The organism is Enterococcus sp. AZ109, from assembly GCF_051714625.1.
Taxonomy (GTDB): domain Bacteria; phylum Bacillota; class Bacilli; order Lactobacillales; family Enterococcaceae; genus Enterococcus_A.
This window is the reverse complement of record NZ_JBIOSF010000001.1, coordinates 2,387,672-2,445,342: the sequence shown is the minus strand read 5'-3', so window position 1 is coordinate 2,445,342 and position 57,671 is coordinate 2,387,672. Positions and strand designations below refer to the sequence as shown.

General features: G+C 40.5%; 59 protein-coding genes and 1 other RNA gene (2 of these 60 running past the window's edge). 16 read left to right on the top strand and 44 right to left on the bottom strand.

Going from position 1 to position 57,671, the window contains the following annotated elements:
• The 11 genes from IGI42_RS11815 to IGI42_RS11765 all read right to left on the bottom strand — a co-directional run.
• On the bottom strand, window positions 1-873 hold the 5' portion of the coding sequence (locus IGI42_RS11815; protein WP_438716047.1) for a beta-glucoside-specific PTS transporter subunit IIABC. It extends 1,029 nt beyond the left edge of the window; only the first 873 of its 1,902 coding nucleotides appear in the window; the start codon lies at window positions 871-873; the stop codon falls past the left edge of the window.
• Window positions 874-898: 25 nt separating this feature from the next.
• Complete coding sequence (licT, locus tag IGI42_RS11810; RefSeq protein WP_438716046.1) at window positions 899-1,741, bottom strand: BglG family transcription antiterminator LicT; 843 nt, start codon at window positions 1,739-1,741, stop codon at window positions 899-901.
• Window positions 1,742-2,099: 358 nt separating this feature from the next.
• The gene (metG, locus tag IGI42_RS11805) at window positions 2,100-4,109 is read right to left on the bottom strand and encodes a methionine--tRNA ligase (RefSeq protein ID WP_438716045.1); all 2,010 of its coding nucleotides are present in this window, start codon (window positions 4,107-4,109) and stop codon (window positions 2,100-2,102) included.
• 254 nt (window positions 4,110-4,363) lie between these two features.
• A complete protein-coding gene (fumC, locus tag IGI42_RS11800) occupies window positions 4,364-5,734 on the bottom strand; it encodes a class II fumarate hydratase (protein ID WP_438716044.1) in 1,371 nt (456 codons plus the stop codon).
• Window positions 5,735-5,932: 198 nt separating this feature from the next.
• The gene (locus tag IGI42_RS11795; protein ID WP_438716043.1) at window positions 5,933-9,763 is read right to left on the bottom strand and encodes a 5'-nucleotidase C-terminal domain-containing protein; all 3,831 of its coding nucleotides are present in this window, start codon (window positions 9,761-9,763) and stop codon (window positions 5,933-5,935) included.
• Between the two features lie 179 nt (window positions 9,764-9,942).
• On the bottom strand, window positions 9,943-10,389 hold the full coding sequence (gene dtd / locus IGI42_RS11790) for a D-aminoacyl-tRNA deacylase (protein WP_438716042.1): 447 nt from the start codon (window positions 10,387-10,389) through the stop codon (window positions 9,943-9,945).
• Window positions 10,390-10,399: 10 nt separating this feature from the next.
• A complete protein-coding gene (locus IGI42_RS11785; protein ID WP_438716041.1) occupies window positions 10,400-12,613 on the bottom strand; it encodes a RelA/SpoT family protein in 2,214 nt (737 codons plus the stop codon).
• A gap of 102 nt (window positions 12,614-12,715) precedes the next feature.
• A complete protein-coding gene (locus tag IGI42_RS11780) occupies window positions 12,716-13,465 on the bottom strand; it encodes a 16S rRNA (uracil(1498)-N(3))-methyltransferase (RefSeq protein ID WP_438716040.1) in 750 nt (249 codons plus the stop codon).
• A gap of 1 nt (window position 13,466) precedes the next feature.
• On the bottom strand, window positions 13,467-14,414 hold the full coding sequence (gene prmA, locus IGI42_RS11775) for a 50S ribosomal protein L11 methyltransferase (RefSeq protein WP_438716039.1): 948 nt from the start codon (window positions 14,412-14,414) through the stop codon (window positions 13,467-13,469).
• Between the two features lie 24 nt (window positions 14,415-14,438).
• Entirely contained in the window at window positions 14,439-14,915 is a 477-nt protein-coding gene (locus IGI42_RS11770; RefSeq protein WP_438716038.1) for a DUF3013 family protein, read from the bottom strand.
• A gap of 19 nt (window positions 14,916-14,934) precedes the next feature.
• The gene (locus IGI42_RS11765; protein ID WP_438716037.1) at window positions 14,935-15,561 is read right to left on the bottom strand and encodes a DNA-3-methyladenine glycosylase; all 627 of its coding nucleotides are present in this window, start codon (window positions 15,559-15,561) and stop codon (window positions 14,935-14,937) included.
• A 168-nt stretch (window positions 15,562-15,729) separates the two neighbouring features.
• Between IGI42_RS11765 and IGI42_RS11760 the strand changes: the two genes are divergently transcribed.
• The 4 genes from IGI42_RS11760 (at window position 15,730) to IGI42_RS11745 (ending at window position 18,216) form a co-directional block, all read left to right on the top strand.
• Complete coding sequence (locus IGI42_RS11760; RefSeq protein ID WP_438716036.1) at window positions 15,730-17,007, top strand: replication-associated recombination protein A; 1,278 nt, start codon at window positions 15,730-15,732, stop codon at window positions 17,005-17,007.
• A 138-nt stretch (window positions 17,008-17,145) separates the two neighbouring features.
• Window positions 17,146-17,339, top strand: a non-coding RNA gene (gene ssrS, locus IGI42_RS11755) — 6S RNA.
• A gap of 67 nt (window positions 17,340-17,406) precedes the next feature.
• Window positions 17,407-17,685, top strand: a complete 279-nt coding sequence (locus IGI42_RS11750; RefSeq protein WP_438716035.1) for a hypothetical protein — start codon at window positions 17,407-17,409, stop codon at window positions 17,683-17,685.
• Window positions 17,686-17,742: 57 nt separating this feature from the next.
• A complete protein-coding gene (locus tag IGI42_RS11745; protein ID WP_438716034.1) occupies window positions 17,743-18,216 on the top strand; it encodes a universal stress protein in 474 nt (157 codons plus the stop codon).
• A gap of 62 nt (window positions 18,217-18,278) precedes the next feature.
• On the opposite strand, the gene IGI42_RS11740 is transcribed toward IGI42_RS11745, so the two are convergent.
• Window positions 18,279-18,638: a fluoride efflux transporter FluC gene (locus tag IGI42_RS11740; protein ID WP_438716033.1), complete on the bottom strand. Its 360-nt coding sequence runs from the start codon at window positions 18,636-18,638 to the stop codon at window positions 18,279-18,281.
• Window positions 18,635-19,018, bottom strand: a complete 384-nt coding sequence (crcB, locus tag IGI42_RS11735; RefSeq protein WP_438716031.1) for a fluoride efflux transporter CrcB — start codon at window positions 19,016-19,018, stop codon at window positions 18,635-18,637. Before crcB ends, IGI42_RS11740 begins: the two co-directional genes overlap by 4 nt.
• Before the next feature lie 379 nt (window positions 19,019-19,397).
• Here crcB and IGI42_RS11730 point away from each other — a divergent pair, with 379 nt between their 5' ends.
• Together IGI42_RS11730 and IGI42_RS11725 are read left to right on the top strand one after the other, a co-directional pair.
• The gene (locus tag IGI42_RS11730; protein WP_438716030.1) at window positions 19,398-19,781 is read left to right on the top strand and encodes a hypothetical protein; all 384 of its coding nucleotides are present in this window, start codon (window positions 19,398-19,400) and stop codon (window positions 19,779-19,781) included.
• A 49-nt stretch (window positions 19,782-19,830) separates the two neighbouring features.
• Window positions 19,831-20,364, top strand: coding sequence for a DUF2922 family protein (locus IGI42_RS11725; protein WP_438716029.1), 534 nt, complete (start codon window positions 19,831-19,833; stop codon window positions 20,362-20,364).
• Between the two features lie 170 nt (window positions 20,365-20,534).
• On the opposite strand, the gene IGI42_RS11720 is transcribed toward IGI42_RS11725, so the two are convergent.
• From IGI42_RS11720 to IGI42_RS11705, 4 genes are all read right to left on the bottom strand, one after another.
• A complete protein-coding gene (locus IGI42_RS11720; RefSeq protein WP_438716027.1) occupies window positions 20,535-21,080 on the bottom strand; it encodes a cysteine hydrolase family protein in 546 nt (181 codons plus the stop codon).
• A gap of 12 nt (window positions 21,081-21,092) precedes the next feature.
• Window positions 21,093-21,788: a 5'-methylthioadenosine/adenosylhomocysteine nucleosidase gene (locus IGI42_RS11715; RefSeq protein ID WP_438716026.1), complete on the bottom strand. Its 696-nt coding sequence runs from the start codon at window positions 21,786-21,788 to the stop codon at window positions 21,093-21,095.
• 188 nt (window positions 21,789-21,976) lie between these two features.
• Window positions 21,977-22,258, bottom strand: coding sequence for a cell wall synthase accessory phosphoprotein MacP (macP, locus tag IGI42_RS11710; RefSeq protein ID WP_438716025.1), 282 nt, complete (start codon window positions 22,256-22,258; stop codon window positions 21,977-21,979).
• A gap of 1 nt (window position 22,259) precedes the next feature.
• Window positions 22,260-22,832 carry an NUDIX hydrolase gene (locus IGI42_RS11705; protein WP_438716023.1) on the bottom strand — a complete coding sequence of 191 codons (573 nt, stop codon included), beginning with the start codon at window positions 22,830-22,832 and terminating at the stop codon, window positions 22,260-22,262.
• Between the two features lie 226 nt (window positions 22,833-23,058).
• Here IGI42_RS11705 and IGI42_RS11700 point away from each other — a divergent pair, with 226 nt between their 5' ends.
• From IGI42_RS11700 to IGI42_RS11690, 3 genes are all read left to right on the top strand, one after another.
• Complete coding sequence (locus IGI42_RS11700) at window positions 23,059-23,718, top strand: 5-bromo-4-chloroindolyl phosphate hydrolysis family protein (protein ID WP_438716022.1); 660 nt, start codon at window positions 23,059-23,061, stop codon at window positions 23,716-23,718.
• A 41-nt stretch (window positions 23,719-23,759) separates the two neighbouring features.
• A complete protein-coding gene (locus IGI42_RS11695; RefSeq protein WP_438716020.1) occupies window positions 23,760-24,950 on the top strand; it encodes a toxic anion resistance protein in 1,191 nt (396 codons plus the stop codon).
• A gap of 220 nt (window positions 24,951-25,170) precedes the next feature.
• Window positions 25,171-26,007: a MerR family transcriptional regulator gene (locus tag IGI42_RS11690; protein WP_438716019.1), complete on the top strand. Its 837-nt coding sequence runs from the start codon at window positions 25,171-25,173 to the stop codon at window positions 26,005-26,007.
• A 16-nt stretch (window positions 26,008-26,023) separates the two neighbouring features.
• Here IGI42_RS11690 and IGI42_RS11685 read toward each other — a convergent pair whose 3' ends face one another.
• The 3 genes from IGI42_RS11685 to IGI42_RS11675 are packed head-to-tail and all read right to left on the bottom strand — an operon-like array spanning window position 26,024 to window position 28,274.
• Window positions 26,024-26,758 carry an amino acid ABC transporter ATP-binding protein gene (locus IGI42_RS11685; RefSeq protein WP_438716018.1) on the bottom strand — a complete coding sequence of 245 codons (735 nt, stop codon included), beginning with the start codon at window positions 26,756-26,758 and terminating at the stop codon, window positions 26,024-26,026.
• Complete coding sequence (locus IGI42_RS11680; protein ID WP_438716017.1) at window positions 26,697-27,428, bottom strand: amino acid ABC transporter permease; 732 nt, start codon at window positions 27,426-27,428, stop codon at window positions 26,697-26,699. Before IGI42_RS11680 ends, IGI42_RS11685 begins: the two co-directional genes overlap by 62 nt.
• 12 nt (window positions 27,429-27,440) lie before the next feature.
• Complete coding sequence (locus tag IGI42_RS11675) at window positions 27,441-28,274, bottom strand: transporter substrate-binding domain-containing protein (RefSeq protein WP_438716016.1); 834 nt, start codon at window positions 28,272-28,274, stop codon at window positions 27,441-27,443.
• 279 nt (window positions 28,275-28,553) lie between these two features.
• On the opposite strand from IGI42_RS11675, the gene IGI42_RS11670 reads away from it, so the two are divergent.
• Window positions 28,554-29,795, top strand: a complete 1,242-nt coding sequence (locus tag IGI42_RS11670; RefSeq protein ID WP_438716015.1) for an aspartate aminotransferase family protein — start codon at window positions 28,554-28,556, stop codon at window positions 29,793-29,795.
• A gap of 43 nt (window positions 29,796-29,838) precedes the next feature.
• Here the strand turns inward: IGI42_RS11670 and IGI42_RS11665 are convergent, their stop codons facing one another.
• Window positions 29,839-30,285, bottom strand: coding sequence for an Lrp/AsnC family transcriptional regulator (locus tag IGI42_RS11665; RefSeq protein WP_438716014.1), 447 nt, complete (start codon window positions 30,283-30,285; stop codon window positions 29,839-29,841).
• 153 nt (window positions 30,286-30,438) lie between these two features.
• Between IGI42_RS11665 and IGI42_RS11660 the strand changes: the two genes are divergently transcribed.
• Complete coding sequence (locus IGI42_RS11660) at window positions 30,439-31,677, top strand: lyase family protein (protein WP_438716013.1); 1,239 nt, start codon at window positions 30,439-30,441, stop codon at window positions 31,675-31,677.
• Between the two features lie 236 nt (window positions 31,678-31,913).
• On the opposite strand, the gene IGI42_RS11655 is transcribed toward IGI42_RS11660, so the two are convergent.
• From IGI42_RS11655 to IGI42_RS11630, 6 genes are read right to left on the bottom strand one after another with little or no spacing between them, the layout of a single operon-like run.
• Entirely contained in the window at window positions 31,914-32,609 is a 696-nt protein-coding gene (locus tag IGI42_RS11655; protein ID WP_438716012.1) for an RraA family protein, read from the bottom strand.
• 41 nt (window positions 32,610-32,650) lie between these two features.
• Window positions 32,651-33,634: a hydroxyacid dehydrogenase gene (locus IGI42_RS11650; RefSeq protein WP_438716011.1), complete on the bottom strand. Its 984-nt coding sequence runs from the start codon at window positions 33,632-33,634 to the stop codon at window positions 32,651-32,653.
• 59 nt (window positions 33,635-33,693) lie between these two features.
• Entirely contained in the window at window positions 33,694-33,912 is a 219-nt protein-coding gene (locus IGI42_RS11645; RefSeq protein ID WP_438716010.1) for a hypothetical protein, read from the bottom strand.
• A 28-nt stretch (window positions 33,913-33,940) separates the two neighbouring features.
• The gene (locus tag IGI42_RS11640) at window positions 33,941-35,287 is read right to left on the bottom strand and encodes a TRAP transporter large permease subunit (protein WP_438716009.1); all 1,347 of its coding nucleotides are present in this window, start codon (window positions 35,285-35,287) and stop codon (window positions 33,941-33,943) included.
• 14 nt (window positions 35,288-35,301) lie between these two features.
• Window positions 35,302-35,526 (bottom strand): hypothetical protein, encoded by a 225-nt coding sequence (locus IGI42_RS11635; RefSeq protein ID WP_438716008.1) that lies wholly within the window; start codon window positions 35,524-35,526, stop codon window positions 35,302-35,304.
• 15 nt (window positions 35,527-35,541) lie between these two features.
• The gene (locus tag IGI42_RS11630; protein ID WP_438716007.1) at window positions 35,542-36,891 is read right to left on the bottom strand and encodes a TRAP transporter large permease subunit; all 1,350 of its coding nucleotides are present in this window, start codon (window positions 36,889-36,891) and stop codon (window positions 35,542-35,544) included.
• Window positions 36,892-37,067: 176 nt separating this feature from the next.
• On the opposite strand from IGI42_RS11630, the gene IGI42_RS11625 reads away from it, so the two are divergent.
• Window positions 37,068-38,936 carry a sigma 54-interacting transcriptional regulator gene (locus IGI42_RS11625; protein ID WP_438716006.1) on the top strand — a complete coding sequence of 623 codons (1,869 nt, stop codon included), beginning with the start codon at window positions 37,068-37,070 and terminating at the stop codon, window positions 38,934-38,936.
• 163 nt (window positions 38,937-39,099) lie between these two features.
• Here the strand turns inward: IGI42_RS11625 and IGI42_RS11620 are convergent, their stop codons facing one another.
• From IGI42_RS11620 to IGI42_RS11590, 7 genes are all read right to left on the bottom strand, one after another.
• Window positions 39,100-39,963, bottom strand: coding sequence for a GRP family sugar transporter (locus IGI42_RS11620; protein WP_438716005.1), 864 nt, complete (start codon window positions 39,961-39,963; stop codon window positions 39,100-39,102).
• 61 nt (window positions 39,964-40,024) lie between these two features.
• Window positions 40,025-41,044, bottom strand: coding sequence for a two-component system sensor histidine kinase SapS (gene sapS / locus IGI42_RS11615; protein ID WP_438716004.1), 1,020 nt, complete (start codon window positions 41,042-41,044; stop codon window positions 40,025-40,027).
• A gap of 11 nt (window positions 41,045-41,055) precedes the next feature.
• Window positions 41,056-41,727 carry a two-component system response regulator SapR gene (gene sapR / locus IGI42_RS11610; protein ID WP_438716003.1) on the bottom strand — a complete coding sequence of 224 codons (672 nt, stop codon included), beginning with the start codon at window positions 41,725-41,727 and terminating at the stop codon, window positions 41,056-41,058.
• A gap of 66 nt (window positions 41,728-41,793) precedes the next feature.
• Window positions 41,794-42,153 (bottom strand): iron-sulfur cluster biosynthesis family protein, encoded by a 360-nt coding sequence (locus IGI42_RS11605; protein ID WP_438716002.1) that lies wholly within the window; start codon window positions 42,151-42,153, stop codon window positions 41,794-41,796.
• A gap of 62 nt (window positions 42,154-42,215) precedes the next feature.
• The gene (locus IGI42_RS11600) at window positions 42,216-43,712 is read right to left on the bottom strand and encodes a phosphomannomutase/phosphoglucomutase (RefSeq protein ID WP_438716001.1); all 1,497 of its coding nucleotides are present in this window, start codon (window positions 43,710-43,712) and stop codon (window positions 42,216-42,218) included.
• Window positions 43,713-43,810: 98 nt separating this feature from the next.
• Complete coding sequence (locus IGI42_RS11595; RefSeq protein WP_438716000.1) at window positions 43,811-46,231, bottom strand: HAD-IC family P-type ATPase; 2,421 nt, start codon at window positions 46,229-46,231, stop codon at window positions 43,811-43,813.
• 831 nt (window positions 46,232-47,062) lie between these two features.
• A complete protein-coding gene (locus IGI42_RS11590; protein ID WP_438715999.1) occupies window positions 47,063-47,302 on the bottom strand; it encodes a hypothetical protein in 240 nt (79 codons plus the stop codon).
• A 135-nt stretch (window positions 47,303-47,437) separates the two neighbouring features.
• Here IGI42_RS11590 and IGI42_RS11585 point away from each other — a divergent pair, with 135 nt between their 5' ends.
• The 4 genes from IGI42_RS11585 to IGI42_RS11570 all read left to right on the top strand — a co-directional run bounded on the left by IGI42_RS11585 (window position 47,438) and on the right by IGI42_RS11570 (window position 51,808).
• Entirely contained in the window at window positions 47,438-48,700 is a 1,263-nt protein-coding gene (locus IGI42_RS11585; RefSeq protein ID WP_438715998.1) for a sensor histidine kinase, read from the top strand.
• Window positions 48,701-48,713: 13 nt separating this feature from the next.
• Window positions 48,714-49,451 carry a LytR/AlgR family response regulator transcription factor gene (locus tag IGI42_RS11580; protein ID WP_438715997.1) on the top strand — a complete coding sequence of 246 codons (738 nt, stop codon included), beginning with the start codon at window positions 48,714-48,716 and terminating at the stop codon, window positions 49,449-49,451.
• A gap of 235 nt (window positions 49,452-49,686) precedes the next feature.
• Window positions 49,687-50,454 (top strand): DeoR/GlpR family DNA-binding transcription regulator, encoded by a 768-nt coding sequence (locus IGI42_RS11575; protein WP_438715996.1) that lies wholly within the window; start codon window positions 49,687-49,689, stop codon window positions 50,452-50,454.
• Between the two features lie 37 nt (window positions 50,455-50,491).
• Window positions 50,492-51,808, top strand: a complete 1,317-nt coding sequence (locus IGI42_RS11570) for a DUF1576 domain-containing protein (RefSeq protein ID WP_438715995.1) — start codon at window positions 50,492-50,494, stop codon at window positions 51,806-51,808.
• Between the two features lie 73 nt (window positions 51,809-51,881).
• Here IGI42_RS11570 and IGI42_RS11565 read toward each other — a convergent pair whose 3' ends face one another.
• The 10 genes from IGI42_RS11565 to IGI42_RS11520 all read right to left on the bottom strand — a co-directional run.
• A complete protein-coding gene (locus IGI42_RS11565) occupies window positions 51,882-52,481 on the bottom strand; it encodes a response regulator (RefSeq protein WP_438715994.1) in 600 nt (199 codons plus the stop codon).
• Window positions 52,474-53,586: a sensor histidine kinase gene (locus IGI42_RS11560; RefSeq protein ID WP_438715993.1), complete on the bottom strand. Its 1,113-nt coding sequence runs from the start codon at window positions 53,584-53,586 to the stop codon at window positions 52,474-52,476. Before IGI42_RS11560 ends, IGI42_RS11565 begins: the two co-directional genes overlap by 8 nt.
• A 47-nt stretch (window positions 53,587-53,633) precedes the next feature.
• A complete protein-coding gene (locus IGI42_RS11555) occupies window positions 53,634-54,392 on the bottom strand; it encodes an ABC transporter permease (protein ID WP_438715992.1) in 759 nt (252 codons plus the stop codon).
• A gap of 14 nt (window positions 54,393-54,406) precedes the next feature.
• On the bottom strand, window positions 54,407-55,069 hold the full coding sequence (locus tag IGI42_RS11550; RefSeq protein WP_438715990.1) for an ABC transporter ATP-binding protein: 663 nt from the start codon (window positions 55,067-55,069) through the stop codon (window positions 54,407-54,409).
• A gap of 289 nt (window positions 55,070-55,358) precedes the next feature.
• Window positions 55,359-55,550 (bottom strand): hypothetical protein, encoded by a 192-nt coding sequence (locus tag IGI42_RS11545; protein WP_438715989.1) that lies wholly within the window; start codon window positions 55,548-55,550, stop codon window positions 55,359-55,361.
• Window position 55,551: 1 nt separating this feature from the next.
• Window positions 55,552-55,707, bottom strand: a complete 156-nt coding sequence (locus IGI42_RS11540) for a hypothetical protein (protein ID WP_438715988.1) — start codon at window positions 55,705-55,707, stop codon at window positions 55,552-55,554.
• 26 nt (window positions 55,708-55,733) lie between these two features.
• Window positions 55,734-55,865, bottom strand: a complete 132-nt coding sequence (locus IGI42_RS11535; protein ID WP_438715987.1) for a hypothetical protein — start codon at window positions 55,863-55,865, stop codon at window positions 55,734-55,736.
• A gap of 1 nt (window position 55,866) precedes the next feature.
• Window positions 55,867-56,136 carry a hypothetical protein gene (locus tag IGI42_RS11530; protein ID WP_438715986.1) on the bottom strand — a complete coding sequence of 90 codons (270 nt, stop codon included), beginning with the start codon at window positions 56,134-56,136 and terminating at the stop codon, window positions 55,867-55,869.
• Window positions 56,137-56,210: 74 nt separating this feature from the next.
• On the bottom strand, window positions 56,211-56,855 hold the full coding sequence (locus tag IGI42_RS11525) for a TetR/AcrR family transcriptional regulator (RefSeq protein ID WP_438715985.1): 645 nt from the start codon (window positions 56,853-56,855) through the stop codon (window positions 56,211-56,213).
• 394 nt (window positions 56,856-57,249) lie between these two features.
• Window positions 57,250-57,671: the 3' portion of a hypothetical protein gene (locus tag IGI42_RS11520; protein ID WP_438717043.1), read on the bottom strand. 178 nt of this gene lie beyond the right edge of the window; 422 of the gene's 600 nt are visible here — the last part of the coding sequence; the start codon falls outside the window, past its right edge — the gene reads right to left on this strand; its stop codon occupies window positions 57,250-57,252.

Genomic DNA, 57,671 nt, shown 5'->3' with positions numbered 1-57,671 from the left:
AAATCCAGCGCCTAAGATATTTGTCGCAAAGGTAATGATTGGGCCGATAATCAAGAAACCAACGAACATTGAGATAACAATCGTAAAGAATGGTACCAAGAAAGTTTGAACGATTTCTGGAATAATTTTCTTAGCAAATTTTTGAACATATTTCGCAAACCAGACTACCAAGATAACTGGAACTACACTACTTGTGTAGTTATTAGCAATAATTGGTAAACCAAATACTTGGATATAGACAGGGCTTTCAATAATCGTCCCTTGGAACAACGTCATCAAAGGTTCGCCGGCTCCAACTGCTGCTGCTTGGATTGTTGGGTAAACCAGGGCTGCACCAATCGCGATACCAGTAAATTCACTAACTTTGAACTTACGAGCAGCAGTCAAACCGATCAAAATTGGCATGAAGTAGAAAATACTATCGCCAACAGCAGTAAAGAACAAGTCAGTCCCTGAAAGAGCTTCATACCATCCTAAATAAAGGAACAGCGCATTGAAACCCTTCAGCATACCGCAGGCACATAATGCGCCCAAGAATGGTTGGAAACAGCCGCTGATGACATCGATTAATTTATTGAAAACATTGGTTGAGTCCTCTTCTTCTGAGCTGCTGCTGTTGCCACTGATACCTGCAACATCTAATACGTCGTCATATACATGAGGAACATGGTTGCCGATAACCACTTGATACTGGCCGCCGCTCTTCATTACGGTTACGACGCCGTCCATATTTTTCAATACGTCGTCATTGGCTTTGCTTTCGTCCTTTAATTTAAATCGTAAACGTGTAATACAATGGGTCAAGCTGTTAATATTATCTTTTCCGCCGACGTTTGCGACAATTTTTTCTGCTAAATCATGGTATTTTCCCATGAGGTAATTCCTCCCTTTATTGTTGTCATGTATCGACCTTTTGGACAAGTCGTGCAATGTGAATCGTTAAATACAATTTTTCATCGTTAGACATTGGATACTGGTATTTCTTTTGAATAAATTCAGCGATTTTTTCTACACACTGATAGGCATTTTTATATTTCTTTTGAATGATCAGCAGCAACTCATCGTCGGTTTCATCGGATAGTTGATTTTTGCTCATAATACGAGAAGCAAAGAACCGTAAATGAGTAGTGAATCGGTAAAAATAGACCGAGTCTTCTTCAAACTGAACTTTAAAATAATAGCTGGTAATCTGGATAATCTCTTGCATCAGTTCGGTTAGTTCGTACACATCTTCGTTATCAGCTTCGGTCTGGGCATTCACTAGGTGTAAAGCAATATTTCCCGCTTCATCTTCCCCAAGATCAACCCGATACTTCTTATAAATATTAGCAACCGCTTTCTTGCCAATGGCAAATTCTTCCGGAAAGAAACGTTTAATATCCCATAGTAATAAATTGCGGAGACGAACGCCTGATTTTACTCGTTGAATCGCTGAATACAAGTGATCGGTAATAGAAATATAAAGTAAATCGCTTAATGGATCTTTCAAAACTTCTCTTGCATCTTCAATAATGTCATTGGCCAATTCTAAATAGCTTACCGGAACGTCTTCCAATAATTCCTGCAGTTTTTGAGATAACTCATTGTTTGCTAAACGATATTTCTTATCAATACATTCTTCTGAAATCTCATCTCCCACTTTTTTTTGAAAGGCTAGACCCCGGCCCATTACCACGATTTCGTTATTTTTTGAATCGGTGGCAATTACAACGTTGTTATTCAAGATCTTCTGGATCTGCATGTAAAGCTTCCCCCGTTCTACGCTGTACGTTGCAGAGAAATGAATGATTCTTAATTTTTCTCTCACTAAAATGATAGATTGTTTAGTAATTGGTGTCAATCAAACTTTGGGCTGCTCGTGTTTTTTTTCACCTCCAAAAAAGCAACAAAAAAACCCGACGAACGCACGACAAAAAAACTTGTCTTACGTCATCAGGTTTAGCTTGTATTTAAACAATCACTATCCATCACTGGTCTATTTAATTCATACTCATCTTAGCAAATGTAGAAAACGCTGTCAATAACTTTTTTTCAAAAAAATATAATTAATTACTAAAAAAGACTTGAAACCATAAAATATGATTCCAAGTCTTTTATATTTATCCTACAATTGAGCCATTGGGCATATCTTTAGGAGCTTCAACAACTTTTAAGGAACCATCTGGGGCTTCAGCAGACAGAATCATTCCTTGGCTGATTTCACCGCGCATTTTACGTGGTTTCAAATTAGCTACAATGATCAATTTTTTACCAATTAAGGAAGCTGGATCAGCATAGTATTCCGCAATACCAGAAAGAATTTGGCGATCTTGCTTGTCACCCGCATCTAAACGGAATTGAAGTAACTTATCAGCACCCTCTACTTTTTTACAATCAATGACTTCGGCAACTTTCAACTCAACTTTATCGAATACATCAAATTTGATTTCCTTATCCTTCACAGAAACTAACTCTGTTTCTTCTGGATTCCATTTGATAGCAGATTCTTCAGGTTGGCTGCCTTCACTCATTTTTTGCTTGATGTAAGCAACTTCTTCTTCCATATCCAAACGGGGGAAGATAGGTTTGCCTTTAGGAATTACCTTAGTATTTTCTGGGAATTCACCAAAATGGATTTTTTCAAGCTGCATCATTTCAGTATTCAAGCCAAGCTGTTCGAAAATTTTCTTCGGTGCTTGTGTCATGACTGGCTGCAGGAGAATTGCGACAATTCGTAAGCTTTCCGCTAAGTGAACCATCACACTATCCAGTTCATCTTTTTTCTCTTCGTCTTTTGCCAAAATCCAAGGTTCGGTTTCATCGATATATTTATTCGCACGAGAAACCAATACCCAAATTTCCGCTAAAGCCGTATTGAATTCCATTTTTTCCATTGATTCACGGTAACGACCGACTACATTAGCCGCCGTCGTGGACAATTCACTGTCAAATGGTGTAACCAATGATTTATATTTAGGTACCACACCACCACAATACTTATTAATCATTGCTACTGTTCGGTTCAATAAGTTACCCAGATCATTGGCCAAATCATAATTAACTCGTGAAACAAAATCTTCCGGGGTGAAGACACCATCAGAACCAAATGGCACTGCCCGCAACAAATAGTAACGTAATGCGTCTAAGCCATAACGTTCCACTAGCATTTCTGGATAAACGACATTGCCTTTTGATTTAGACATTTTTCCGTCTTTCATCATTAACCAGCCATGACCGAATACTTTTTTAGGCAAAGGCAAATCTAGTGCCATTAACATAATTGGCCAGTAAATAGTATGGAAACGAACGATTTCTTTTCCAACCATTTGCACATTAGCCGGCCAGTATTTTTGGAACAGGCTATCATCCTCTGAACCATACCCTAAAGCAGTAATATAGTTAGATAATGCATCGATCCAAACATATACGACGTGTTTTGGATTAGCATTTACTGGGATTCCCCAAGCAAATGTCGTCCTCGAAACCGCCAAGTCTTCTAAGCCAGGTTTAATGAAGTTATTGATCATTTCGTTTTTACGAGATTCTGGTTGAATAAACTCAGGGTGTTCTTCATAATACTTCACTAAGCGATCCGCATATTTACTCATACGGAAGAAGTAAGATTCTTCCCGAACCAATTCAACTTCGTGTCCACTTGGCGCTTTCCCACCAATGACATTGCCTTCATCGTCGCGATAAACTTCTTCTAATTGGGTTTCAGTGAAATATTCTTCATCAGAAACAGAGTACCAGCCTTCGTATTCGCCTAAGTAGATATCCCCTTGTTCTAGCAGCTGATCAAAGATTTTTTTCACACCTGCTTGGTGATACTCATCGGTGGTACGGATGAATTTATCATAACTAATATCTAGATTTTTCCATAGTTTGGTAATGTCTGCTGCCATTTTATCAACATATTCTTTAGGCTCAACACCTAATTCTTCAGCTTTTTTCTCAATTTTTTGACCATGCTCATCGACACCAGTCAAATAGAATACGTCATAACCCATCAGACGCTTGTACCGAGCTACTGCATCACAGGCAATCGTTGTATACGAATTTCCAATGTGCAGTTTACCGCTTGGATAATAGATCGGTGTTGTGATATAAAATGTTTCTTTCTCTGCCATGAGGCTCCTCCTTTGATCACAAATCATTCTTTGCTAGTATACCACAATTTCTATTTACAGTAGGTGATTTTTACTATTACTAACGTGTTACATCCTCTTGTTTAGCAAGCCTTAGCTCCCTCAAAGCGATTGCTTCCAGCAACTGTTTATCAAAGGCTGACTAACCTGTTAAAAATCACTAGTCACACATTCTGATCCACTCGTAAAATCAGTATTTCAATTAGCTGTAACCTGTTTTACAACTGAGGGTTCCTCTAGTTTTTGTCTCCAATCATCTTTTCAGGACGTACCCACAGGTCATACTCTTCATCGGTTACATATCCTAGTGTCAATGCAGCTTCTTTTAGAGTGGTTCCTTCATTAAAGGCTTTTTTGGCAATCTTTGCTCCTTTGTCATAACCAATATGACTATTTAAAGCAGTCACCAGCATCAAGGACTGGGATAAAAGCTCAGCCATACGCTCCTTATTGACAACGATCCCCACTAAGCAATTGTCGGTGAAAGATTCTAGCGCATCCGCTAGCAACCGAATGCTTTGTAAAAGATCAAAAGCAATCACCGGCAAATATACATTCAACTCAAAATTCCCTTGAGAAGCAGCAACGCCAATCGCTGTGTCGTTGCCCATTACTTGCACCGCCACCATCGATAATGCTTCACATTGGGTTGGGTTGATCTTGCCAGGCATGATCGAGCTGCCAGGTTCATTGGCAGGAATGGATATTTCACCTAATCCACTACGGGGACCACTCGCTAACCAGCGCACATCGTTGGCCATCTTCATACAGTTAGCGGCCAAAGCTTTCAACGCACCACTTGTAAATACTACCGCATCACGATTAGCTAAGGCATGGAATTTATTTTCTTCACTGATAAAATGAATGCCAGTTTCAGTATGCAAGAACTCTAGAAACGCTTCTTCATAGGCAACAGACGCATTCAACCCGGTACCCACCGCTGTTCCGCCAATTGCCAGTTGCTTCAACTCAGCCAAGCTATCGATTAACATTTTGCGGTTACGTTCCAAGCCCACTCTCCAGCCGCTGACTTCCTGAGCGAAAGTGACAGGCGTTGCATCTTGCAGATGAGTCCGTCCAATTTTAATAACTTCCCGATTGGCTTCTTCCAATTCTATTAACGCAGAAACTGCTTTTTCAATCATAGGCAACAGACGTTTTTCAATTGCCAAGCTACCTGCTAGATGAATTGCGGTCGGAAAAACATCGTTAGAGCTTTGAGACATATTTACGTCATCATTAGGATGGACTTGTAGCGTGCCGTCACTAGCTAAATGGGCGATCACTTCGTTGGCATTCATATTGCTCTGCGTGCCGCTGCCGGTTTGCCAAACAACTAAAGGAAACGCATTCCAGCGTTTTTCTTGCAATAACTGGTCCGCTGCTGCTTTGATTGCCTCAGCCTTCTCATTGGATAATTTACCTGTCACCTGGTTTGCCGCAGCAGCAGTCTTTTTAACAATGACTAACGCTTCTAACAATTCAGGTGGCATCTTTTCCCCACCGATTTTGAAATTTTGACGACTTCGCTCCGTTTGCGCTCCCCACAAAGCATCAACTGGTACCTCAATCTCACCCATTGAATCTCGTTCTACTCTCGTCTGCATTGCATTGCTCCTTTGACTTTTTTTTAATTATCACCTATTTTCTTCACTTTTGGTAGTTTTCCTTGCAAAAAAGACCCGAAACCTTTGAAAAAGTTCGGGTCTAGGTTAAAGTCAGCCAATAAATAAAGTTATATCTTTAGCAGACTTCATTGATTATTCGTCTAACGCTTAATTTTCTGAAAAAATCTTGTCTCTATTTTAAGAAGCTTTTTTACGGTTGTACCAAACCCAAGCGCCTGCTGAACCTGATACTAACACAAGTCCAATTAAGCTGTAAGAAACAATCTTTTCACCGGTACTTGGCAAGTTTTTGCCAGTACTTGTTTGCTGGACTGTTTGGGTTTTCGCACCCGTTTGAGGAACTACTCGGTCTTTTCCGTTATCCCCATCTCTTCCATTCTGACCGTCTTTCCCATCTTCGCCGTCTTTTCCCGGCTCGGGTGCAGGTTTGTTCATTTCATTGAATTTTGCTTCTGAGATAGGAATAATTCGATCTTTAGACAATTCGACTTGGTAATCGTTTAGGTCGACGTTGTTTTCATCCAATAATCTAAGTTTTGTGGCACTTTGCAGATAATTAATCAGAACTTCGTCTAGTGACGGTCCTTCTTCACGAGAGCCCCCTAACATGTTGTAGCCATCTCCACCAGCTGCTAAGAAATCATTGGTAGCCATGTTATATGTTTTATTACTATCGATTTTCTCAAATTCTTTCGTCTCACGGTTATAGATTTCAATTTGCAGTACCCGTTCACCAACTTGTTTATCCGTTGAACCACGCTTATTGGAATCGTAGTAGAATTTCACTGTTTTAGAAACGTGCAGGAAGCCGCCGTTCACGCCTAATAAAGGTTGCCCTTCTTCGTCTGTAAGAATATTCCCTTCAGCGTCTTCTTGAACTTTCGAACGAACAGAGTATTCAAACATCTCTTTGATTTGTGAACCCTTAACTTTGATTTGGGAAATGCTATTACCAAATGGCATAACCGAAATAATATCCCCTTTGGTGATTGGTCCAGCATTAATATTTTCCCGGATACCGCCGCCATTTGTCATAGCAAAGTCAGTTGGTTCACTAAAACCTTCTTGACCATAAGCCCACATAGCATCGCCGATTAAGTTTCCTAGATTTGTTTCACGTGTCCGAACATTTTCCCGTTCACCATTAAAGAATACTGTGTTGTTAGGCACTACGATTTCGCTGTTCGCAAGGTCGAAATCAGCTTTAGCTGCTGCTACCAAGGCTGCTACCTCTGGATCAGCTTCGTAACCACTTAACGCTGTATAAGAATGTAGTTTAGCCGTATTGTTTGTCGGATCAGTTGGATCAATTGTTACTTCGCCAATATTGTTCAAGTAATTCCCCGTTTGAGCATATATAACCTTGCCGAAGCGTTGCCCACTTTCAGAATGAGAGTGCCCATCTAGAAAGACAATATTTTTATCATCATATGCTTTATCTAATTCTTTTGCGACAAAATCTCCCCGCCACTCTTTTGGTGTGGTTTCATCAATGCCTAAATGTCCAGCAACAATATATGCGTCAATTCCTTGTCCATTTAGCCGATCGATTTCAGCCTTCACAATCTCTAACGGATCTTCAAATGTCACTCCTACAACGTTCTTCGGATGGGTCTTCACAGCTGTTTCTGGTGAAGTAACTCCGATAATTGCAATTTTCTTGCCATTTTTCTCAACAACCGTAGAAGCATCAAAGGCTGGGTTGCCGTCTTTGAATGTATTCGCTGACAAGATTGGGAAGTTCAGTAATTCTTTGTATTCCATTGCCACATCGTAGCCGAAATCAAATTCATGGTTCCCTACTACCATCGCATCGTAGCCGATACTGTTCAATACCTTCGCCATTTCACGTCCTTTAGAATGGTTGGAGATAGGCAATCCTTGGAAAACATCTCCGACATCAATCATTAGGGTCGGTGCAAAAGTATTTTTAACTGTTTTTAGTTTGGCCATTCCTAAGGTGTTGTTTCCAGCATTTTCTTCTAAGCGGCCATGAATATCATTGGTATGCATAATAGTAAGAGGCTGATCTGGACTTTCACCTAAAGCAACCCGAACGTCAGCTTTAGTAAGCGGAACTACGTTAGGTGTCCTGCCGTCAGCTGAGGGTTGAATTGTCAGCTTCCCTTCATCAACAAGTTGTTTTGCCAACTTACGCCACTGTTGATCGAAATCTGTGCCGATCACTTCCCAATTATCTTCTAGCTCATCTTCGGCTTTGAGGGTTTGTTTTTCTTCAATATATTTGACAATTAATCCGCGCAACGTTTGTGGATCAGTATTCATTAATAGGCTGTCAGGTGCTAGAATACCTGAACTAACTAGACCTTCGTAGCGATAATTATTAATCGCAATGGTATATTCTTTGGTTAATTCAATCGGTTTCTCGTTGATCGTTGCACTTATCCGTTCACCCACTGGTTTTGAAACATCTATAGTGTAATCAACACCTGAGAATATATCGTAGTTATATACCCGAATCGCCGAATTAAAACTTAACGTTAAATCGGCAGGCTTCGGTGCATTGTAGTAAGCGGCTTGATTCTCCATATACTCCAGCAATTTTTCACCAGTAATTTTGGCTTTAACTAAAGTATTAGGATATTTGTAAATATCAAAGACATTCGAATAAGTTAATGTTCCTTCCGGTAATTTACTATCAGCTTTGAACAGTGCGGAGGCAGATAAATCTGCGCCGGTTACAGAACGTTGCACGTTGTTGATTAACGAAATCATCGCAGTCGGGCGCAATTGCGCCTCTGGAATCCCTTTAATTTCATCTGCTGGCAAGAACTCTCCTACGGCTGTGCCAATCGGCTTATTGATAAAATCTTTAGTCGTATTATGATAATCTACCGTTAAATCTTTCAATGCTTGGTCCGCTTCATATTTTGTAGTATCCACAATTTGAGAGCCGCCACTTTTGACAGTCCATTCGTCGCCTTCTTTAGCCACAGTTAAATCAATTTGCATCATTTCAGTTCCCGTGTCTTTCGGGCCTGCGATTGGGATCTGTTTGCCATCAGCTCCAGTCACAGTTTCAGCAAAAGAGCGATGGTCATGCCCAAGTAAATAGGCATCAATTCCACTAACTTCATTGATCACCGTGTCAGCGGCAGCAGCGGGATCAGCATCTTGCCTTCCCGCATGGATAGAAGCTACCACAATATCAGCACCTGCTTCTTCCAGTTCTTTAACGGCTTTTTCAGCCCCTGTTTTTAATGCTTCAAAGGTTAAATCCGCTACTTTATCCCCATCCCAATTTGGGATATGCGGGGTAGTTAAACCAATCACGCCGACACTAATGTCTTTTTGTCCATCTTCATCTAGATCCAAATCTTTTAATGTTGTGCTACCTACAAACTTTGTATTGTCAACTTTATTGTAGGTGTTCGCTGAAAGCAGCGGAAAATTCGCTTCAGTTTCGATTTTTTTAATCAATGGCAAACCAAAGTTGAATTCATGATTACCCAGCACCATCGCATCGTATTCCATGTAGTTCATCGCTTTGATCATTGGATGGGGCTCATCCTTCAGATCTTCTTTTGTGTTATAAAGATCATCTGTTAAAATAGTTCCTTGAACCATATCGCCATTGTCAATTAAGACCGTCCCAGTCGGATTTTTGGTCCTAGCATCTTTAACAGCTGCGCTTACTTGCGCCAATCCTACTGGCGTTTGGGCATCATCCTCATAAGAATAATTCCATAACTGACCGTGTACATCTGAGGTACCCAGAATCGTTATTTTTTGATCGCCACTAATTGCCTTTGGTATCGCTTTTCCTTCAGCTTTTTTCGCTGTACTTTCAGACGTACTGTTTTGCGTTGCTACCTCTTGCGTCGAACTTTGTGTCGTTGCCGTTTCAGATGATACGACTTCTGATGTTTCTTGTATGGTCAGCTCTTCAGCAACTGCCAAAACCGGTGCTGCTGTACCCAACAGCAATCCCGCTACCAACGAAACGTGACACGCTTTTATCAAGCGCTTCCATTTTTTATTTTTCATTTTTTTCCTCCTTGTTTGAAATATGACTACATTCTATCAATAAATGAGGAAATCAGCTAGAGGTGTCCTGATTTTCTCGTCAATATTTTATTTTTTAAGGCCCTATTTATTTACACTAAAAAAGCCCCTTAAGTTAGTTTTGCTCTAACTCAAGGGGCATATTTTACTGGTGAAAACTTTTACTTGTTTTTTGTATCAAAAATAATTGTAACAGGACCATCGTTGACTAACGCTACAGCCATGTCACCACCGAATTCGCCAGTTTCCACGATTAATCCTTGCTGACGAAGCCCTTCATTAAAGTAGTCGTATAGTGGAATAGCCGTTTCTGGACGAGCGGCTTTAATAAAACTAGGTCGATTGCCTTTTTTAGTATCAGCATACAATGTAAATTGGGAAATGCTTAAAATACTGCCGCCGATGTCTTGGATCGACTGATTCATTTTACCCTCGGCATCTTCAAATACGCGTAATAAAGGGATTTTTCGAATTAAATAATCCACATCCTCTTGCGTGTCTTCTTCATGAATTCCTAGCAAAATCATATAGCCTTTGTCAATTTTACCGATAACCTGCTCATTAATCGTTACCGAAGCCTGGCTTACTCGCTGAATTACTGCTCGCATGTGTGCCTCCTTAACCTTTAGTTCGTTTTACACTATAAACATCGGGAACCGTTTTGATCTTATCAACGATTGAGTATAGGTGACTCAAGTTTTGGATTTTGATCGTTAAACGAATCATCGCCATTTTGTCTTTGGTAGGTTTAGCTTCAACGCTAACCAATTGTTTCGTTAAGCCACTGACTATATTTAGCACATCATTTAGCAAACCGTCCCGGTTAAATCCATAAATTTCTAAGTCTGCATTGTAGTCCTGCTTGATGTTAGATGTATCTTCCCATTCAACTTCGATTAACCGTTCTTGAATACTCTTCTGGCTAGTGATATTTGGGCAGTCGCTGCGATGAATCGAAATCCCGCGCCCTTTTGTGATATAGCCAACAATCTCATCACCTGGCACAGGATTGCAGCAATGGCTAATGCGGATCAGCAGATTGTCGATCCCTTGAATCACAATGCCGCCTTCATGACGTACTTTGATTTTCTCAGGCTCTTTCTTCGATGGCTGGTTAACCAGCTCATCCACTGCTTCTTGTTTCTTCTGCTTCATTTGTTCGCGACGTTCTTTTTCAGTTAGGCGATTTGAAAAAGTCAATGCGCTTAATTCACCAAAACCAATGGATGCATACATATCGTCTTCACTGTGGAAGTTGAATTTATCTAAAGTTTTTTGCATATTGTCTTTGGTTAGAACTTCTTTTGGTGTAAAGCCCATGTCATTTAGACACTTAACAACCGCTTCATGCCCTTTTGTGATATTTTCTTCGCGATCTTGGGTTTTAAAGAAACGTTTGATCTTATTACGAGCTTTGCTGGTTTTTACCATACTTAACCAATCACGGCTAGGTCCAAAGGAATTCGGTGACGTCATAATCTCAATGATATCGCCATTCTTCAGTTTGTAATCTAGTTGAACCATCTTACCATTTACTTTGGCACCGGTTGTTTTATTCCCAACATCGGTATGAATACTAAAAGCAAAATCTAACGGACCAGAGCCTTTAGGCAGTTCGGTTACATCTCCCTTTGGCGTAAATACGTAAACCTTATCGCTAAAAATATCCCCTTTAACGCTTTCCATAAATTCAGAGGCATCATAGCTTTCATCTTGTAGTTCTAAGATTTCTCGGAACCAGTCCAACTGCTTGCTGTCGTTATTCGTATCTAATTTATCTGTCTTGCCTTCTTTGTAAGCCCAGTGAGCAGCGACCCCGAATTCAGCAATTTGGTGCATTTCATGGGTACGAATTTGGACCTCTACCGGATTACCGCTAGGTCCGATAATCGTAGTATGCAAAGATTGATACATGTTGGCTTTAGGCATAGCGATATAATCTTTAAAACGACCGGGCATGGGTTTCCACTTCGTATGGATAGCTCCCAGCACAGCATAACAATCTCTAATCGAATCGACAATCACTCGAATTGCTAACAAATCATAAATTTCATCGAATTGTTTCTTTTGATCCCGCATCTTACGATAGATGGAGTAAATGTGTTTCGGTCGACCATAAATATCGCCTTCGATTTCTAATTCTTTTGTTGCTTCCTTAATTTCTTCCACGGTTCCTTTGACGTAAGCTTCGCGTTCTTCTCGCTTACTCTGCATCAAATGAACGATCCGGTAATACTGTTTTGGATTCAAATAACGTAACGCTGTATCCTCTAGCTCCCATTTGATCCGACTCATCCCTAAGCGATCTGCTAAAGGCGCATAAATTTCCAATGTTTCCCGTGCGATCCGCCGCTGCTTATCGTCTCGCAAATAACGCAAAGTACGCATGTTATGCAGACGGTCAGCCAGCTTCACCATGATTACGCGTAAATCCTGAGCCATTGCCAGTAGCATTTTTCGGTGGTTTTCAGCCAATTGTTCTTCATGGGACTTGTATTTGATCTTCCCTAATTTCGTTACACCATCGACTAATGAAGCGACATCTGAACCAAATTCTCTTTGCAGATCTTCCAGAGTTACTTCGGTATCTTCCACAACATCGTGTAAAAAACCGGTCGCCACTGTGTGAGGATCCATATGTAAATCTGCTAGAATACCTGCTACTTGAATCGGGTGGATAATGTAGGGTTCGCCAGATTTTCTGATTTGTTCTTTATGTGCTTCAAAAGCATATTCGTAAGCTTTTTTAACAAAAGCGACGTGTTCTTTGCTCATATAGCCAGCGACCAGCTCAATCACATCTGATCCTGTTAATTCTATATCTTTTGCCATCGGACATCCTCCTTAAATGGGACGTATTTTCTTGTATCTGGCACCTTTTTAGTTATTTTAAATAATTATTTCTATTATACAGACTTGCTGAAATCATTTCAATCAATCGTTAAGTAAATCATAATAAAAACCAGCCGCACTCATGACATATAGCGGTGCCGTTTCCGTTCGTAGAATTCGCGGCCCCAAACCACATAGTTTTCCACCAGCTTGTTGAAAAATCTCCACCTCTTTAGGTGAAAAACCGCCTTCTGGTCCGAAGATGACTAGCAGTTTGGAACCCGTACGCATTTTTTTCAAAGTTTGAACTAGCTGGGCTTGTTCCCCTTGCTTAGCTGATTCTTCATAAGCAATTAATACTTCATCGTAATCAGCAAAAGTCTTCAACAATTCTGCTTCACCCGCTAAGAATTCTAACTTTGGCAAAAACTGACGATGGGACTGTTCGGCAGCTTCTTGAATAATCTTATTCAACCGTTGTTGTTTTTTCTGTTGTTTCTTATGATCCCATTTCACTACCGAGGTAGCCGCTGGAAAAGCGATGAAATGGTGGGCGCCCAGCTCGGTTGCTTTTTGAGCAATCCATTCTAGTTTTTCTCCCTTAGGAAAACCGCTGGCTAAAGTAATAGCTACCGGCAGTTCGCGAGAAAAGGTTTCTTTCTCCAGTTCCTTTAGTTGAACCCTCTCAGAATCGATCGCAGTAATTTCAGCTTTAATAGCTATTTGGTCATTAAAGACTAAAAATACCGCATCACCGGCGGACATACGCATTACCCGCATCATGTGATGGTGGGGCTCACCTGTCAATTCGACAGTTGGTTGATAAGCTTCATTAATGAAATAGCGTTGCATCTTAGTCTTCCTCAGGTTTCTTTAAAATCATGGCATACCAATCCTTTTGCTGGAAAATCCGATCCACTTCAAAACCTTGGCTATACAATTCTTCTAAGATCATGTCTTTTTTGTCTTCGATAATCCCCGAGATAATAAACGTGCCGTCTGATTTTAGCAAACGCCAAGCATCAGGAATCATCAGCTTAATAATGTCGGCTAAAATATTCGCTACGATAATATCTGCGGTTTTCTCAACACCCGTTAACAAATTATTAGCGGCAACCGTAATATTTTCGGTTCCTTGGTTCATATCAACATTTTCCTGTGCTGAGCGAACCGCTACTTCGTCTAAATCATAAGCATAAATCTCTTTAGCACCCATCAAGGAGCAAGCAATGCTTAAGACGCCTGAACCAGTTCCGACATCCAAGACTGTTTCCCCACCACGAATAACTGTTTCTAAAGCTTGCAAGGTTAGGTTTGTGGTAGGGTGCGTACCCGTACCAAAGGCCATTCCAGGATCTAGCGTAATTATTTTTTCTTCTGCCGATTGTGCTTCATATTTTTCCCAGCTAGGCACAATAGTTAAATAGCGAGTCACACGTACCGGGTGGTAATATTTCTTCCAGGAGGTTGCCCAGTCGCTTTCTTCCACCTCATTCACAGTGATTTCGTTTTTGCCAATTGCCAAACCAAATTCAGCCAATTCAGTAATTCTTTCAGTGATTACCGGCAAAATCTCTGGCAAAAAGATCGTCTCAGGAAAATACGCACTGACTTCAGCACCTTCTTTTAGCTCAGTAAAGGTCTCCCGATCAAGTAGTTCTCCGTACTGATCCTCTTTATAATAGGTAATATCCAAAGCATCTTCAATTGCTACACCAGTTGCTCCAGCCTCCATTAAGATATTAGAAACTGCTTCAACCGCTTCACTAGCAGTTGCCACTTTTACTTCATTCCACTTCATGGTACTTCCTCCTTGATTAACGGATTAAAATTTAGGGTAAGGTAAATAGGTTTCGTCATTGGTGCGAATTCTTTTTTTGAATTCCTCATCTGACCAAGTTAATTCAAATACAGCATCTTCGCTATCATCAGCTAGAAAGTCTAATAAATCGCTCTGTCCCTCTTCAATTACTTCCCGCAGATAATCAACCACAGCTTTAAGTTGCGCTTTTTTCATTCCTTTTTTACCTTCATAAGAAATGACTGCCAAGTATTCCTCAGGATCAACAGTTGATTTTTCTGGATCAGCCAACAAAATCGCATCTTCAAACTCGATAATTTCTTCCTCAGAAGCTACACCGTCAACATCATCTAACTCTATTTGCTGTTTATTTTCAGCATATAAGCGAAAGGCGATTTCAAAAGTCCGGTTTCTAGTGTCCCAATCTAAATTCAATTCGTAATCGGGGATTTTTTTGCCAAGATAGGCATCTAAGTAGCTAATCATTGTTTCTTTTGCCATGTTCTCTTCTCCTTGTTTATCATCCGCACCAGCCGTTTGCTGAGTCAATTTGATTTTTTCGTTGTTTGCTTAAGTAAGGATTGCCTTTAACAGTAAAACGTAAGGGCATATCTGTCCAAATGCCTTTATTAGGAATCCCAATCCGCGGCAGCCGTTCAATTTCTTTAGGATAGCGCCGTTTTTCCGGTACTAAATGCAGTCGGCTATTGAAAATTGATTCACCATACAGTTCGTTGCTAACGCCCATTGCCTGAACCAATTTGCCGGGACCATCGCTGATCGCTGCACCGGTTTGACCGCCACGGTTGCGGATCATTTCTGCCACTCCTTCAGCTGGCTCCAATCCCCGAATCATCACACCTTGGGGAATTCCTTTTGGTTGGGTAATCATATTCAAAATCAAATGGGTGTGCATGGTGTACAAATAAATCGTACCTGGTTCTTGATACATTGCCCGTACTCGTGGCGTATCCCGCATGCCATAACTGTGTGCCGCTTCGTCATCAGGTCCCAGATAGGCTTCACAGTCTACAATGAATCCACCTAATTTACCACGACTCGTTTCATGCTCCACATACATTCCCAGTAAAAATTCAGCGACTTCTTCTGTTGAATGCGTCTTAAAATATTCGATTGTTTTTTCCATTTATTTCACCTCTTACATCATACACAATAATAGGGGCAGATACCACGTTCACCCTTTCAGATTCCTATAATTTATCAGAAAAAAATGGTACAATAGAACATACATTCCCAATTATGAATGTTTCGTTACTGATTTTAAAAATCTGACTATTATATAAGGAGGGATACCATGCAGCAACCATTAGCGTATCGCATGCGCCCCCGAAATTTAGACGAAGTTGTTGGCCAGCAGCAGCTAGTTGGTCCAGGTAAAATTATCCGTCGAATGGTGGAAGCGCGGATGCTATCTTCCATGATTTTATACGGTCCGCCGGGAACTGGAAAAACTAGTATTGCTAGTGCCATTGCCGGTTCCACTAACTATGCCTTTCGAATGCTAAATGCCGCAACTGACACGAAGAAGGACTTGCAAATTGTCGCGGAAGAAGCCAAAATGAGCGGTACCGTAATTTTACTATTGGATGAAGTCCATCGATTAGATAAAACAAAGCAAGATTTTCTATTGCCTCATCTAGAGAGCGGTCGCATTATCCTGATCGGTGCCACAACAGAAAATCCTTACATCACCATTAACCCAGCAATTCGCAGTCGGACTCAAATTTTTGAAGTGATGCCCTTATCCGAAGAAGATATACGAGTCGCAGTGAACTTCGCATTAGGAGACGAAGAACGTGGATTAGGCACTTACCCAGTTGAACTAGACGAAGAAGCTCTACGCTTTTTATCTCAAGCTACTAACGGGGACTTGCGGAGTGCCTTAAATGGTCTAGAGCTGGCAACGAAATCGACACCAGAAAATGACGAAGGAAACATCCACTTGACTCTATCAATTATAGAAGAGTGTGTACAACGTAAAGCATTAACCCATGACAAAGACGGCGATGCCCATTACGATGTCATCTCAGCCTTCCAAAAATCCGTTCGTGGAAGCGATGTGGATGCAGCACTGCATTATTTGGGACGACTAGTCGAAGCAGGAGATTTACCAATTATTTGCCGGCGCTTGATGGTGATGGGCTATGAAGACATCGGTTTAGCGAATCCACCAGCTGCTGCCAGAACGGTACAGGCCGTTCAGGCTGCTGAAAAATTGGGCTTTCCGGAAGCCCGAATTCCTTTAGCAAACGCTGTAGTTGATCTATGTCTTTCACCTAAATCCAATTCCGCCTACGCAGCGCTTGATGCAGCAATTGCCGATATTCGTGCCGGTAAAGCTGGTGATGTTCCTGATCACTTACGAGACAGTCATTACAAAGGAGCGAAAGATTTAGGACGTGGGATTGGCTATCAGTATCCTCATGGCTTTGACAATGCTTGGGTAGACCAGCAGTATCTACCTGACAAACTGAAACATGCTCATTATTATGAACCAAAAACAACTGGCAAATATGAACAAGCATTGGGACAACAATATCAACGGATTCAAGAATGGAAAAAGAAAAAATAAAGACAATTGCTTTGACAACTCTCCCAGATATAGCTACAATGAGAGCATAAGTAAGACATGTTGAAAAAAACAATCAAATTTCTTTTTTATAATTTGATTTGATTGCGTCTTACGTATGACTATGCTATGATTGAATTGAAAATTCTGTGATGTGCGCGTTGCCCATTTCAGTGTTGACCGAACATTTTTATTGATATATTGGGATCTGTCTTGTGTCAAAGCTGGTAACAGGCCTTTTCATTTGGTAGTTCGAGGCTTAGACCATGGAACCCACCTGCTTGAATTTGCGGGATCAATACTATCGGGTAAATAACGGCATCGACGGAGTTTTCCATTCTTTTGGAATGAAAGCAATTTGCATCTGCAAATTGCTTTTTATTGTATTTAGGAGGAAAAAGAATGATTCGCATCTTGATGTTGCTAATGGCAGTTTTGTTATTGTTTTGCAGCTATTATCTTATTCAAAAATCAGACGGACTTTTACTATTATTGTCTAAAACATCCGCTAACAAAAATTTTCTGCGTTATTACGGTCTTCTTTATGCCGCATTAGGAATTATTGGCTTTTTTATTGCTATTATTGATCACTCTACTCCTTCAATGATTTACATTATTGTCGTCATTTTGTTTGCGGCACTTTTTAGCATCCAGCTTGCTCAGAAAACGAAATCACAATAAGGATATGATTTTGTGTAAAAATGTTTTAAAATATAAGTAGAAAAGGAGCTGAGGAAAATGGAACAACAATATACGAAAATCATGACTGCCGTTGACGGTTCTAACGAAGCAGAGCTTGCTTTCAAAAAAGCGGTCAATGTCGCAAAAAGAAATGATGCAGAATTGCTGCTGGCACACGTTATTGATACTCGTGCTTTTCAAACGGTTTCTTCTTTTGATAATGTATTAGCAGAACAAGCAACTGAAATGGCGAAGCAAACCTTAAGCGATTACGAGAACTATGCAAAAGAAGCAGGCTGCCAAAAAATCTCTAAAGTCATTGAATACGGTGCACCAAAATTAATGATTGCTACCCAAATTCCCGAAGAAAATGACATCGATTTAATTATGTTAGGGGCAACCGGACTAAATGCAGTTGAGCGGTTATTTATCGGATCAGTTTCTGAATATGTGATCCGCAATGCTAGCTGTGATGTATTGATTGTACGTACAGATCTAGATAATCAGCTGCCTGACGATGATAAAGACTAAATGAAACACAAACAGCACTTGAACCGGAAGTTTTGGTTCAAGTGCTGTTTTGATATACTACTTTACCCTGCCAAAAAACTTCCCAGCAGCAACCCCAGAAAACTAAACAATAGCCCGAATCCATAAGAGCCTATTAAATAACGATAGAACATTTTACGATCATTTTTCCACAAAACGAACACTTCAAAATTAAACGTAGAAAAAGTGGTGTAACCACCCATGACACCTGTTCCTAAAAATAGATACAATGATGAGGACATGTGCGCCCCAAAGAAAATCCCCAACAGAAAACTTCCCGTCAAATTGATAAAGAAAGTTGCGCGTGGCAATCGTTTGGTTTGGGATTCAAAATAATTATTCAAAGTAAAACGCAACATTGCTCCTACTGCCGCACCACTTCCAACTAACAGTGTGTTTATCATAGATCCACGCTCACCCCTTTGCGATAAATCACTTCACCGAAATAGGTCATAGCTAGCCCACCTGCAAATGACAGCAACAAATATAAAAACGCCAATCCCCATTGCTCTGCCTGCATCAACTGCATCGTATCTAGAGCAAAAGAAGAAAAAGTAGTCAGTGCGCCGCAAAAGCCCACACCCACTCCTAAAATTAGTCTTCCTGAAACATCCTTATCGCTTAAGATATGCTTCACCAGCCAGCTAAAGATAAAACAGCCGAGTAAATTCGCAGCCAAAGTGCCCATAGGAAAGCCGCCAATTTTAGGAAGAAACATCCCAATCCAATAACGCAGTGAACCACCTACAAATGCACATAAAGCAATCACTAAATAATCCAACATCTGTCATTCATCTCCATAATAAAGTCTTTTCAACTATAAGCTTTACAACGTATTTATGCAAATGAAGGGAAGGCTTTACTATTTTACAGATTACCTGCACTCTTCAATTTTTTATTTAATCATTCATAACAATTTTAAATAACAAAAACCAGAAATAAACATCTCGAATTATCTATTTAGCGCTAAAAATTTTTTACCCCCTCTTATTTGCACAGCACTTTTTTTGAAAAGTTGATTTAACAACATTTTCACCTTTTTAATTCTGTCAAACATGCAAATAAGAGGGGGTATTTGCAAATAAGCGTATTTGTATTTCCAAGTGAAACTGTTGTATATTCTAACCAACGGCCGACAAATAAATAACCTGGAGGAATTACTTATGTCTAAACAACCTTTTACACATCTAAAAATATTTGGTTTGACTCGAGAAACACTAGAGCGCCAAATTATCGAGTATTATGATGAAACGCAAGACAGCTCTGTGACTGTCCAGATCCTGCTAGCTTTACAGGTCCGCTATCAACTAGGTGCTGAAGAATTTGCCTTAGTTTTGCAAGATTTGGTGCGTTATCTCTTTTTACGTACTAAAGCTACCCGCACCATGAAACGTTTCTTTTACTACTTCAAGGATTATTTCGAAGCAACTGAGTGGAAAAAATTAAGCTTAAAACTATTTCCTGTACGGGAATTCATTGAAAAAGCGAAAACCATTATTGGTGCACAACTAGCAAAATTCCGTCCAGCGGAAGAAACGGTCCCTTGAAATGACTGTTGTTGACCATCACTTGTAAAACGAACGAAAGGAGAAAATAATGATTAAACTAGTGGCAACTTTTTTAAACGAAGCAGGCAAAAAGCATAAATGCACCTTCAAAGATACAGATCCTAACAAGTCACCGGAAGAAATCGAAGAAGCCTTAGAGCTGTTAACCAGCTTAACTATCTTTGAAAAAGATGGGGTAGGGTTATTTGAAGAGGTTGTTTCTGCAAAATATGTAGAAACAATCGAGACACCAATTTTTGCTGGGGAGGAGTTTTTTAGCGATCCGGGGCTACCGATTACTTTAAACCAGGCCTGTTTATGTTTGCCATGGCAGGAACAGACTGAACTAATTTTAGCTGAAGCAATTCCGACAAATTCTTCAGATCAGATAGATGAACCAAAACCTCACGATTTTCAAAAGCAAATGACAATGGAGGGACCTGCGAATCTCTCCCCTAAAATAGAATCACCAGTAAATACTACACAGCACCCTTTCCATCGGCTCAAGGAAAACTTCCTTCCAAACATACGCCGGAAAACGAAAACACAAGGTCGAGAAGCACCCACTGTCCCACCGGATTGATTTTTTTCGCTCTTTGACAATTAAACATCTGTCCAATGCTGAAAATCGCAAGATCGAACACCGTCAACATTGATGTATTGGGAGTATACGTTGTGAAAGCCTACACTTTCTGACAAAAAAAGGCCAAAAGAGCTTGATATCACTCTTTTGACCTATTAATTGCAGCTTACTTAAATGATTGTAGCACCTAATGTATTTTTAAAATGTTCAAGCGCCCACTTATGCCCAACGGAATCAAAGCTCGCAACAGCTTGTTCTGGAACAATTATTTTGTAGCCTAAATTATACGCATCAACGGCTGTATGCAGTACACAAATATCAGTACATACCCCAGTTAAGCATAATTCAGTAATTCCTCGCTCCCGTAGGCGAATATCTAAGTCCGTTCCGCTAAAGGCTGAATAATGACGCTTATCGATCCAGTAAGTATTCTTTTCTTTCTGATTAGCTGTATAAAAATCAGCCAACGAACCATACAACGCCCGACCGTCTGTGCCAATCACATTATGAGGAGGAAATAGTTTGTTTTCAGGATGGTATTGATCAGTAGGATCATGCCCATCAATGGCAAACACCACAAAATCACCATGGTCAAAATATTTTTTGGTCAAAGCTACTAATTCTGGCTCAATCGCTTGACCCGCTTCACCTGTGGTTAATTTTCCATCAGTCGCAACAAAATCATACGTATAATCTATTGAAAGTAACGCGCGCATAAGTTAGCCTCCTTATTTTAAGATATGGACAAATTCTACAACCATTTCAGCTGAACGTTTGCCAGCTTCATCAATAAATTCATCGAAGCTTTGAGTGGCTTGATGATCCGCTGTATCGCTAATTGCTCGTACAACTAAAAACGGAATCTCAAATTGCTGAGCCGTTTGAGCAATTGCGGCGCCTTCCATCTCACAGGCTAGCGCATCTGGGAAATTAGATAGAATATCTTTGATCTTCGCAGGAGCATCCACAAAGGTGTCGCCTGTAACAATCAGGCCTTTTTTCACATGATGAGAAGTATTTTCTGCAGCTTTAGTCATGGTATCCACTAAGTAACGGCTTGCTTCAAAGTATAACGGCATTCCACCTGGCAATTGCCCTGGTTTGTAACCAAAGCCCGTCGCATCTACATCAAAATAAGCAAGTTTTTCTGAAATAACTAGATCGCCAACCTGTAAGCCAGCCCCAATCCCACCAGCTGAGCCCGTATTAATTACCATATTTACACCGTATTGTTGGATTAACAAACTAGTAGTCAACGAAGCAGCGACTTTACCGATGCCTGAACGCACAACAATTACTTCGTGCTTGCCGATTGAGCCGGAAATAAACAAGGCACCTGCCCGCTCCCAAGACAATGGACTTTCCAGCTGTTCTCGTAAAATTTTGACTTCTTGATCCATGGCACCAATGATACCGATTTTCATTTGAATTCCTCCATCGTATTAAAGTATTTATTTTTTCTCTGAAAAAATTAGTTTGATTCGCTGAGCGGATACCATTTACTAAGTCGCTCAGTATTAGTTTTTTTTGAGCTGTTTAATTGCTTTCGGAATTTTACTTACTGCGAAAAGTAGAACTGGCATCCTTCTCCTACTTCAATATTGCTGACATCCTAGATAAAGAAAACAGCTAGCATTACAACTACTAATAATACCACAACTATTACAATTGCTTTATTCAAAAGGGAGCCGCGTTCTCGGTATCGTTCCTTTTCACCACTCCGTGTTTTCTCTAGCGGTTTATTCTTTTTTAATTCTTTGCGGTAGACCCCGCTGATTTCTTTTTGTTTTTTGGCATACGCTTTTTCAGCTTGGATTTTTTGTTGCTGCGCTAATCGTTCCTGCTCTTCTTTACGTTTGCGTATTTCGCTTCGCGTGATCAGAGGGCGACTCATGTTAATCCTCTCCTTGTTTGACTTGCATTAATTCCCAGTATTGAACTGCATAAATTGTTTTCGCATCGCAGATTAAGCCCTCGCTAATGGCTTGTTTAGCTTCTTTTAAAGTCAATTCGTACAATTCAAGTACTTCGTCATCATCTTGAGGACGCGGATTTTCGACTTTTTCTAGTTTTTGGGCTGCATATATGTAGAGCTTTTCGTTTGAAAAACCTGGTGACAGATACATCTCTGCCACGTATTGTAGCGATTCTGCTCGGTAGCCGGTTTCTTCTTCTAGTTCTCGACTAGCTGTCTTATCGGGGTATTGTCCTTCACCTGGATCAATCTTTCCAGCTGGAATTTCTAATACCACCTTTTCTAACGGCTTACGAAATTGTTTAACCATGATTATTTTATTTTCTTTAGTAATTGGAATAATTCCGACCCCACCGTGATGAAAAACCAATTCCCGTTTAGCTGTTCCGCCCATTGGCAACGCCACATCATCTAAATACACATCAATGATTTTCCCTTTAAATATTTCTTTACGCTGAATGGTTTTTTCTTCAAAATCTTTATATTCTAACATGTTCTCACCTTTCTTCTTTAAGGATACTTCGTTGGTTTGATTGACACAACGGACTTTGGACTTATTGTATCATAGAAAATTATTATGTTTTTTCTAAATCTAAAAAATCCATCTTTAGTCCGATACTAATTCTATAGAATTTCGTGCTATTATGAGCGTGTAAGGTAATACGTGAAAAATAAATGCATTAGATACCCGCTTTACTTACTAGATTAGGAGGATCATTATGCGAAAGAAAATATTCCCAATAATCGTGGTATTCATTGGGATCATCTGTTTTTTAGAAGGTGACTTTGGAGATTTTATCACATTAGTACTGCTTGTGGCAGGTGTCACCTTAATTTATCGTGGCATTAAGGGCCGAAAGGTTCAAAAAAAGGAAGAGATGCCTTTACTTAGTCCTGAAAAGGAAGAATATTATCGTAAAGCTGGCATGACTGACAGTGAAATTGACCTATTCCGCGAAACTATGAACCAAGCTAAAAGTCAGATTGTTCAGCTGCAAGATAACGTTAAGAATAACGCAAAGCTAAAAGCCATTGATTTGCGTCATGATACGTTAAAAGCAGCGAAGGCTTTGTTTAAAGAATTGGTAAAAGAACCAACCCGCTTGCCTGAAGCAAGTCAATTTCTTTATACTCACTTGCCAAACATTGTCGACTTGACTAATAACTATATTGAAATTAACAATCATGAGGTTAAGTCAAAAGAAGTTTATGGTAAACTGGAAGAAAGCGCACAGATCATTGATCAAATGGCCGCTTTGGTAGTTAAAGATTATCAACAATTCGTTTCCAACGACTTGGAGGATATGGATGTAGAAATCTCAATTGCCAAACAAAACATCGAAAAAGATCCTGATCTGTCCAAACAATTTAGCGAATAAAAAATCTAGCCTAGCTAGATTTTTTTCGAACAGGAGGAACCATGGTGGAACCGGAAAACAAACCCGCAGCAGTAAACGACACGTTAGATGATCTGTTAAGCAACCCATTTGGCACCGATAGCTTAACGCCCGTTCAGCAACAAGAAATTTCAAGTCTTCAAGCACAAGAACAAGCCGATCGTTTGGTAGACAAGCTGCCAGAAGAACGACAAGCACAAGCTCGTGAACTAGCGAAGAAAATTGACGTTAACGATTCACAAGCTGTGATCACTTACGGGGCAACAGCACAAACCAAACTAAGTGAATTTTCACAATCAATGTTAACAACCGTATCAGCACAAGATATTGGTCCTATTGGCGATTCATTGAATCAGCTGATGTATCGTCTCCAAGAAGCGAACCCTGATGAATTGAGGGTCGGCGAGGGCAATCTTTTCCAACGAGTTTTCGGAAAAGTGAAACAATCGATTTATGAAATCACCACGAAATATCAAAAAATTGGTGCGCAAATTGACAAAATTGCTATGAAGTTGAATACCGAAAAAGATGGTTTGTTGAAAGACAACCAAATGCTGGAACAGCTTTATACTAAAAACAAAGATTATTTCGATGCCTTGAACATTTATATCGCAGCAGCTGAGTTGAAGATGGAAGAGCTGAAGATGGAAATCATTCCCGAAGCTAGCCAAAAAGCCCAAGCCAGCGGAGATCAAATGGACGTTCAAATCGTAAACGACTATACGCAATTCTTGGATCGTTTGGACAAACGAACTTACGACTTAAAACTAGCTCGTCAAATTACGATCCAACAAGCACCACAAATTCGTCTGATCCAAAACACCAACCAAGCCTTGGCAGAAAAGATTCAAGCATCTATCAACACGGCGATTCCTTTATGGAAAAACCAAGTTGCCATTGCTTTGACTCTCTTGCGTCAAAAAGATGCATCCATGGCTCAACGCCAAGTGTCTGAAACAACCAACGATCTATTGAAGAAAAATTCAGAAATGCTGAAAATTTCGACGATTGAAACCGCCAAAGAAAACGAACGAGGTATCGTGGATATCGAAACACTGCAACAAACGCAAAACGATTTAGTGGAAACTTTGGAAGAAACCCTTCGCATTCAAAAAGAAGGCAAGGAGCGTCGTCACGCTGCTGAATTGGAAATCAATCATATGGAAAATGAACTCAAAAACAAATTGTTGGAATTAACAACTAAGGAAAATTAAAGAGTAAGACGTTGACTAGCAGAGTAATCTGCTAGTTTTTTTGCACCCAGCTATTGACTCTCCCCTTAAAGTAGAACTTATACTTAAGTTCTATGAGGTTAAGGAATGCGTTTGTACTCAACTATTATCAAGGATGTATCGCTTTTCCCACTTGGTCTGTTTCCATTTTGACTTATTGGTATAATAGTTTCAGTGAAAACGTTCAGATGGGAGTAAACGTATGTTAAATAAACCAGAGGAAAATCTGTATCGGGTAGGAATCTTTTCCCAAATGAATCAAGTGACTATAAAAGCGCTGCGCCACTATGACGAAAAAGGATTGCTGGTGCCGCGATATGTTGATCCGGAGAACGGCTATCGTTATTACAGTGCTAGCCAGCTGCCAGATTTGCATCAAATTATTGCTCTGCGGAAGATCGGCTTTTCACTGGAAGAAATCCGCCAAGTTCAGCAAGGCGTCAGCAAAGACAAATTGCTACGTCTGAAAAAGAAACGAGTTTTGGAAGATATTGCCCAACGAACCCGTGAGCTATCAGTAATCGAAAGCTATCTGGCTGACGATGAGGAACTGGTGGAGTATGACATTATTGAAAAAGCATTGCCGGAAATCACCGTGGCTTCCATGACTTTAACGGTAAAAACTTATGGCGACTTACTGCAGTATATGCCAGAAATGGATCGTGAACTGGAACGCTTAGGCTGCAGCTGTACCACCCCACAATATTGTTTTAACCGTTACTTGGACGGTGAGTATAAGGAAGAAAATATTCAAGTGGAAATTTGCGAAGCCGTTACGGTGGCTTCAAAGGAAGATAGCTTTCTTTCCTTCAAGGTGATTCCCAAAGTTGAAAAAGCAGTCTGCGCTCTGCACCGAGGTTCCTATGACAATCTGCCACTAAGTTATCAGGCGATTCTCTCCTTCATTGATCGAAATAATTATGAGCTTGCCGATCTGCCAAGAGAATCATACATTGATGGCCTATGGAACAAAGAAACCAATGCTGAATGGTTAACTGAAATTCAAATTCCCGTTCGAAGAAAAGACACCTCCAGATAATCTAGGAGGTGTCCGCTTATTTTAAAGAACGAAGAAGAAAGTTTTTTGCTCGTTCGGTTTTTGGATTACTAAAGAAAATTTCAGGTGTATTGTCTTCAATGATTTCGCCATCCACCATGAATAAAATACGATCTGAAACCTCCTTGGCAAAACCCATTTCATGAGTGACGATAATCATCGTCTTGCCTTCTTCAGCCAAATTTTTCATTACATCCAGCACATCCCCGACTAATTCGGGGTCAAGAGCTGAGGTCGGTTCATCAAACAGCATGATTTTTGGATTCATCGCTAGACTACGGGCAATCGCTACTCGTTGCTTTTGTCCACCAGACAGTTGTTCAGGGTAAGCTTCGCCCTTGTCACCCAGCCCAACCTTTTTAAGCATTCGCATAGCTTCAGCCTTAGCTACAGTAACATGCATTTTTTTAACAAGTTGCAATGGCATTGAAACATTTTCTAATACCGTTTTTAAAGGGAACAGATGAAAGGATTGAAAGACCATTCCAATTTCTTCTCGCAGCTTACGAACATCATACTTAGGATCGATTGTGTTTTCCTGTTTGTACAAAATCTCCCCTTCTGAAGGCTCCTCTAGCTGATTGATACATCTCAAAAAGGTGCTTTTCCCAGCTCCAGACGGTCCCAAAATACACGTCACTGATCTGGGTTGAATTTCTACTGAAATATCATTAAGAATCTTTTTGCCAGCGTAAAAAGATTTGTTTAAATGTTTTATTTCTAGCAACGCCATTTCGTGTCTCCTCCTTTCGCTCCAATGAAAAACTTTTTTCGATCTGCTTTTGTCCAAGAATCAACAAACTAATCAGACCTAAGTAAAATACTGCCAAAACGGTGTAGGTACTAACATAATCAAAGCTTAAAGATGCATAATTCATTGCCTGTTGCGTCATTTCGCTTACGGCAATCACTGTCAACAAAGACGTATCCTTAACGGAAGTAATAAACTGGTTGCCTAGAGCGGGCAATGCACTGCGAAAAGCCGGCGGTACAATAAAATGAATTAAAATCTGGGAATCCTTCATTCCCAGTGAGCGACCAGCCTCCCACTGACCGCTATCCACACCTACCAATGCCCCACGAACAATCTCCGAAATAAAGGCACCAGAATTAATTGCGATAACAATAATCCCTGCTGTGGTACTGTCCAAATCTAAGCCTAAAAGGCGGGGAAGCACAAAATAAATGTATAACGCTTGAACAATCAACGGAGTTCCACGAATCAGCCAGATATAAACTGAGCTGACTCCTTTTAAAAAGATGTTTTTCGCTTGCAATGCTACACCCGTAACACAGCCAATCACAAATCCTATTCCAATACCAACGATGGCTACCAATAAAGTCATTACCAAGCCATCTAATAACAAAGGAACCAGGATACGAAGCGTTTCTTGAGACACCATAGTGCTCAACTCCTATTCTGTCCATTTTTCATTCAATTCATCCAAAGTTCCATCTTCAGCAAAAACCTTTAAAGCGACCTCAAAGTTTTCCTTATAAGGACTACCCTTAGTCAAGGCAATTGCGTAAGGAGATTCCTCTTGGTTAAACTCCTCGCCAACACCGGCTAAGGTTGAATCCGTTTGAGTCTTCACATAATAAGCTACGTTTGGTGCATCCTGGATAACAGCATCTACTTTATTTTGCTGTAGTGCTTCAAAAGCCCCAGTGATTTTATCATAGGCTTCAATCGTAGCTCCTTCTAGATTCTTACTTGCATAAGCATGGGAAGCTGTTCCTTTTTCCACACCAATTGTTTTATCCCCTAAATCATCGATGCCTTCAATTCCTGTATCAGCTGCTGTGTTAATCATTACTCGTTGACCAGAATTTAGATACGGTTCAGTGAAGTCCATTATCTCTTGGCGTTCACTAGTCGCACATAAGGCGGCTGCAGCAACATCTAATTTTTCTTCTGATAGCGAAGTAACTAGAGGTGCGTAATCCTGTACCTGGTATTCGCCGCCTGCTAACTCATAGCCTAAGAATTCCTGTAACTTGTCCAATAGCTCAATGTCGTAACCAGTCAATGTTTGGCCATCTGCTTCATAATAAGAAAAAGGAGCAAAAACACCCGATGTTCCGATTCGCAGGCTTTCACCTTCTAAAGAACCTTCCACATTTTCTTCAGTGATCGTTTCGCTACTGGTTTCTTCTTCTGCATTGTTGTTTTGACAACCTGCCAAAAACAAACTAGAAAGAAGTGTAATCCCTCCAAGAATCATTAACTTTTTCATGTGTTTCTTCATACTTTTTCTCCTCCCGCTTTCAACTATTAGCAATTGCTTGAATATCTATGTTAGGAATTATAACACATAAAAATCCAATTAAAAGAGGTTTTTGAATTTTTATATCGAGAAAAAAGAGTGAAAAACGTGAAAAAACACTTAAAAAACCGCCTTTTACAATGATTAACCCGATTGAATATTTATTTGAATTGTATTTTTCCTCTTGATGCGATCGTACATTTATGTTAGATTATCTATCATAAAAAGTTTTTAACTACTAATAGAAGGCAGGGTGATTTTATGCGTTTATCAGACACGAGGTACTCCGCGCAAGATATCAAGGATTTAGTCGACACTTATATGATGGAAACTTATGAACGCTTTAATTTCATCGCAGAAACAGCGGAAGGAATGTATCTATATGATGAAAACGGGGTTGGTTACTTAGATTTTTACGGTGGTGTTGCAGTCAACAATATCGGAAATTCCAATCCAAGGGTTATTAACGCAGTAATTGACCAAGTTCAGGATGTTTCCCATACCTTCAATTACCCGTACACTCTGCCACAAGCATTACTTGCTAAAACAATTTGCGAAGCGATCGGCATGGACAAGATCTTCTTTCAAAATTCTGGCACAGAAGCCAACGAAGCAATGATTAAACTTGCTCGCAAATATAGCGTTGAAACTTACGGACCCGACAAGTATCATATTATCTCGGCTAAAAAAAGTTTTCACGGTCGAACATTTGGTTCCCTTTCAGCAACCGGTCAGCCAGAAACCGCTAATCATGTCGGCTATATGCCCGGAGTCCCTGGCTTCGATTATGTTCCTTTTAACGATATACAGGCCATCAAAGAAGCCTATAACGAACAAGTTATTGGCATCATGTTAGAACCAATCCAAGGAGAAGGCGGGATTCATCCAGCAGATCAGGCTTATTTACAGGAAGTCCGAGCTTTTTGCGACGAAAAAGGTATTTTACTTTTGTTGGATGAAATTCAAACCGGCTGGGGACGCACCGGTAGCCTGATGGCCTATATGTATCACGGCATCAAACCGGATATTGTCTCAATGGCCAAAGCGATGGGTGGCGGCACTCCTCTTGGGGCTATATGCGCTACGAGCGAAGTCAGCAGGGCCTTTACTCTAGGTTCCCACGGATCAACTTACGGCGGAAGCCCCCTTTGCTGTGCGGCAGGGCTTGCCGCCGTTACCGAAATTATCGAAAAAGACCTGTCCACTAACGCACATCAAGTGGGTACCTATTTTATTGATCAATTGCGATCACTGCCTGAAGTAAAGGAAGTACGCGGACGCGGCTTAATGATTGGTGTTGAATTTTATGAACCAATCGCTAAAGAGGTTAAACACCTATCCTTTGACAGAAAGCTGTTAATTACTGTTATTGATCAGCACACAATCCGAATGGTTCCTCCGTTGATTGCAGATAAAAAAGATTGCGATTCAGCCTTCCAGATTCTACAACAGTCTATTAATGAACTCACTACAGTTACAGAATATCAATCAAAATTAGCATAAAACAATCCCTGCAAAATCATTATTCACATTTTGCAGGGATTTTCTATTCATTTTCTTCAGTAAAAGCAAAACCTCTACTTTGAACCGGTGTCGAAAAAACAATTTGTGTATTGGTTCGCCCGAAATGTTGCAGCTCATTTATAAAGCCATCCAACGCTTGCGTGCTCTCAAAAACCACTTTAATCATCATAGAATACGCGCCCGTCACACAATCACACTCTAATACATTGGGCACTGAGGCAATATAAGGATAAAAAATATCTTTTTGCTGCGGCTCTAGCGACAACTGAATATAGGCTTTAATTGACAAATTCGCCTTAAGATAATTCAAATGAGCCTGATAATTTAAAATAGAGCCGGTATTTTCTAGGCTGTGTAGTCGTTGCGACACAGCAGGCGGAGTGATAAACAGTCGCTCGCTGATATTTTTTATTGATAGCCGCCCCTCTTTTTGCAAAATATTCACGATTTTCTTGTCTAACTTATCCATTCACTTTCCTCTTTTCACGATAATGGCTGTTTCACTTTGTTAAAAAAAGCAAATCCCTCTTTTTACGTTGATAAACAAAGAAATCCTACACAGCTATAGCTCACCAGATATTTATGTGATATTTTATCACATAAGACGAAGGAGTGATAGTTTATGATGCGAATTGAACAGGACTCATTAGGCAGCATCCCCATTTATCAAGAAGCTTATTATGGTATCCATAGCTACCGTGTGAAAAATAATTTTCAAATCAATCAAGTACCAACCGATCCACAATTAATTAAGGAGATCGCTCGTATTAAGGCGGCCACAGCTACTGCCAATCGAAAAACAGGACGATTAACGAGAGGAAAAGAAATTGTTATCTGCCAAGCAGCACAAGAAATTATTGAAGGGAAGTTTGATCAAGAGTTTTTGGTTGAAGCGATTCAAGGCGGTGCAGGAAGCTCAACGAATATGAATGTTAACGAAGTCATAGCCAACCGTGGTTTAGAATTATTAGGTCACGAAAAAGGAGACTATCACTATTTGCACCCTTTGGAAGATGTCAATTGCAGTCAATCGACTACTGAAGTTTATCCAAGTGCTGGAAAATTAGCAACGCTCGTTTACTTGGAACAACTACTTATCCAAATGGATCATTTGGTCCAAGAGCTAAATACAAAAGCCGGCGTATTCTCTAGCATCAAAAAAGTAGGACACACTCAGCTGCAAGACGCCATCCCCACAACCTATGGCGCCAGCTTTGCGGCTTTTGCCAGTAAGCTAGAGCATTGTCGGCTACGAATTAAAGAAACGACTCATGAGCTTACTCAGCTAAATTTAGGGACAAAAGCGCTCGAAGACAGCAGGAATACTTTTCTAGGTTATCAAGAAATTCTTTATCAAGAACTCAATCAAAAAGTCGATTGGAAAATTACACCTAATGATACTCTCGTTGATGAAACTCAAAATAGCAACAGTTTACTTATCGTTTCCAGCAACCTGAAAGCTCTAGCCGTCTCTTTGCTGAATTTTTCTCGCGATTTACAATCACTGGCCAGTGGAACAAACGGTGGATTGAACGAGAGGATTTTCCCTAATGAACTAGCTGATTCTTCACTCATACCCGTGAAAATCAACCCAGTCATTCCAGAAGTAGTGACTCAATTAGTCTTTAAGGTTCTTGGCAACGACACCACGATCTCATTAGTCGCTGAATCTGGCGATCTTGAACTAAACGCTTTTTGTCCAGTACTTTTCCAAAGTCTTTTTGAATCTTGTCAATTATTGGAACAAGGCTGCAGCATAATGACTGTCCATTGCATTCGCAATTTGCAAATCAATCCAGCCAAGTGTGAAGAAGACCTAACTCGCTATCATTGGTCCAATGCCCAACAAAAGCTTTCCTGAAAAAGAAGGCTTCGCAAACACGCTCACCTTTAAAGCATTAAGACCAGACTCTTGATAAACTGCTCCTCAAGTTATCAAAAGTTGTACTTAATATTTACAAAGGTAATAGTTGAAGTCAGACTCCTTTAACATCGCAGGAATTGCCTTGCTAATTAGTCAAAAAAAGAGCAACGAGTAACACCCGCTGCTCTTTTTTGACTATTCTGCTAGTTCATTAAGTTATCGTTAACTAGCGCTTACGCATAAACGTCATCGATAAATTCTACGTTTTTCGCTTCTAATGTTTTCGTAACCCAATCGCGATTCGCCGTTCCTTTAGACGCTTTAAGGACTTTTGCGTGGTCTGCTTCCGCATTCGCTTCCGCTTTTTCAATCAAATCAGCAGCATCTTGCTGCGGGATTACGATAATACCATCTTCATCGCCTAAGATGATATCTCCAGGCAAAATGGCAATATTTGAAATCGCGATCGGTACGTTGACTTCACCCGGACCTTCTTTGAATGGACCGCCAGGTGTGGTACCAGTTGCGTAAATTGGGCATTCACATTTAGAAATCACGTCGATGTCGCGAATTGGTCCCTCAATAATAATTCCGCCAACCTTTTTGAAGTCAGCTAAGTATTTGTACATAATTTCCCCCATGATCGCACGGCAACTGTCGCCTTCATTTGAGAAAACAATGATATCATTTTCGCCGGCCATGTTTAAGGCTTGATGCAACATTAAGTTGTCGCCGCCACGAGCGCGGATAGTCAAAGCAGGACCACACATTCTGGCTTTTGGTGAAGACATTAATTTAATTTCAGGATTCAACGCTGACATACGGTTCATACAGTCTGCCACGTTAGCCGCTGGTAATTTTTTGAAACGTTGAACTAACTCCTCAGATGGTAAATTTCTTTTTAGGTACACGCGATTTCCAATTGACATAATTAAATCTCTCCCTTTAGTTTAGTTAGCTTCTCTAGAATTTAGTCGTTGTATTGTGGTGCAGTTGCCCAATCGATTGCTCTGACTGGCCAAGTTGGTTCTTTTCCTTCATAAACCTCATGAATTCCAATTGCTGAATGTAACGAAGCACGATCAGTAGCTTCTTTTGTGGCAGCACCAATATGAGGAGCAATGACAACATTATCCAAGTACAGGATTGGGTTTTCTTTTTTGACCGGCTCATCTTGCAACACATCTAAACCAGCCCCAGCGATAACTTCATTTTTACAAGCTTCATATAAATCTTTTTCATTAACCACCATACCGCGAGCAGAGTTAATCAGAAAAGCTGTTGGTTTCATCATTTCAAATTGCTCTTTGCCAACAAACTCCCGTGTAACATCTGTCGTTGGACAATGTAAAGATACGAAGTCAGATTCTTTGAAGATTCGGTCGAAATCACGAACAACTTCCACACCTTCAGGGAAATCTTTTGCTGGCTTGTATGGATCATAAGCTAATACCTTCATATTGAATGCATCGCGGCATTTTGCAGCCACACGAGAACCAATATTCCCAACCCCGATAATCCCAACCGTTTTTCCATCTAGTTCACTCTTAGGTGTACGTAGTTTTGCTTGATAGTAATCATCGATAAAGGTATTACGTACTTTCGTAAAATTACGAGAGCAATAAAGCATATAGAAAACTGCAACTTCGGCAACAGATGTTGAGTTAGCCGTTGGACAATATAACACTTGCACGCCGTGTTCTTTAGCTGCTTCCAGGTCAACGGTATCAAAGCCCGCACCGTGACGCACGATTACCTTCAATTGGTCTGCCGCTTCAAAAACTTCCCGCGTCATTTTTGATAAACGAACGACCATCGCATCGATTCCTTTAATATCGCGGATAATATCTTCCGTTTCCATCCCAGAACCGGTGATTAATTCATGACCGCGGCTTTCTAAGTAGTCGCGTCCTTCTTGCATAATTTCTTGTGGTAATAAAATTTTGTAGCCCATTTGTCATTTCCTCCTAGTTTTTAAAACGTTCTCATTCCGTTTATTTATTCATTTTCTAGTTATTTTTTCGTGTATTCCTTAATGTATGAGTAGCCATAACAGAGTAAACCCGTAATCGAGGCGGCCGGGAAAATCCAGGAAAAGAACTCTCTCCCACGATGAACCAGTGTCGCATCAAACAAGATTAATCCTGCAAGCTGCAGTAAAACCATGCCTAACCCTCCGATAAAGAAAAGAACAAACCCAAGCATGATCAAATTTTCCAATACTTTTTTCATTGATTCTCTCCTTAATCATTCAGTAGTTTTAGACAAATAATGGTAGTAACCCCATGGCAATCATCCAGCCAAGTAATAATATTGGTAAAACAAAGTATTTGATTAGCGGGAAAAAGGTCTTTTCTGGTTCAGAACCTGTCAACCCAGCAGCAATAAAAATTGAACCCGACGCTGGTGGAGATGCGCCTTCTGTTGAGGCAAAGACTAAAATTGCCACCACTGCTGCAATTGGCGTAACCCCTACACTAACGAGTGCCATATAAGAGATCAATCCGACAGAGGTCAAAGTTGCTGTTGAGGATAAAGGCCCTGCAACCAGCACCACCATCGCTCCGATCATTAAAATCAGAATTGGCTTAGGTAAGTTCAAATTGTTAAAGAGAACAATCAGTTCGTCTCCTAACCCCATCTCAGAAAATATTTCACTGGCGGCAAAAGCGAATAGTAATATTCCGCCGATATTTTTATACTGAGGAAACAAGGTTTGAATGATCTTTTCCTTATGAAAAACTTTTTCAACTAGTATCTTTCTCCCCATCACTAAAATGATGGTAATCATAGAGATTGGAATCCATACCAGTAAAGAGATTTCTGAAACGCCATCTCCCATACCGTTTGCTCTTAAGAAGCTGCCAATTGGTCCGACTGTAACAAGCACCGGGATAATGGCTCCTAAGAAGACCAGCAGACATTGCCAATTTGCTTTAAAGGATGTACCAAGCGGAGCAATTTCGTAGCTGTCAATCTTCTGGATGCCTTCCTTTTTCATCAGGAGCATCACTAAAATGATGCGGTAAATGACTTGATAAAGCCCCGATACGAACAAAGCGATATACAGATTGCCTTCTGTGACAGCCGCTGCAATTGGAGCGAAGCCTAGCATGATAAACATTGAAGCACTAGGGGGGAACCCGGCACCTAGACCCCCGTTGCCGGCAATCAAGGTGGCGGTCGTTTCTTTTTTCCAGCCTGTTTCAATCATCCATTGTGCGGTAAAGCTTCCTGATGTTGCGGAATTTGCTGAGTTAGACCCTGACAGCATACCCAAAATGGCAGAAAGTCCGATGTTGACAAAAGCTGGCCCTCCGCGAAATCGACCGAGCAGCGAGTTAAAAATGGCTAAAATCCCATTTAGAATTTGACTTTCCTTAATTAAATAGCTCATTAAGATGAAGGCTAGCGAGGCAAAAAGCACTTCATTACTTAAAGCAGAAACAAATCCGTTGAACAGATAAGTCGGAGCTTTAGTGCCTCCAAAAACGGAGAGACACAGGAACCCTACGATCATTCCTTCGGCCATATTTCTTTTTATAATGGTTGCCCAAATGATAATAACCGCAATGTAGACGATTAATGCAATAATCGCTGTCCCCATAAGATCCACTCCATCTATTCTGTATTCTTTTTATCTGGGAAATAGCTGTAAACAAATCCAAGCATCCCAGCAATAGCGGCACAAATGAAGGTCGGTGTTCCAACGAGTTCACTTGTTTTTACCATCAAGTTACCATTTTGAATTATTAGCCCGATTAATTGACCCAGAACTAAGGCTGTTCCACCAATCATAAAGATGATCAAAAATAATGTAAAGGCTTTCCTAACTATTGATTTCATACAATTCTCCTTTTCTTATACTGGAAGTGGTAGAACTCCCCAGGCCATCATCCAACCAATAACCATGACAGGAATTACATAGTAGACAAACAGCGGCACAAATGACTTAGCTGGATTCGCCTCGGCAATCCCTGCTGCCACATAAATTCCGCCTGATGTTGGCATTGACTCTCCTTCTGTTGAAGCCCAAGCCAAGATAGCGGCTACTGCTACTACCGCGTTAACACCGACAGATGTTAAAGCAGAGAAAGCTACCAAACCGACAACAGTCAATGTAGCGGTTGAAGAAAGTGGACAAGCCACTAATACGACGATTGCACCAACAATCATGACCATCATCCATGGAGCAATTGCCAGAGAACCTAAGAAGGCTGTTAATTCTTCACCCATCCCTAAGTTTGTAAGCACGTTACTTGCTGCAAAAGCGAATAAAAGTACCGCCCCGATGGAAGAAAATTTCCCAATACATTTAGAAGATAATTCCACCCAGCCAGAAGCTTTTTTCGGAAAGTTCTTCCAGCCTAAAACAATACAAATGATGCTAATGACGATTGGCATCCAGGTAATTAATGAAATAGTTCCCATACCTTCTGAGCCAACAACATTTTCTGAACTTAGGTAAGCGCCGATTGGACTCATAGTCAACAAAATGGGAATGGCTGCGCCTAAGAAAACAAACAATGAAGTCCAGCCTGCTTTAATTGATTGTTTTAGTGGCATGATCCCTTCAGAAACACCTTTGATTTTGTACTTTTTAATAAAGAAAGCCACAATCACGAAGCGATAGATAATTTGATATGTTCCGGCAACTAGCATCGCCATATATAACTGACCTTCTGATACTTGGGCTGCGATTGGTGCCAGACCCAATAAGATAAACATTGAAGCATTCGGCGGAAAACCGACAGCCATTCCTGCGTTACCAGAAGCGATCGTTGTAGCTAAATCATCACTAAATCCAGTCTTTTTCATCCATGGAATAGTGAACACTCCTCGAGCTGCGACATTCCCGGTAGTTGAACCAGAAATTAGTCCTAATGCCCCAGAGGCAATTACGTCCATAAACGCTGCTCCCCCTGGAACTCGACCTAACAAGGAATTTAGAATGTTGATCAAACCTTCTAGGACACCTGAGATATCAAACACATATGCCATCACTACGAAAGCCAAAGCAGCATATAAAACTTCATAAGTCGCTGCATATTCGATTCCTTCTATAAAAAGCTGAATTGCGTCACCTCCGCCTAAAGCACAGATTGCTAGAAATCCTAGCATCATTGCTTCTCCTATGGAACGTTTGAAAATCAAGAACCAAACTAAGATGACACCAATAAAAACAATTAGGGCTGTGATACCGATACCCATATTTTCCCCTCCTCTAAATATTCATTACACTTATCTATAAGCAATAATCGTGCCAAAAGTAAAAACCCTTAATCCGTAAGCCTTTTCAATAAATCATGTATTTTGTGCTATACTAAAAAGAAATGTTTTGAAATGTTTCGTTGCACAGCGTTTCAAAAAATGAAATGAGGTTTGAAATGGAAATCGTTGTTTTTTCTGGTCAAAAAAATCTGACGTACAATACCCAGCAGCTCATTAATGAACTTAACTTGGAAAAATTCTGTAAAGTCGTTGAATCAACGGGGGATAATACCCTAACGCAAGCCAGTCAACACTTGGAGGATGGGACAAAAATCTTTATTGCTCGGGGGCGAAATTTTGAAATGCTCCGCAGCACATTTAGTGTTCCTACAATCAATATTCAATGTACGTATGAAGAAATCCTAATTGCCTACAACCAAGCGAAACGAATCTCTAACAAAATCGCTATTATCGGCTTTGGCTCAATTTATGAAACAGTCTGCCGCTTCAAGCGAATCTCAAGAGAAGATTTTATGGCTATCGAGTTTACTCAGGTTGACGAAATTCCAGATCTGATGCGCAAAGCGATCGATGCCGGAATTGATACCTTTATTGGCGGAATCAGCACCGTCAATGCCGCTCAATTTTTTGGCGTAAACCAAGTGCTGCTGGAAATTGATCGAACCGCATTAAAAACTGCCTTATTGGAAGCAGTCAATTTACTGAAAATCGAAAACGAAAAAGATAAAAGCTTTAATTTGATCAATACCATCATCTCTTCTTCTAATAATGCCATTATCAGTTTTGATGAGCTGGGAAATATTTCTTACATTAATAAGCGTGCGAAGAAAATTGTCACGCCATTAACCGCTAAAGAAATCAAAGAACATGTATTTGTCAAAGACTACGAGTCGCAGGTTTTTGAAATTGGGTTGAAAATCGACAATGAAATCATTGAGATCAACGGCACGAAAATTGTCCTGTCCATCAATCCTTTAAAAACCAATCACCTAATAAGCGGAGCAGTCGTTTATCTAACTGAAACCGAAAAAGTTTTATCCGCAGAATCTGAAATTCGTAAGCAGGTTTTTAGTAAAGGGCATGTTGCAAGAAAAAGTTTTAAAGATATCATTGGTAGCAGTACAGTAATCCGTCAGACAATTACCCGAGCCAAACGCTATGCACGATCAGATAATTCTGTGCTAATATCAGGAGAGTCTGGTACTGGTAAAGAGCTGTTTGCTCAAAGTATTCATAATTTTAGCGATCGTAGTAATCAGCCTTTTATCGCTATTAACTGTGCAGCTTTATCTACTTCTGTGCTAGAAAGTGAACTTTTCGGTTACGTAAAAGGAGCCTTTACAGGAGCAAATGATAAAGGAAAAATGGGAATCTTCGAGATGGCTCATAATGGGACGGTTTTTTTAGATGAAATTGGTGAAATTCCGTTCGAGGTACAGGCAAAATTGTTGCGGGTCCTGCAAGAAAAGGAAATTGTTCGTGTAGGTGCTGAAGAGGTTATTCCGGTAGATGTACGAATTATCAGTGCGACGAACCGAAATCTCAAGGCACTTTCTCAGGAAAATAAATTTCGAGGAGACTTGTATTACCGTCTAGCTGTTTTAGAGTTACGCTTACCCTCCCTCGCTGAACGTGCGCAAGATATCGCTGAAATTGCTAAAAACTACATTGCCAAAGAATATCCGGCAATGAAGATCTCCGATGATTGTCTGAATTATATTCAGAGGTTCGATTATGATGGCAACATTCGCCATCTCATTAACCTGCTAGAAAGATCTGTTGTGATGTCTGAGGGAAAGGAAGTCCGTTTCAACACAGTAGCAGAAATCTGGTCTGACGAGTTCCAAACGGCCGAATCAACCGGCACCTCATCAGCTGGAGTAGCTCCACAAAGAAGCGAAACTGATTATTTGAAGAGCATTCTAGTGAAAAATATGGGGAACCGCAAAAAAACTGCTCAGGAGTTGGGGATTAGTACGACTACTCTGTGGCGAAAAATGAAGGCTTATGGACTTTCAGATTGATAACATTACACTTCTCAAATTTGCTCAGCTTAATACTAACAAAGTTAATTCGTAAATCCATACACTGTTACTATTGTTTTACTAGAGGGCGATTCCGAAAAAATTATACTAGCTTTAAAAAAATAAGCCAATTATCTCCAAAAAGATAATTGGCTTATTACTATTAGGCCTTCATATACCCCAGCACGAAACCACCTGCAATAATCAGCAGACAGCCAACAACAACAAAGACCATTTCTTTTTTCGTTTTGTGCTCTCCCAAAAGAAAGATTCCGCCCAAGGTAGAGATGATGATCCCCATCTGGGACAAAGAAAAGCCAATAGCCAAACCGATTGATTGAACGGTCAGCAACATACAAATATTGCCGACACCCCATAACAACCCAGACAACATATTGCGCCAGACGTATTTATCGAAACTTGTTTTCCCAAAAGCAAACAGACCTGCCCCTAACAGCATCCCGATGCTTTGCGGGAAAATTACCGCCAAAGGATTTAGACCTGCCCAGGTAATAATAATGGTATAAGAGGCATAACCGATTGTTGAAAGAATCAATGCTCGCATCCCTTTGCCAAAGTCCAAAACCTGATGATCTGTTTTAACTCCAGCCTCATTGTCTTGTTTAGCAGTTAAGTATGCACCGAAGACTAACAGCGCCAAAGCAATAAAACCTAAAATAAAATCCCGTGATTTAGTCCACTCATGAAAAAAAACTGCCCCAGCAATTGTATTTAAAATCAACTGAAAACCCGTTGATAACGGTAGTCCGACTGATATCCCCACCAATTTCATCCCATGAAATTGTTTGTTTTGCCCCACTGACCAAAACACACCTGACAAAAAGCCAATCACTAAAATCCTGAGATCTAACGTTGGATGCACCAGTATAAATGTAACTAAAGCAAAAAGAAAAGCCCCCATTGTCATTCCTAACGTCTGCTGATTGGCATCGCCGCCTAATTTCCCACTAACTAATGCGATGCTTCCCCAGGCAAACATTGGAACAAGCGCAAGTAAAATCGTCATGTTCTCTCCTCCGATATTTCTGTGTTAGCTTAGCAGAAACAACTAATTGTTGACAAGGGTATCAGCGACTTTCTTGATAATAATTCAATCGAGGAAAGAATAAGGTCATGGTGGTGCCTTCACCCCATTGCGATTCAGCGGTTAATTCCACACCCAATTTCTCAGCAAGTTTTTTAGCCAAATACAAGCCCAATCCAGTAGAATGCTGCTGTGCACTACGCCCGTTTTCTCCCGTAAAGCCTTTATCAAAAATACGACCTAAATCTTCTGAGGGAATACCAATCCCCGTATCCTTCAGCTGTAAATACGCACCATCATTCTTCTGAGTAATCAGTACTTCAATCTTTCCATTTTCTGGTGTGTACTTAATAGCATTACTTAACAATTGGCGGAAAATAAAGGCGATCCATTTTCCATCAGTTAAAACAGCAGCATCTTCTTCAGACATAACTAACTGCAGATTTTTTTGAATAAAATAATTGGCCTGGCTACGAATGACCGGCTGAATAATCTTTTTAATGGAATATTCCTGAATCAAATAATCATTAATGAATTCATCCAAACGAGAATAGTACAACACTTGCTCCACGTGCTCGTCGATTTTTTGTACTTCGTTTTGAAGCAAGGTATATTTATTGTCATCGATGTCGTATTCAACTGATTGTAAAATTAATCCTACAGCTGCTAAAGGAACCTTAATTTCGTGAATCCACGAATCCACATAATCCTTTTGATCCTTTTGATTACTGATAGCTTGTTGCATGAGCTGATGGTGTTGCCGAACCTGCTGATTAATATATTCCTGAACCAGTTTTTCCTCTTCCGTATCTGCCTCATCCAAAAACTGCTGCAAGCCAGCATCTGGCTGACTTAATTGCTGGTACCAATCTTTTTTCCGATAATAATCGAAAGCAAAAAACAAGAACAATAGAAACAACTGCAGCAAAAGCAGATAGCTTAAGTTATCCATGAAGCCATGCAAATCCGGTGTTAGCCAAACCATAAAAACCATTAAGGCACTCAAAACGCCCCAGCCCAGTAAGATGATCAGCTTATCCTTTAAAAATCTTAAAAATGTCATACGCTGCTCCTTTATGGCACGATGTAGCCTTGGCCGACTTTGGTCTGGATGTAGTCTTGAATCCCCGCTTGTTCAATTTTGCGTCGCAGCCGATTAATATTTACCGTTAACGTATTATCATCCACAAATCGCTCATCATCCCACAAGGCTCGCAGCAGTTTCTCGCGACTTAAAATTTTACCGTGCTGTTTCATCAAGATGTAGAGCAAACGGTATTCATTTTTACTTAAGTCGATCATTTCACCAGAAATTTCCATACTACTATTATCTAAATTCAAGGTTATCCCATTGTGAGTCATAGTTTCGCCACCTTCAGCGTAATTATAGGAGCGTCGTAGGAGTGCATTGATCTTCGCTACTAACACGTCTATCTCGAAGGGCTTTGTGATGTAATCATCAGCGCCCATATTCATCGCCATGATCTGATCCATATTGGTGTTACGCGAGGAAATAAAAACAATCGGCACCTTTGAAACCTCACGAATTTTTTGACACCAGTAATACCCATCGAATACTGGTAAATTAATATCTAACAAAACCAACTGCGGTGCTTCCCGCTCAAAGTCGGTGAACACTTCACTAAATTCCGTCGTCGCAAATACGTCAAATCGCCATTTCGTCAATTCTTCGCCAATCAGCTGACGAATGACTGCCTCGTCTTCCACGATCATGATCTTTGCCATCTATACCGCCACCTTTCTTCTCTATACTATCAAAGATTTATTAAAAAAAGAAAAAAGACGTCAGAATTACGACGTCTTTTCTGTAAAATCAATAAATCCTAAATTATCGTCAATCACGCCGCCATCACCAGATAAGGTAAAGGAGCTTAAACGAGGATTCAAGGTAATCCGCATATTTTCCTGCAAATCTTCCTTAGAATACCCTTTGATCCAAAAATCCCCCGCATTAGTGGAGATCGTGTCATTGTAATCTTCTTTAGGCATAGTATCGCTAATGATATTAAGCGAAAATTGCGTCTGCATATGAATCATCGCATGTTGCGAATAAGGTCCTACACCATCTTCAAAGGTCAGCAATACCAGCTTATGATCACCTAAATGCTGAATAATGCGCTCTTTTGCTCCTTCATCTAAGGTAATTTTCATCAAAAAAACCTCCCTCCGGCATCATCATCAGCCGAAGGAGGAAAAAATGCAAGCTAGAACACTTACTTGATTTGTTGATCCAATTTCATCAAATTAATCCGGTCATCTTGGGCTAATAGCTCACGATAAATCGGCAATTGCTTTTGAATTTGATCCGGCAGATCATTTTCGATTTGCATTACCAATAGCGGCTCATGCAGACTCAATCGCAGCAGCATCCAGCCTTTGCCGTGAGGTTCCGTGATGGAGAAGCGCACTCCTTCATCATTTTCCGGATTCTCTGCAAAGCCGTCTTTAGTTGGTAAGGTCTGACGGAAGTTCTCGATCATTTTGCGTCCGGTTTCCTTATAGTCGTCCCCTGCGATCTCATAGCGAATTTCCAATGTTTCTACCGGCTGTTCCAATTCCGCCATCAAGTCAGTTAATTGACGACCTTCCTGCTGTAATCTCGGCAGAAGCATCAAAATCTTAGCAATCACGTAGGCACCGTCGTCTAAGAAATAGTTTTCCTTAAATGCCGCATGGCTGCTAGTTTCGATCGCTAACGGACAATGAACACCTTCTTCATTTAGTTCAATCGCCTTATTGATCACGTTACGGTACCCTGAGATGTAGCGATACTGTTTGCCGCCTTTTTCTTCGATAAAGCGTTTCAGATGATCTGATGTCGGTGAGTTCGTAACAATTGTACTACCTGGCTCTTCCGCTAAAACAATTGCCGCTAAAACAGCGATTAAATTGTTGCGGTTAATAATTTGTCCATCCGCTGAAACAATCGCTGAGCGGTCGACATCCGTATCGAAAATAACCCCTAAATCTGCTTGATTGTCCAGTACCGCTTTTTTGATGCTTGCCATAGCTTCCTTGTTGTCAGGATTTGGAATATGATTCGGAAAATTCCCATCTGCTTCTAAAAATTGTGAACCAGTTGTATCTGCCCCCAAAGCATCTAATACCTTGCTGGCAAAATAACCGCCGGCACCATTTCCAGCATCTACGACAATTTTCATCCCAGTTAAAGGTTGGTCATTATCAGAACCGATACCTTTTCTAATTTTTGCTACCATGTCAGCCGCATAAGCCGAAATTAAATCAGCCTTTTTCACACTTCCTTCTGCAACCGGCTGTGGATCAGTATGCGCCAAAATATAAGCAATATCGGTTTTTTCAGCTCCACCCGTTTTACTGAAAATTTTGATGCCATTAAAATAGTAAGGCAAATGACTCGCTGTCAGCATAATTCCAGCATCACAATCAAATTCTTCAAATTGTGTCGCCATAAACAAAGCTGGTGTCGTCGCCAACTCAAAATCTAGCACCTGCACACCTGCTGCTTGGAACGTATCGATCATCACTTGTTTTAACTCCGGACCTGTCAGGCGTCCATCGAAGCCTAAGCCAATCGTAAATGGTTTAGCAATCCCTTTATCATCCAACCAGTTCATGATACCGTTTGCAATTAAAACTGCCTCTGTGGCACCTAGATTTTTTGTTTTACCTTCTGCAGAAATGGCAATCCCGCGAATATCTGAACCGTTTTGCAATGTTGCTAGTGTCATTAAATTGCCTCCTTTAATTACTTTTAGTCTATTATACCAAAAAACACAGAAAAGAAAGCCTTTTCCGTGTTTTTTCTCGATTTGTTTTGAATTTCCTACTAAATTACCCGCGAACGACGTTTTTTCCTCCTCTGTTCCTGCCAGTGCACCCTCAATCCGACTAATTTATTCATCAATACTGTCATCCCTTTAAACAGCCAGTAAACGCCCAAAGCCAAAGGTATTACAGAGAATAGGTAGCGATTATATAGGATCGCAAAATCAAAGAACTTTCGGAAGACTAAGAAACAACTTAAATAGATCGTCGCAAGAACGGCAATCAAGGCGATTTTCTTTTTATCCAGCGGAAATGATACTAGGTACAAAACCAGCAAGCCTACACAACCGGTTAAAAAGACCGACATCGTGGACGTAGCACTAAAAGGTAACTGGAACAAATGACCTGCTAACTGAATCAAGAGTACTGCCGATACAACCGTCACTGCACCAGGTACTGACACTCGCAAGATATTATTCAAAAAGTCCCCTTTAATTCGCTCATAACTCGGCTTCAAAGCTAAAAAGAAAGAAGGAATTCCAACAGTTAGCGCATTAATTGGTGTCAACTGAATTGGTGCAAAAGGATAGGGACTTGCGATAAACATAAAGATAACCGCCAAGATTAACGAATAGATCGTTTTGACCAAATACATGGATGCCACTCGTTCAATATTATTGATTACGCGCCGCCCTTCATTTAAAACATCCCTCATCCGTTGAAAATCCGATTCCAACAAAATAACGTCTGCTGCTGCTCTTGCAGCACTGCTGCCGTTCGCCATAGCTACCCCGATATCTGCTTGACGCAATGCCAACACATCATTTACGCCATCACCCGTCATACAAACCGTATGATCCTCGTCTTGTAAGGCTTGGATCAATCGCTGCTTTTGATAGGGTGAAACGCGACCGAAAACAGTATTGGTTTTCGCCAAAACACGGTAATTAGTCCAATCATCTACTTCAGACATATCGACATAATGTTCCGCCAGTTGGATCCCTGCACTTTGAGCAATTTTTGATACGGTTAAAGGATGGTCCCCAGAAATCACTTTCATTTGAACATCTTGCTGGGCAAAGTAGCCAAACGTTTCTCGCGCATTTTCTCTCAAATTGTCCGAAATAATTAAAGTCGCTAACAAATCCGGTTCCTTTTCAAAGGTTTCACTGAGCAGCTCAGGGTAAGCAGCAAGTACCAGCACACGATATCCTTGCTCCATATAGGGCTGAACTTTTTTTTGGAATTCTGCCGGCACCGTTGAGAAAATAAATTCCGGTGCCCCAAACACGTAACTACCTTCCCCTTCAAACGTGACACCACTCCATTTTCGGGCTGAAGAAAAAGGGATTATTTTCTCTGCTTGCCACTCATTTTTTGCTTGGAAAGCTTTTCTTAGCGCTTGGGCAGTCGCATTGTCATCCGTCAGATTTTTCATCAGCGCAGCCATGATTACATCAAATCGTTCTTGCGTCACCTGCTCCAATAGGCTTTCTTCAAAACGTAACGTCCCATCGGTAATTGTCCCAGTTTTATCTAAACAAATAATGTCTACTCGAGCTAACGTTTCAATCGAAGGCAATGCTTGAACCAGTACCTTTTTTCTAGCCAAATTGGCTGCACCTACTGCAAAGGCAACGCTCGTTAACAGCATCAAGCCTTCAGGAATCATGCTGACTAGCGCTGCTACGGTTCCTAAAACAGCCTGCCGAATTGAAGCAGATGTCTGGTACTGCGTATACAACATCATCAGACCTACAGGTACAATAATAACGGTTAGCACTGTGATCATTCGGTTTAATACCTTTGTCAGTTGAGAGGAGTTACCGTTCTTGCTTTTAGCCTCACTGGACAACCGCTGAGCAAAATTATCATCTCCAACAGCAGTTGCTCGGTAAAACCCTTGACCCGCAGTAATAAAGCTACCACTATACAAGCGGTCCTCTGAATATTTGAGAATGCGATCCGCCTCGCCGGTTAATAAGGATTCATCTACTTCAATCCCCTCTCCTGCAAGGATTTGACCATCTACCGGAACCTGATCGCCATTCTTCAAAAACAATACATCATCTAAAACTATTGCCTCTTGATCTATTCGTTGCAACTTACCCTCTCGCAAAACAGTCACCTGATCCTTTGCTAAAACAGAGAGCTTGTCAATTGTATGTTTTGCTCGCAGCTCCTGAAATACCCCGATCAAGGTATTAATGATAACCACACCAAAAAAGAGTGTATTTTTCGGTGATCCCACCAATAAGACAAAAAGTGCCAACACCAAGTTCAGCAAATTAAAAACATTAATCGTATTTTCTTTAATGATTTGACCGTCTGATTTTAACAAGTCATCTTCCGTTTGGTTCACTTGCCCCTTGGCGGTTCGATCTGAGACTTCCAGTTCACTCAAGCCGTGAAGCTCTTGAGGAATATTCACTAATTTAATAGCTCCTCCTTGATTGAATGCAGCTTGCTTTGTTTTCTTCACGCGACTCACCTCTACTGTCATCTTACCACGGAAGAAATTTTCTAGCGTATCTGCGGCTTTTATATAAAATACGAAAAAACGCCCAAGCATATTTCAGCTTAGACGCTTTATTCTGTCAGTTAGGAAGACTAGTTATTCTACATAGATGTTTCATAACTAATTTAGGAGGCAAAGAAGTAAACATTTACATCAAACACTCCTGGGGATAATTTTGTTCGTTTGAATAGTTTGAATGTCATTATACGAATCTGGGGAAGTTGTTCTATTATAATGAGAGCGCCAAACACTGACTATGCCCATTAGTAAATGTTTCTATACCATTGCCTCCTAATTACTGTAATTATAAAATAATTTTTTTAAATAATATCATTCTTATCAAAATTGGCCCTTTTTTAATCAAAATCATCTTTTTGGAAACTATAAAAAGCCCTTCCTTAGCACTAAATCCGCTTCACATGAAGGAATGTCAAAAAAAGAAAACTTACTTAACTTTCTCAAAATATCGTTTTACACAAATTGTTTTATGTTTCATAATATAGGAAAAAAGCGACTTGCTATGAATTTGGTGATTTCTATATATTCTTACTAAGTCTGGAAACAGCCAATGGGGGCGTTTCATTTCTTAGGAAGAAACCAGCATTATATTGGAATGCTACCTAAGACATGTATTAACGTTTCGTTTATAGTTGAAGAGTAAATACTATAATCATACACACAAAAGAAGAGGATTTGCTAACAATTCCTCTTCTTTCGTGTGTATGATTTTCATTTCGATTTGAAAAATACTCATAATTGACCTATGCTATAATTGTCTTGATAAGTCTATCTAGTTTATTGGTAATACCCGATGTAGTAACCTTGTTTTTCTTTATACTCGTAGTATATACGTGTCCTACCGTTAAATGTTTTTGGTGGAACTGATGGAAAAATGTAACTATATAATGCTCTGGGTGACACACTATTATCCTGAATAGTTGGCAAACTTTCATATGAACTTGAAGAAGAAGCTTCACCAACAACAGGGAAAACAAACGATACTAACAACAATATAGATAAAATAATTTTTTTCATAACACTACCCCCTTAAAAGTTAGTGTATTCATCTAGATAATCAAAAAAAAGAAAACATCAAAATCGACCTATTTTTGATCATAATCGACCTTTAGATTAATTCAAAATATAAATATAGAAAGAGAGATCATTAAAATGTTTGGAAATATGCTATTCGTATTAGACACCCTCCCACTGCTGATATCTATATATGTATTCAAATCTAAGCGTACTTTTATGGATGTCACAATTGTTACTATATGTAGCTTGCTCATTAGAACTATTCCCTTAATTTCTAGCGGAACTTTAAAAATTATCCTCCTTTTTATTATCGTCTTTATATCATTCTACTTTTCAGAGAAACAACCCTTATTAGCAGGTATATATAGTTCCCTCATTTTTTTAAATGATAATTTCTCTCTATTTATTTCGGAAAATATTTATAAAATTAATCCTAACACTATAATCGTATCTTTTGTTATTGTTAGACTAATACTATTGACAATTTCAATTACACTCGTATTATTAGAAAAAAAATTCTTAGCATTCGTGAAAAAAAGAATAGCCATACTAAATATTCCTATATTAACAATTTGTTTGATCCTATTTTTTGAGTTAGTAAAGAATGAATATTTGATAGAACTTACTATTCCTAATAAAGGCAGTGTTATTACAAAACTATTTGGCGATATCTTACTTGCTCTATTCCTCTTTCTAGCTATCATCGTTGTACTAGCCCAACGCAGCGAAGCGATGCGTTTAGAATCAGAAAGTAAAAAAGCGATCTATGAAAATCAGCTGACTTATTTGAAAGCCATTGAGAAGAATGCTGAGGAAGTTCGGAAATTCAAACATGATTATCAAAATATTTTGTTAAGTATGGACAGTTACTTCCATGATGATAAATACGATGAGCTGAAAAATTATTATTACACTCAAATAAAGGGCAGCTCTGAAAGCTTAACTACCGTAAATACTCAGCTTAACAAGCTTATGCGAATTCAAAGTATGGCGTTGCGTAGTATTTTTTATGTAAAATTGAGTATAATTGATAGTGAGAGAGTGAATCTTACTTTAGAGATCGACAAAAGCTTCTACGTAGAGGAAAAAGATGAAATGCCATTAGTTCGCTCACTAGGTATTATTTTAGATAATGCGGTTGATGCCCTCACTGAACTGGAGGAGGGAGAAATTCAAGTTGCTCTTATTGAGAACGAAGGAAGTAACGTGATTATTGTCAAAAATAGCTGTGCTGAAAGCTTACCACCATTATATCAATTAGAAGAAAAAGGTTTTTCTACTAAAGGAGTAGATCGGGGAATCGGCTTAAGTAATCTACAGGAAATAATTGAGGAAACAGACTTTTTGTTGGAGACTGAAATAGTTGATAATTACTTTATTCAAAAAATTATCTTTTAAGGGGACATTGGTTATGATGAAGGTTTTTATTTGTGAAGATGAAGCACCATTGCGAGAGCTTTACCGAATACATATCCACAAGAAGATTATGATCAACGAGTTGGATGCTATAATTGCATTATCTACAGATAAACCAATGTATATTTTGGATTATCTAAAACAAAATCGAGATACTACTGGTATTTATTTTTTAGATATTGATCTAGGGAACGAAATGGATGGCCTGACCTTAGCTAAAGAAATTCGAAAATATGATACGTTAGGGAAAATTATCTTTATCACCACTCACGATGAGATGGTTCCACTAACCTTCAAATATAAGGTAGAAGCCTTAGATTTCATTGTGAAAGATAGTGTCGAATCGGTACAAAATGCAATTACTGAATGCTTAGACACCGTTTTTGCTAAGCAGATGATCCAACCTGAAAAAAGACAACAGTATTTGATCAGAGCAGGTAAAAGTGAACGTTATGTGAATTACAAGGATATTCTATTTTTCGAGACCTCACCTAAGCCGCATGTTTTGAATGTCTATACCGCTACTGGTCGTATCTCCTTTTATGGTGCGATTAAAGAAACCGCTGATTTAGGTGACAACTTTGAACGGGTACATAAATCTTATGTAGTAAACTTAGATAATGTCCGCTCCATTGATAAAGAGGAGCTGGAGCTCACTATGATCAATGGACAACGTTGTGCGGTTTCTCGCAAAAAATTAAAACTAGTACGAGACTACATGAATAAAAAATAATACGTAAAGCCATTCTTCCCGAGAATGGCTTTTTATTGTCTATCACGTGAATTTCCTAATTGCTATTAAACAAATTCGAGCAAGATCCAAACAGCAAAAAATCATAAAAACCACTTTTTATGATTTTATTGCACTTTATATGTTTTTTTGAGCTATTTAGCTATTTTTTCGTGTATAATACAATCATATAAAGCGGTTTCCAATTTGTGACGCCGTGAGAAAGCAGGAACGATCCATGAAAAATTCGATTGCGGCCATTGATCGGCGGCACGCTGATATTTTAGAGGTATTAAAAGAAAAGCAGCATTTGACGACGCAGGAACTAGCTGAGGTCCTCAACGTGTCCCTAAGTACGATTCGCCGGGATTTGCATTTATTGGAAGAAAAAAATGATATTGTTCGTAAATATGGCTATTGCACCCTCAATTATGCGGACTGTGAAGAGGTAGACCCATCTGGTTCGGAACACCTGAAAAAAGCGATTGCCCGAGAAGCGGGGCAATTCGTCCATGATTGCGACACGCTCTTTATCAATGCCAGCTCGACTGCGTTGAAGACGGTGAATTATATGAATGCCGAACATGTGACCATTGTCACCAATAATCTGGAAATCAACCACCTACCGCAAAATGCCCAGTACAATTACCTGTTAACGGGTGGCGAGATGCGTTTTCCTAAGGAGGCGTTAGTGGGGGACATTGCGTTGAACACGATCGCTGCCATCAATGCGGACACCTGCATCATGGGCTGCAGCGGAGTGAGCTTAGCCAGCGGCGTCACCACTGAGATTATTAATGAAGGAAAAATCAATGCCTTGATGCTTGATCACACCCTTAAACGGAAAATTTTAGTGGCGGATCATCGGAAAATCGGGGTGACTTCGAAATGTAAAGTTGCTGATATCTCGGCCTTTGACTATTTAATTACGGATCAATTTGCTTCGGCGGAAGTTATTAAGGAAATTCGTAAGCTTGGGGTAAAGGTCATTCAAATTGATTCATAATAGAAAGGAAGAAATTAGACTGAAGAAAAATGAACTCGTGCTATCACAAGAATTGATTTTTAACTTTCTACTATTATATGGGTTGCTGCTGACGATTGTTCCAATTGTCGTCTATCCAACCAGCTCGGTCATTGACGGGATGTTCCGTATTTTAAGCTCTCCCAGCAATTTGATCAGCGACTATGTTGAACTGGCTGGACCGGGGGCGGCTTTTGCCAACAGCGGTCTGATGACGCTGCTTAGTTTGTTTATTTTACGAAAATACCGTCACTCCTTTAATCCATTAACGATTTCGGTAATTATGCTGCTTTCCGGCTTTTCCTTTTTCGGGAAAAATCTGGCAAATTCGGCACCGATTTTGCTAGGTAGTCTTTTGTACCTGCATCATAAACCGGCTACGCGACAAGAATCGCTGGTTATGGGCTTATTGAGCACCTGTATATCTCCGATGGTTAGTGTCATTTACACAGCACCTAGTAATGTTCCGCTGCAAAACAAAGTGATTGCTGTCTTGGCTGGTTTGGTGATCGGCTATATCAGTATTCCGGTTTTCCATTATTTAAAGGCCCACACGAAGGAAATGAACCTCTACAACATGGGCTTTTCCGCCGGCTGTATCGGTTTAGTGGGGAATTTTGCCACTCGTAATTTATTACATATCCGCGTTATGCCTCATCGGCTGAATGCGGCCCACAGTCTGGCACTGTTTGTTTTCTTACTGATTCTTTTCACTGCGCCGATGGCCTATTCACTTATTCGAATAACCTTTGAAAAAACGCTCCATAAAGGAACGCGGCTGAGTCTCTTAAAGCTGATTCGTTTTTCCTTGTACGGTTTGATGGGCCTGGCGGTACCCTTGATTTTGCAGGTTCCGCTAAACGGACTGTTGGTGGGTACGATTTTAACCTTCGCTGGCTTTAGTATGTACGGCTTCAATTTCCGTTACTATTTCTTTCCAGCGTGCGGGGTGCTGGTGGCCTCTTGGTTCTTTTTCCAGGATGTTACGTCAACTACCACCATCGTTATCCTGTTCTTTGCCAGTACCTTAGCCCCTTTTGCCAGAAAATATGGTTTAATATCGGGGATTTTATCAGGGGTGGTGTATACGGTGATTTCGCGTAATGCCCATGTACTGACGGCAGGAGTCAACCTTTACAACTGCGGCTTTTCCGGCGGCGTGACGGTTCTGCTGCTGGATATGCTGCGCTACTTGATTTTCCAATACCCGCTGCTGAACAAAATCTTTAACGCGGCTTACAGTAAGCTGATTCAAATTGAGCAAAAAATACTGTGTCAACTAATTGCGTTGCTGGACCGGTTAAAACGGCGAGTATTTCCCCTGAACTACGAATAAACGTCTGGAGGATCAGTTTTGATCTTCCAGACGTTTTTGCTTGTGACAGTAGAAGTTTTTTGCCAAGCTTTTGTTACAGCCAGCCGTTTTCCTTTGCTTTGGACGCAGCATCGATGCGATTTTTGGCACCTAGTTTGCTGATTATTTCCGAGATATAATTGCGAATGGTGCCATCGGTTAAGTAAAGCTGGGCAGAAATGTCCTTTGAAGTGGCTCCGGTGGCAATCAGAGTTAAAATTTCCTGTTCCTTGGGGGTCAAAGGATTGCGCTGATTGTTCATGTAGCCAGTAATTAAGGAAGGTTCGTAGTATACTTTTCCCTCCATGGCTGCGCGGATGTGCTGAATCAGCTCCTCGCTGGGAGTATCCTTCAACAAATAGGCCGATACCTTCGCGTTGACTGCTTTTTCAAAGTACCCATCGCGGGCAAAGGTGGTCAGAATAATGACCTTGATAGGACTGTCCTTTAAGTCTTCCGCTAACTCCAAGCCGGTTTTGTGGGGCATTTCGATATCCGTCAGCAGGATATCCGGCTGCAGCTGCTTCACCATGGCAGTCGCTTCGGCCCCGTCCTTGGCCGTCCCCACCACTTCTAAGTCATCCTCTAAATTCAAAATCATGGCTAAGGCTGATGACAGCAGGCCTTGATCTTCAGCTATCAGTAATTTAATCATTCAATGCCTCCTCCAAAGGAACTGCAATGGAAAGCTTAGTTCCACGTTCGTCTTGTATTAAGATGGTCCCTTTGAGCATTTTCACTCGTTCCTTCATACCAGTAAGACCGTTTCCCGCAATCAGCTCCTTGGCACCGATGCCGTTGTCCTTAATCGAAAGCTTCAGCCAGCCGGCCTCCATGGAAAAATCAATCCTGCAAAAAGTAGCCTTACTGTGGCGGATGATGTTGGTGATGGCTTCCCGTAAAACATTGCTGAGTTCATTTTGCTGATCGGCGGACAGGTTATTAGCCAGTTCTTCATTTTCCGTCGTTAAAATGATCTTCGCTGATGTTAGAGCTTGGTTCATGTCGTTCAGCTCTTCGCGAATCGAACGCTTGCGCATATCGGAAACAATTTCCCGCACGGTTTTTAGGGTAGCACGAGAAAGCTGTTCCACCTCCTGCAACTCAGCGGCAACGACTTCTGGTTTTTTGGCTAAAATCTTTTGGGCCAAATCCAGCTTGAGGGTCATTACTGACAAGGATTGACCTAACGAGTCGTGCAATTCTCGGGCAATTCGGTTGCGTTCTTCCCCCTTGATGATAGCTTCCATCCGCAGGTTTGACTGATACAATTGCCTGCGCTGCTCCATTGATCGTTGAAACTCGCGGCCTGGCAGCGGTGCGATAATGGTAAACAGCGCAAAGGGAGCATCCATTGACAACTGATTGCTGCCAAAGGCCGGATCAGTGAGTGGTCCGAAAATCAATCCTAGAAGGATGATAAGCAATTGTCCAAAGAACAACAGCCAGAAGGTGGATTTTTTCATCTTGGGAAAGCCAAAGCCCAGCTGCCAGGAAGGAAACATGAACAAGTAAATGTACCCCAGCCCTAAGGCATAAAAGGCGGCGATCATGTATTGGCCAATTAACCAGTAGACAAAATATTTTCCTTGAAACAAGGTATTCCGGTAAAACCAGCAAAACAGCAGCAGGATAATCACCGAAAATTGTTTTTCAAAGGTATCAAAAGGAATCATGGAAAGAAAGGGAATTAATAGAAACAGCATCCAGATCATGGAGTAAAAATTTTCTCCCTTGGGAAATAAGCGAAATTTAGTCATGGGCTTTCCTTTCTATGAGACTCTTATCTAGGATGATACCATACCGGCTATACCTTTTTGCGGTTAAATACTAAGCAAGCAACTAAGAAGAAGCCTAAAATATACACTATATTTCCGATTAACAGCTGATTGGTGGCTAATTGGGTCAGCTTTTCCATGCCTTGATTGTTGATTTGATTGCTTAAATTCAGCATGTTCAAAGGGTTCCAACGCAGCCAGCTGAAGCGATCCACCACCATAAACTGCATACCTGCCAGCATGGATGAAAGAAAATAAGTCACGATGCCCAGCATGCTGGCCAAGGATTCGTTGGTGACAATTAGCGAAATCATCAGGGAAAGACTGGCAAATAGCCACATTCCTGCGAAGTTCCCTAGCAAGTTGGTAAACAAGGTACGGAGCAGATCCGTTTGCTCAAAAGAGACTTCGGGAAAAAGAATCATGCTGAGACAAATGGTGACTGTGATGGCTACCGCATTCAGATAAATTGAATAGCCCACTAGAGTGATGAGTTTGCTGAAGAAAATCGTCCGACGCTGCTGATTTTTTTGCAGCAGGTTCTTAATGGTGCCAAAGCGAAATTCCATGGAGAAGGTTTGGCTGGCTAGATAGACCATGAAGAACACGATCAGCCAGCTGCTGTTGAAGCAAGTTAGTACCAGTTTATCTGCCGACAACATGTCAAAATTGCCAAACTTGGTGACACAGGCAAAGCTGATAATCATAAAGCTTAAGATCAGGGTTTGCTTTAGAATAATTTGCTGCTTGGTTAATTTGAATAGTTCCTGTTTGACTGCGTTTTTCATTTTCATCATTCTCCTTAGGCTAATTTGGCTAATAAGTCATCTTCAAAGTTTTCCAATAATTCCGGGTGCTCCACGTTTTCCACCAGTTTTCCAGCCTTCAGCAGGATGACCCGATCTACTAATTGTTCCAGCTCGCTGAGGATGTGGCTGGAGATTAGGAAGGCTGTTCCAGCTTCTTTGTAAGTCAAAATGGCTTTCTTCAACAGTTTGACGGAGTAAGGATCTAAGCCGTTCATGGGCTCATCCAAAATCACTACTTGCGGCCGATTCAGTAAAGCTAAGGCAATTCCCAGCCGCTGCTTCATTCCCAGCGAATAATCTTTGGTCTTTTTGTTGATAAACTCGTGCATGTCCAGCAGGGTAATCAAGCGGTCGAGTTCCCCTTTTATTTGCTGGTTCTCTGAAAATAGCTGCAGATGGTCCCAGCCGGATAGGAAGGGATAAAGTCCTGGCTGCTCGATCAGAGCTTCCATTGCGGTCTCCTTTGCTTGCTGGATTTCGCCTTTGCTGACTGGAATAAAACCGATCATGGCTTTCATTAGCGTCGTTTTTCCGGCGCCATTTGGTCCCACCAATCCTACCACTTCACCTTTTGCTAAGTGGCAATCGATTGCCTTCAAGGCTGTTTTTCGTTTAAAGGTGACACTTATATTTTTTACGTTGACTAGATTTTCCATTTTCGCTCCCTCGCTTCTTGTTTATAGACTTAGTTTAGCGAAATTGGGGTGAGGAATTAAGAAGGATACGTCATGACTTTGTATGACATTTGTCATGAGAAAGGCTTCGCAAACTCGCTCAGCTTTGGAGCATTAAGACTAAAATTGAGATAAACTTCCCCTCAAGTTTCTCTCAATTTTTGCTTAATGCCGACAAAGCTAGTTTGGGAAGCCAGACATCCTTGCTGTTAGGTAAATACAAAACGAGGACTCAAGATTTGATTGTCTTGGGTCCTCGCTGGTTGCTATTCTAAAATCTGATCCATTCGCTGAAGCTGTTTTCTTCGAAGTTGATTCGTTCGTCATCGTCTTCGTCTGGTGTTTCTTTAAGGTAAGTCTGGACCGTTGTCTTTACGGCTTCTTCATTGATGGTGCGTTCCACTACTTGGGATACCATTCCTAGACTTATTACTGCTGCAATTGCGATTACGACTTTTTTCATTTTAGTTTCCCCCATTTTCTGTATTTTCGTCGGCTGGTGTTTTGAAGGTGCTGGTTACCGCTTCTTTTACGGCTTCCTTGTCCATGTTGTGTTCGACTACCTGCGATACTGTTCCTAAACTTACGACTGCGATCATTGCTATGATGATTTTTTTCATTTTAATTTCCTCCATTTTTTGGGTTTTTATTTTTCGTCTGCGGGTATTTTGCCTAAGTGTTTGATTACAAAATCTTTTACGGCGTCTTCGTCGATTAAAGCTTCAACGATTTGTGATACGATTCCTAATGCTACGATTACTGCGATAATTGTCATCATTTTATTTTCCTCCTAGTCTGTTTACAAGGGACATACGGGCAACTCTTTCGGCTAATAGGTCAAAAAATTGCGTTAAAATATTTCTGCATATTCGGCTATCAAGACCTGTCTCCCAGGCGATTGTGGCAGCCATTTCGTCTAAATTGTTGCGTCGGGCTTTCTTTAGGTGCTTTTCGGCGTATTTCTCGTAGGCGTTCATAACTGCTTCGCAGGTTTCTAGTTGTTCGCCGCTGCGTTGGGCTAACGCTTTGATCGTTTGTTGATGATTCATTTAAAGTTCCTCCTATATAGACCGACCGTCAGTCTATTTTGCTTTATTTTTTAAACTCAACCGCGTGATTGAGCTTAACTGGTGAAAATTTGTAAAAACTGGTGCGTGACTGTTTGCTTATCGAACTTAGCTTCGTCAATTCCTAGGATGCGAAAGATGAATTCCACAAAGGAGAAAAGCTTGCGTTGGATAGCTTCGGGATCTTCGCCGATTACCCGTTCATCAGATAATGATTGAATGCCGGCGATTAAAAATTGAATACTTTCTAGTGGGTACTCCACTGAACACTCCCCTTGCTGCCTGCCTTCTTCAATGATTTCAGCTAAGACTGGGCAAACATGCTGCAGGGTTCCTTCTAATGCTCGCTGCTTCATCAGGGCGTTCTCAGTATGCTGAAACTGTTCCAGCAGGTCGCTTTTTTGTTCGTTGTCGGCAGCTGACTGGCGTTTCAAGAATAAAAGGATTTTGTCTAGGCTGCTGATGTCTGTTTTTTGTACTTCTTGGGCAATCAGGCGATCTTTTTCGACGACTCGCATAATGATTGCATCCATGACTTCTTCTTTGGATTTGAAGTAGTGATAAAAGGTTCCTTTGGCGATGCCGATTTGCTTCAGGATGTCGTTGATGGTGGCTTTTTCGTATCCTTTAGCTAAAAAAAGCTGCTGGGCAGTATCAATGATTTCCGTTCGGCGGGTCTCGTGTTCTTTGACTATTCTCATGATTCACCTTCTCTTGACCGACCACTGGTCTGTTTATGTTTATACTATACCGCCGGTCGGTCGGTTTGTCAACAGTTTTTGTAAAACTTTTTTTATTGTCTGATAAAATGGCGGAAATTCATGCTATCATCTAAGCGAAGGAAGGACTGAGCCCGACCTCGCAAAATGATTTGCTAACTACGCTTCTTGTGTTTTGGCTGGTATAACTTTGTGAGGAAGTCATACACCCGGATCACTCCAACAAGAATTGTAATAGCAGCTAAGAGTTCCAATATAGCATCTCCCTTGACTGTCTTGACTACGTGCCTCTCGACAGTTAAGGGTATTTTTTTGAAGAAAAGACCAAAAAAGGTTCAAGAAGATGAGATCACTACTCTTTCTTCTTGAACCTTTTCTACATAAACGTACGCAAGATCGAAACAACATACCTCAATAAACGAATGATGATAAAGAGAATAAAGATATTACCAAAGATAAAGCTGAAAAGATTGCCGATGCCGGCTTTGATATTGCCTAGGCTGAAGCGGCGCAAAAAGCGAGGCATACTGCTGTAACCATTGCGTTTCAAGCGGAACTTTTCTTCATATGTAATATCCAGCATGTCGTAGTAGATAATTTGAAACGGCTGTTTGGCAAAGAAGGTTTTCTCGAAGCCTACCATCATCGTGTACTGCTTATTGTTAGAAGGCAAGTTGCGGACATCATTTTTGTTAATCCGCACTTTTTCTTCACCGTTCTCCTTCACGTTGTAGCTGTACTCGTCTTCTTCCAGCTGGTCAATCTGGGCATTTGGTTGATTGGCCTGTAAAAATTCAC

Bases quoted from the DNA above. Each gene is read 5' to 3' on its own strand.
- licT (WP_438716046.1), bottom strand. From the start codon at position 1,741: ATGCAGATCCAGAAGATCTTGAATAACAACGTTGTAATTGCCACCGAT.
- metG (WP_438716045.1), bottom strand. From the start codon at position 4,109: ATGGCAGAGAAAGAAACATTTTATATCACAACACCGATCTATTATCCA.
- fumC (WP_438716044.1), bottom strand. From the start codon at position 5,734: ATGCAGACGAGAGTAGAACGAGATTCAATGGGTGAGATTGAGGTACCA.
- IGI42_RS11795 (WP_438716043.1), bottom strand. From the start codon at position 9,763: ATGAAAAATAAAAAATGGAAGCGCTTGATAAAAGCGTGTCACGTTTCG.
- dtd (WP_438716042.1), bottom strand. From the start codon at position 10,389: ATGCGAGCAGTAATTCAGCGAGTAAGCCAGGCTTCGGTAACGATTAAT.
- IGI42_RS11785 (WP_438716041.1), bottom strand. From the start codon at position 12,613: ATGGCAAAAGATATAGAATTAACAGGATCAGATGTGATTGAGCTGGTC.
- IGI42_RS11780 (WP_438716040.1), bottom strand. From the start codon at position 13,465: ATGCAACGCTATTTCATTAATGAAGCTTATCAACCAACTGTCGAATTG.
- prmA (WP_438716039.1), bottom strand. From the start codon at position 14,414: ATGAAGTGGAATGAAGTAAAAGTGGCAACTGCTAGTGAAGCGGTTGAA.
- IGI42_RS11770 (WP_438716038.1), bottom strand. From the start codon at position 14,915: ATGGCAAAAGAAACAATGATTAGCTACTTAGATGCCTATCTTGGCAAA.
- IGI42_RS11765 (WP_438716037.1), bottom strand. From the start codon at position 15,561: ATGGAAAAAACAATCGAATATTTTAAGACGCATTCAACAGAAGAAGTC.
- IGI42_RS11760 (WP_438716036.1), top strand. From the start codon at position 15,730: ATGCAGCAACCATTAGCGTATCGCATGCGCCCCCGAAATTTAGACGAA.
- IGI42_RS11750 (WP_438716035.1), top strand. From the start codon at position 17,407: ATGATTCGCATCTTGATGTTGCTAATGGCAGTTTTGTTATTGTTTTGC.
- IGI42_RS11745 (WP_438716034.1), top strand. From the start codon at position 17,743: ATGGAACAACAATATACGAAAATCATGACTGCCGTTGACGGTTCTAAC.
- IGI42_RS11740 (WP_438716033.1), bottom strand. From the start codon at position 18,638: ATGATAAACACACTGTTAGTTGGAAGTGGTGCGGCAGTAGGAGCAATG.
- crcB (WP_438716031.1), bottom strand. From the start codon at position 19,018: ATGTTGGATTATTTAGTGATTGCTTTATGTGCATTTGTAGGTGGTTCA.
- IGI42_RS11730 (WP_438716030.1), top strand. From the start codon at position 19,398: ATGTCTAAACAACCTTTTACACATCTAAAAATATTTGGTTTGACTCGA.
- IGI42_RS11725 (WP_438716029.1), top strand. From the start codon at position 19,831: ATGATTAAACTAGTGGCAACTTTTTTAAACGAAGCAGGCAAAAAGCAT.
- IGI42_RS11720 (WP_438716027.1), bottom strand. From the start codon at position 21,080: ATGCGCGCGTTACTTTCAATAGATTATACGTATGATTTTGTTGCGACT.
- IGI42_RS11715 (WP_438716026.1), bottom strand. From the start codon at position 21,788: ATGAAAATCGGTATCATTGGTGCCATGGATCAAGAAGTCAAAATTTTA.
- macP (WP_438716025.1), bottom strand. From the start codon at position 22,258: ATGAGTCGCCCTCTGATCACGCGAAGCGAAATACGCAAACGTAAAGAA.
- IGI42_RS11705 (WP_438716023.1), bottom strand. From the start codon at position 22,832: ATGTTAGAATATAAAGATTTTGAAGAAAAAACCATTCAGCGTAAAGAA.
- IGI42_RS11700 (WP_438716022.1), top strand. From the start codon at position 23,059: ATGCGAAAGAAAATATTCCCAATAATCGTGGTATTCATTGGGATCATC.
- IGI42_RS11695 (WP_438716020.1), top strand. From the start codon at position 23,760: ATGGTGGAACCGGAAAACAAACCCGCAGCAGTAAACGACACGTTAGAT.
- IGI42_RS11690 (WP_438716019.1), top strand. From the start codon at position 25,171: ATGTTAAATAAACCAGAGGAAAATCTGTATCGGGTAGGAATCTTTTCC.
- IGI42_RS11685 (WP_438716018.1), bottom strand. From the start codon at position 26,758: ATGGCGTTGCTAGAAATAAAACATTTAAACAAATCTTTTTACGCTGGC.
- IGI42_RS11680 (WP_438716017.1), bottom strand. From the start codon at position 27,428: ATGGTGTCTCAAGAAACGCTTCGTATCCTGGTTCCTTTGTTATTAGAT.
- IGI42_RS11675 (WP_438716016.1), bottom strand. From the start codon at position 28,274: ATGAAGAAACACATGAAAAAGTTAATGATTCTTGGAGGGATTACACTT.
- IGI42_RS11670 (WP_438716015.1), top strand. From the start codon at position 28,554: ATGCGTTTATCAGACACGAGGTACTCCGCGCAAGATATCAAGGATTTA.
- IGI42_RS11665 (WP_438716014.1), bottom strand. From the start codon at position 30,285: ATGGATAAGTTAGACAAGAAAATCGTGAATATTTTGCAAAAAGAGGGG.
- IGI42_RS11660 (WP_438716013.1), top strand. From the start codon at position 30,439: ATGATGCGAATTGAACAGGACTCATTAGGCAGCATCCCCATTTATCAA.
- IGI42_RS11655 (WP_438716012.1), bottom strand. From the start codon at position 32,609: ATGTCAATTGGAAATCGCGTGTACCTAAAAAGAAATTTACCATCTGAG.
- IGI42_RS11650 (WP_438716011.1), bottom strand. From the start codon at position 33,634: ATGGGCTACAAAATTTTATTACCACAAGAAATTATGCAAGAAGGACGC.
- IGI42_RS11645 (WP_438716010.1), bottom strand. From the start codon at position 33,912: ATGAAAAAAGTATTGGAAAATTTGATCATGCTTGGGTTTGTTCTTTTC.
- IGI42_RS11640 (WP_438716009.1), bottom strand. From the start codon at position 35,287: ATGGGGACAGCGATTATTGCATTAATCGTCTACATTGCGGTTATTATC.
- IGI42_RS11635 (WP_438716008.1), bottom strand. From the start codon at position 35,526: ATGAAATCAATAGTTAGGAAAGCCTTTACATTATTTTTGATCATCTTT.
- IGI42_RS11630 (WP_438716007.1), bottom strand. From the start codon at position 36,891: ATGGGTATCGGTATCACAGCCCTAATTGTTTTTATTGGTGTCATCTTA.
- IGI42_RS11625 (WP_438716006.1), top strand. From the start codon at position 37,068: ATGGAAATCGTTGTTTTTTCTGGTCAAAAAAATCTGACGTACAATACC.
- IGI42_RS11620 (WP_438716005.1), bottom strand. From the start codon at position 39,963: ATGACGATTTTACTTGCGCTTGTTCCAATGTTTGCCTGGGGAAGCATC.
- sapS (WP_438716004.1), bottom strand. From the start codon at position 41,044: ATGACATTTTTAAGATTTTTAAAGGATAAGCTGATCATCTTACTGGGC.
- sapR (WP_438716003.1), bottom strand. From the start codon at position 41,727: ATGGCAAAGATCATGATCGTGGAAGACGAGGCAGTCATTCGTCAGCTG.
- IGI42_RS11605 (WP_438716002.1), bottom strand. From the start codon at position 42,153: ATGAAAATTACCTTAGATGAAGGAGCAAAAGAGCGCATTATTCAGCAT.
- IGI42_RS11600 (WP_438716001.1), bottom strand. From the start codon at position 43,712: ATGACACTAGCAACATTGCAAAACGGTTCAGATATTCGCGGGATTGCC.
- IGI42_RS11590 (WP_438715999.1), bottom strand. From the start codon at position 47,302: ATGAAAAAAATTATTTTATCTATATTGTTGTTAGTATCGTTTGTTTTC.
- IGI42_RS11585 (WP_438715998.1), top strand. From the start codon at position 47,438: ATGTTTGGAAATATGCTATTCGTATTAGACACCCTCCCACTGCTGATA.
- IGI42_RS11580 (WP_438715997.1), top strand. From the start codon at position 48,714: ATGATGAAGGTTTTTATTTGTGAAGATGAAGCACCATTGCGAGAGCTT.
- IGI42_RS11575 (WP_438715996.1), top strand. From the start codon at position 49,687: ATGAAAAATTCGATTGCGGCCATTGATCGGCGGCACGCTGATATTTTA.
- IGI42_RS11565 (WP_438715994.1), bottom strand. From the start codon at position 52,481: ATGATTAAATTACTGATAGCTGAAGATCAAGGCCTGCTGTCATCAGCC.
- IGI42_RS11560 (WP_438715993.1), bottom strand. From the start codon at position 53,586: ATGACTAAATTTCGCTTATTTCCCAAGGGAGAAAATTTTTACTCCATG.
- IGI42_RS11555 (WP_438715992.1), bottom strand. From the start codon at position 54,392: ATGAAAAACGCAGTCAAACAGGAACTATTCAAATTAACCAAGCAGCAA.
- IGI42_RS11550 (WP_438715990.1), bottom strand. From the start codon at position 55,069: ATGGAAAATCTAGTCAACGTAAAAAATATAAGTGTCACCTTTAAACGA.
- IGI42_RS11545 (WP_438715989.1), bottom strand. From the start codon at position 55,550: ATGAAAAAAGTCGTAATCGCAATTGCAGCAGTAATAAGTCTAGGAATG.
- IGI42_RS11540 (WP_438715988.1), bottom strand. From the start codon at position 55,707: ATGAAAAAAATCATCATAGCAATGATCGCAGTCGTAAGTTTAGGAACA.
- IGI42_RS11535 (WP_438715987.1), bottom strand. From the start codon at position 55,865: ATGATGACAATTATCGCAGTAATCGTAGCATTAGGAATCGTATCACAA.
- IGI42_RS11530 (WP_438715986.1), bottom strand. From the start codon at position 56,136: ATGAATCATCAACAAACGATCAAAGCGTTAGCCCAACGCAGCGGCGAA.
- IGI42_RS11525 (WP_438715985.1), bottom strand. From the start codon at position 56,855: ATGAGAATAGTCAAAGAACACGAGACCCGCCGAACGGAAATCATTGAT.